Raw genomic sequence first — 51,746 nt, 5'->3', positions numbered from 1 at the left:
GTTACGGCGGTCATAGCGTGGGGGAAACGCCCGGTCCCATTCCGAACCCGGAAGCTAAGACCCACAGCGCCGATGGTACTGCACCCGGGAGGGTGTGGGAGAGTAGGACACCGCCGGACACACATTAGGCAAGAGCCCCGACCACAGGTCGGGGCTCTTCCCCTTTAACCACCACAACACGGTACAAAAACCCCAGACAGACAGCACGGCCCCGGCCACCCACAGGGAGACCAGCTTGGCCCCGTTCACCAACAGGCCGGCACCAGCAATCACCCACCCAAACACTCCAACACCGCGTCCACCACGTGGCTTCGTTGCCTGTCCTGCCGATAGACCAGGTACTCAGTGATGGGCGGTATGGCATCGGCGAAGTCCAGCAGAACCAGCCGTGGATCGTCGTTGAATTCGTCCTCCGCAATGACACCTATGCCCAAGCCTGCAATGACGGCGGCGTGGACTGCTTCCCGGCTGTCAGTCTCGAGCACTTCGGTTGGTTGGAGTTGGGCGCTGGAGAGCGCGGTTTCTATGGATCGGCGCGTGACCGACCCGATCTCGCGAATGATCAGAGGATGGTCCACGAGGTCCCGCAACCGGATCATCTTGCTGCCGGCCAGTGCATGATCCTGGCGAACGAAGGCGACCAGGTCCTGCTTTGCGAGGGCACGTGCCACCAGGTCAGGATGGGGTGTTTCGTCAGCGATGATGCCGACGTCCACAGTTCCGGCCAGGACCCGCTTGCGCACTTCGGCGGAGTTGCCGCTGATGAGTTGGATATTGACGCCGGGATTCTGCCGGCGGAAGATGCTCAGCAGGCCCACTGCGTTGATGGGCGCATCGGTGCCGAACCGCAACTCTCCTTGCATGACGTTCCGGGCCTTGGCCAGAATGGTCTCCGCCTCAAGTTCGGCCCCGAACAGTCTCGCTGTGACCACCAGGAGCTTGCTCCCCAAGGGCGTCAGTTCCACGGACCGTCCCGATCGTTGCAGCAGATGTACCCCGTGGCGCCGTTCCAGGAGTCGAACCTGCTCGGACAGGGTTGGTTGGCTCACGCCTGCGGCTGCTGCCGCCGCGACGTAACTGCCGTGTGTCGCTACGAGGTGGAACGCCCGGAGATGAGTCAGATTCATAGGCATTGCCTAAGTCTCCTATAGACAGGGGCGCTTCCTCCTATGAGTAGACGAGGATTCCACGTACCGTCTTGGCTGTGAAGAGAGAACCCCACGTCCTGGTCGTCGGAATTGACGGTGTCCGTTACGACTCCCTCCTGTCCGCGGCCACGCCCGCTGTGGACCGTATCGCCCGCGGGGGTTTCCTCCTCCCGGTGACGGTTCACCCCAGGAACGTCACCATTTCCGGCCCGGTGTGGGCCACGGTGGCCACCGGTGTTTACGCGGACCGGCACAAGGTAACCGGCAACAGTGTCCATCCGCCGGAGTTGGCTGACTTCCAGGACTTCACGGCGGTGCTTCGCGCGTCACGTCCGGCGTCCCGCACCATGATCGCTGCGAGTTGGCTTCCGGTGGCGGCGCCCACTGCGTGTGGACCGCTCTTCTCCTCCCGCGGTTGGGTGCCGGAAAAGGACCCTGAGGAAGCCAACGACGGCGGCAGTTGGGCAAGTGCCGATGACGCGGTCGCAAGGTACGCAGCCGGGCGGTTGGAGAAGGAGGACATCTCGGCGTCCTTTGTGTACTTTGGGGAGGCGGATGTCGAAGCACATAACAACGGCACGGGGTCTGGCTACGCCTTGGCTATTCAAAATTGCGACACGCGACTCATGACGCTGCTGGAAGCCATCAAGGCCAGGCCCAATCGCCGGAACGAAGACTGGACCATCATGGTGGTCACCGACCACGGGCACCTGGATGCCGGCGGTCACGGGGGCTGGAGCGAGGAAGAGCGCACTGCCTGGATCGCGGCGTGCGGAGCAAGCGTGCCGGAGGAAGTCAAGGCCGTGGACCACACGGACATTTTTACCCAGGTGCTCGCCGCATTTGGCGTAGCTGCAGGAGCCGCGGAGGGTGTTCCGTTCGGTGCCCGGTGTGCAGGACCGGAGCAGCTGGCGCCGGAGCCGCCCGCCCGGAGTCCCGTGCCGGGGACGCCTGCCCGGGGTGTCGCCCCGGAACTGCCTACCCGGCGTGCCGCCCCGGGGACCGATGAGGAACTGCCTACCCGGGGTGCCGCCCCGGGGACCGCGGAGGAACTGCCTACCCGGAGTGCCGCCCCGGAGCCGCCTGCCCGCACAGCAGCTCTCCGTTGACCGTTGTGGTGACGGCCGCAGTCCTCTTGGCGGCGGTCCTGCACAGCATCTGGAACGCCCTGGCAAAGGCAATCCCGGACCGCCTTGCTTCATCGACCATGATTGCCTTGGCCTATCTGGCGTTCGGGTTGGTGGGGGCGGCGGCGTTCGGAGTTCCCGTGCAGGAATCATGGCCCTTTGTGGTGGCCTCGGCTGCCTTGCAGACCTGCTACCTGATCCTGTTGACCACCTCGTACAGGCACGGCGACTTTTCCCAGGTCTATCCGTTGGCCCGGGGCATTGCCGTGCTTCTGGTCACGGTCATCGCCACCACCGTGCTTGCCGAGAGATTGAGCCTTTGGCAGCTGACGGGGGTGGCAGTGGTTGCTGGCTCATTGCTGAGCCTTGCCCTGATACGACAGGGCGCAGCGGCCGGGCCGGGCAGGAACCGTAAAGGTACCCTTTTTGCCGTGCTCACTGGAGCGGCCATTGCGGCCTATACCTTGGTTGACGGGGTAGGAGTCCGGGTTTCCGGGCAGCCGATGGCCTATGTCTCGTGGCTGTTCCTGCTGCAGGGTTTCCTGATTCCCGTGGTTTGCTGGCGAATGGCCGCTGATCGCCGTTCCTTCCCGCAGCGTGTGATGCGGTATTGGAAGCCGGGATTCGTCGGGGGACTGGTGTCGATGCTGGCTTACGGGATCGTCGTTTGGGCACAGAGTATGGCACCGCTTGCCTTGGTGTCGGCGCTCCGCGAAACCAGTGTCCTCCTGGCAGGCGTCATTGGCTCAGTGTTCTTCAATGAAAAGTTCAGCCGGCTTCGGCTTGGCCTGACGGTTGTGGCCGTGGCCGGGATCGCCGCGATCCAGCTTGGCTAGCCTGGGAAGAACTCCGACAGCTCCGAGTTCAGCCGGCTTCGGCTTGGCCTGACGGTTGTGGCCGTGGCCGGGATCGCCGCGATCCAGCTTGGCTAGCCTGGGAAGAACTCCGACAGCTCCGAGACCAGCTTGTCCGGGGCCTTGTTGGGTCCGTCATGGCCGTACCCGGGGAGGATGGTGTAGCTGGATCCGGACAGGATGTCGTGAATTTGGCCGCAGGCAACACCGAAGTATGCGGGGCTCTTTTCGCCCACCACGATCAAGGTTTCCAACGGAAGCTCAACGAATGGTTCGGCCGGCATGTCCGCGGCGATGACGGCCTTGATTTCACGGACACCACAGGTCATCAGCTCGCGCATCTGCTTGCCCAGGGGTGTCCCGGCGGCAAGCTTGTTCGCCAGGGTCAACATGGACAGGGGCATTCTGGCGAAGGCGCCACCGGTTTCCACTCCCTTGATGAGGATGGCGAGGGCGCGATCGTAGTCTCCCGCCGCCGTCGCGCGTTCATAATCGGGTGTCCAGTCTGCTTTGACGCTGTGGTTGACGGACACCGCGGGATCGTACACGGCCAGTCTTTCCACCGGCAGGGTGCGTGCGGCGTGCAGCGCTACGGCGCCACCGAAGCTGTGCCCAAAGACGTCCGTGCTGGACGTGTGCTTCATGACTGCGTCCAGGTCCCGGATGTCGGCCTCGAGGGTGTAATCCTCGGACTGTGGGGATGAATCGCCACGTCCGCGCCGGTTGAACGTATGGACGGGACGTCCCAGGGCTTCACTTAGCTTTTGCGCGAAACGCGTGTAATCGGCGGCCGTCACCATGGAGGCCGGAACGACGACGACGCCGGAGCCTGCTGCTGCCAGCTCACCGCCTGTGGTGAGTACTTCGAGATGTCCGCCGTCGGGGGTCATGATGATGTCGCGCGTCATGACTCGAGCCTAGCCGAGCGACCTGAATGCAAGCAGCATCCCTGCCCCTATGTGGAAAAAGGAACCGCTGTGGGAAAGCCCTCAGCGTTTGAAGTAGTTCGAAATATCGGTCACCAGCTCGTTGACGGCTGCAGGGATGGACCCGTGGAATCCCTTGGGAGAGACCTCCAGCGTGCTGCCGGGAACCGCCCTGTTCAACCGCGCTGCGGTGACCTTGTAGAACTGCGGGCTTTTCTTGCCCACCATGAAGTGCGTGCTGGATGGCAGGACGGAGAAATCGGTCGGAGTATCCGCGGCTTCGAAGGCTGCCTTCAGCTCACCTACGCCTGAAGGCATGAGCTCGCGGAAAAGCTTGTTCACTTTGGTCCGCGACACCACAGCCATGAGACCCGCCAGAATCGGCTCGGGAACCCGGGCCAAGGCAGTTCCGGGCTGCATCCCGCGCTTCATCCGGGCCAGGGCCAGCCCAACATCGCCCTTGTTGACGGAGTCCTCGAACCCGGCAAGCCAGTCCGTGTCCATGCTGCCGTCGATGTTCACGGCAGCGTCGTAGACAGCAAGTTTGTCCGGCTGGTGACGGGTGCCGGCAAAGGCCTGCGCGGCATTCAGCGCCACGGAGCCACCCAGGCTGTGGCCAAAAATGTTCCGTGCGCCGGTGGCGTCCATGATGGTGCGGACATCGGCGATTTCCGTATCCATGGAGTAATGGTTGGGTTGTTCGGTGGATTTGCCCCTGCCGCGGCGGTCGTACACGTCCACCGCCCAGCCGTCTCCCAGGCCCTTGGCCAAGGCTATGGAGAACGGCCGGTATATGAGGGCAGTGAGGAAAGCGCCGCCGATCAGCACAACCCGGCGTTCCCCGGGCGCCTCTTCGGCGCCGTAGCTGTACAAGGCGAGCCGTCCGCCGTCGTGCGTCTGAATATCGCGTTCCTTCACCGGAACATCCTAGGCGGCATCGAGGGGTCCGCCGTGGACCATGGTGCCCGAAAGGAACCGCGCAATCCTGACGGCGAGGCGCTTACCGGGACGCAACGGCCCCTCATGGAACTGCAGGGGAACCACCGCAAAGTCTATGGCCGGCACCGCTCCAGCCAGGGTCCGCCCGGTTTCCGCGAAATACGACGGACTCCAACCGCCGCTGAGCATGAGGATGGGCGTGGAGAGCTTCATGAAGTCGTGAAGTTGCGCGTCGGCGTCCAGGACCGCCCGCATTTCAGTGACTGCGGTAGGGAGCAAGGACCGCATCTCCAAACCCAAGCGGGTCCGGGCAGACAGGACACTGAGCGTACGCAGCGCCCCCATGGGCAGGTAGGAAATGGGCCCCGCTGTCCCCAGTCCCTGCACCAGATGCGCCCAGGCGTTGTCCAACTGCCCGGCGGTGACTGCTTCTTCAAGCTCGGGACGCCATCTGCTGCTGAGATTGCCGGAGAGCGAAACCGCGGCGTCGTAGGTGACCAGTTTCTTGATCCGGCCCTGCCTCGCGGCCTGCAGCGCAACGAAGCCGCCGTAACTGTGCCCCACGACGTCTGTGGAGCCGGTCTTCTCCATCACTGAGTGAAGGTCTGAGATTTCGGTCTCGACGGAATAGCCCGGCGGCTGCGGCGCAGATTTGCCGCGCCCGCGCCGGTTGTAGCTGTGGACAGGGCGTCCAAGGATCACGCTCAGGGTCCGCGCAAACGACCAGTACAGCGAGTCCGTCACCAAAGTGCCATGGATAAGCACGACGCCGGACGGTTCAGCAGGCGCTTTCGAACCGGGAATTGAGGCACCGGATGCGGGCCGGAAGGTGTGCACCTCAAGCTGCCCGCCGCCGTCGACTGTTTCAACTGTCCATGTCTCCACAGCCCCGAGTCTATGCGTTTGCCTGATTTGCGGCCCGGAAGTGAAGGCGCGCAATCACCGGTAAACTTAAGGACTGTGACTTCCGCAAACACCCCAGCCCTGAACACCTCCGCAGAGCCCATCGACGCCAGCGAGCAGATGCGCATCCGTATGGAAAAGCGCGCCAAGCTGATCGAGCGCGGCACAGAGGCTTACCCGGTAGGTGTTGAACGGACCCATTCCCTCGGTGAAATCCGCGGGAAATACGCACACTTGGAAGCCGATGAAACCACCGGCGACGTCGTGGGCGTCACCGGGCGCGTCGTGTTCATCCGCAACACCGGCAAGCTGTGCTTCGCCACCCTCCAGGAGGGCGGCGTGGACGGTAAGGGCGTCCGGCTGCAGGCCATGCTGAGCCTCGCCAACGTCGGTGAGGAAGCGCTCGCCGAATGGAAGGCCTTAGTGGACCTGGGCGATCACGTGTTCATCAAGGGCGAGGTCATCTCCTCCCGCCGCGGTGAGCTGTCCGTCATGGCGGACTCCTGGTCCATGGCCTCCAAGGCCCTGCGGCCCCTTCCGGTGCTGCACGCGGAACTGAACGAGGAAACGCGCGTTCGCCAGCGCTATGTGGACCTCATGGTCCGCGACGAAGCACGCGAGATGGTCTACAAGCGCGCAGCGATTACCCGCTCCGTCCGCGATACCTTGGACAGCCACGGCTACGTGGAGGTTGAGACCCCCATCCTTCAGCTGGTTCACGGCGGTGCCACGGCCCGTCCGTTCGAAACGCACATGAACGCGTTCGACCAGAAGATGACCCTGCGCATTGCAACCGAGCTCTTCCTCAAGCGTGCGGTAGTGGGTGGCATTGACCGTGTCTACGACATGGGCCGCGTTTTCCGCAATGAAGGCGTGGATTCCACGCACAGCCCCGAATTCACCACCTTGGAATGCTATGAAGCCTGGGCGGACCAGTTCGTCATGGCCGAACGCATGAAGGAAATCATCCTGAATGTCGCGGACGTCGTGGGCACCCGTACCATCCAGACTGACGCCGGTGAAATCAACCTCGACGGCGAATGGGCCTGGGTTTCGGTTTACCCCGGTATTTCCGAAGCAGTGGGTGTGGAAATTACTCCGGACACCACGGTGGATGAACTGTTGGCAATTGCCGCCAAGCACGAGGTCAAGGTTGATCCCAAATGGGATGCCGAGAAGATCGTGGTTGAGCTGTTCGGCGAGATTGTGGAACCCACCCTCCTGAACCCGACGTTCGTCTACGACTACCCGCCCTCGGCGCAGCCGCTGGCCCGTCCGCACCGTGAAGACGGACGGCTGATCGAAGCCTGGGACCTGATCATCGGTGGCATGGAGCGCGGTACGGCCTTCAGTGAGCTCATTGACCCTGTCATCCAGCGTGAACGCCTCACGGAGCAGTCCCGCCGCTCCGCAGCCGGTGATGAGGAAGCCATGCAGCTGGACGAGGACTTCCTCCGCGCCCTCGAATACGGTGCACCGCCCATGGGCGGCATTGGCCTCGGCATTGACCGCTTGGTCATGCTGTTCACCGGGGCCGGTATTCGCGAAACGATTCTGTTCCCCTTGTTGAAGCCTGAAGGACACTGATCATGGAGTACATAGCAGTCCTTGCGCCGTCCGTAGTTGTGGGTTTGATCTTCTGGTTTGCCATGAAGTCGATCTTCAATGCAGACAAATCCGAGCGTCAGGCAGAAGCCCGCGCCCAAGCTGAAGCGAATTCAAAAAACGCAGGGCCGGCAACTGAAGGTCCAGCCGCTAAATAGGCTCCTAAATGGGTTCCACTTTCACGTGAATCCAATTGTGCTTTGACGTGCGTGCTTGCTGTGAACGATAATCGACAAAGGAACCCGGGGAATTTCTGATTATCCATCCCTCTAAGAGAGGCAACTCATGGCACAGAAAGTAAAAATCATCCTCGTCGATGACCTGGATGAAGGATCTGCGGACGAAACTGTCCGATTCGGTCTGGACGGCGTTAGCTACGAAATGGACCTGTCCACAGCAAACGCAGCATCGCTTCGGAAGGCCCTGGAACCTTTTGTCGCAAAGGCACGGAAGACTTCTTCCGGCCGTGGGACGCGGGGTCGCGCTACCCCGGCCCGCAACCAGGATTCCGCGCAGATCCGGCAGTGGGCCCGTGATAACGGTTACACAGTCAACAGCCGCGGACGTATTCAGGCTGAAATTCAGGAAGCCTACCAAAAGGCCAATTCCTGATTCACCGCTTCAATGCCCCGGCAGTCACTGCCGGGGCATTGGTTGTTTAACGGGGCTGTGGATTGTTGGCTGCCATCCCGTCCCCAAAGGAAATGCTCCCCGGCCCGAGGGCGCGTTGACTCGCACCCATGGAGTTGGGAGGGCGTCCCCTGGGCGCAGTTGGAGAATTCCAGGCGCGGTCCGGAGGGAAGCCCGGCCGGCCAGCCGGCAGGATGTCACCGTAGTCCGCCGGGGTCAAGGGGAAGTGCGGGTTTTATTCCTCCACGGCGTCATGTTTCCCCTGTGGCGAACACGCTCCAAAAGTGCTGCTCCGGCACGTAGCATCAAAGTACGTCGTAGCTAGGAGTGTGGCGAAATGTTTGAGAGATTTACGGACCGTGCCCGTCGCGTGGTCGTCCTTGCCCAAGAAGAGGCACGGATGCTCAACCACAATTACATCGGTACCGAGCACATCCTCTTGGGTCTGATCCACGAGGGTGAAGGCGTTGCTGCCAAGGCGCTCGAGTCCCTGAGCATTTCGCTCGATGGCGTTCGCGAGCAGGTGCAGGAGATCATCGGCCAGGGCCAGCAAGCCCCGTCCGGTCACATCCCCTTCACGCCGCGTGCCAAGAAGGTGCTTGAGCTTTCCCTTCGTGAAGCACTGCAGCTCGGCCACAACTACATCGGTACTGAGCACATCCTGCTCGGCCTCATTCGCGAAGGCGAAGGCGTGGCCGCCCAGGTGCTGGTGAAGCTTGGTGCAGACCTGAACCGGGTCCGCCAGCAGGTCATCCAGCTGCTCTCCGGCTACCAGGGCAAGGAGACCGCAGGCAGCGGCTCCGGCCAGGGCCAGCCGGAAGGTACCCCCGCAGGTTCTGTGGTGCTTGACCAGTTCGGACGCAACCTTACCCAGGCCGCCCGCGAGAACAAGCTGGACCCTGTGATCGGTCGCGAGCAGGAGATGGAACGCGTCATGCAGGTCCTCTCCCGCCGTACCAAGAACAACCCGGTGCTGATCGGTGAGCCCGGCGTCGGTAAGACAGCCGTCGTCGAAGGCCTCGCCCAGGCGATCGTCCGCGGAGATGTCCCGGAGACCATCAAGGACAAGCAGCTGTACACGCTTGACCTCGGTTCGCTCGTTGCCGGCTCCCGCTACCGCGGTGACTTCGAAGAGCGCCTGAAGAAGGTCCTCAAGGAAATCCGCACCCGCGGCGACATCATCCTCTTCATTGACGAGATCCACACCCTCGTCGGTGCAGGTGCTGCTGAAGGCGCCATCGATGCTGCGTCGATCCTGAAGCCGATGCTCGCCCGCGGTGAGCTCCAGACCATCGGTGCCACCACGCTTGACGAGTACCGCAAGCACATCGAGAAGGATGCGGCCCTTGAGCGCCGCTTCCAGCCGATCCAGGTCAAGGAACCCTCGGTTGCCCACGCGATCGAGATCCTCAAGGGACTCCGCGACCGCTACGAGGCACACCACCGCGTAACGATCACCGACGGCGCCCTGGCCTCCGCAGCGCAGCTGGCCGAACGCTACATCTCGGACCGCTTCCTGCCGGACAAGGCGATCGACCTCATCGATGAAGCCGGCGCACGCCTGCGTATCCGCCGCATGACCGCTCCGCCTGAGCTCAAAGCAATGGATGAGCGCATTGCGGACGTGAAGATGGAGAAGGAATCGGCCATCGACGCCCAGGACTTCGAAGGTGCTGCTTCACTGCGCGACAAGGAGCAGAAGCTCATTGCCGAACGCGCCGAGAAGGAACGCACGTGGAAGTCCGGCGGCATGGACGACATCTCCGAGGTTGACGAGGACCTGATCGCCGAAGTTCTTGCGAACTCCACCGGAATCCCGGTCTTCAAGCTCACCGAGGAAGAGTCCTCACGCCTGCTCAAGATGGAAGACGAACTGCACAAGCGCGTCGTTGGACAGGATGAGGCCATCAAGGCCCTGTCCCAGGCCATCCGCCGTACCCGTGCAGGCCTGAAGGATCCCAAGCGTCCGGGTGGCTCGTTCATCTTCGCCGGCCCCACCGGCGTCGGCAAGACCGAGCTCGCCAAGGCACTTGCCGAGTTCCTGTTCGGTGAAGAGGATGCCCTCATCACGCTGGACATGTCCGAGTACTCCGAGAAGCACACGGTTTCGCGTCTCTTCGGTGCACCTCCGGGCTACGTCGGCTATGAAGAAGGCGGCCAGCTGACCGAGAAGGTCCGGCGTCGTCCGTTCTCCGTGGTGCTGTTCGACGAAGTGGAGAAGGCCCACGCGGACCTCTTCAACTCGCTGCTGCAGATCCTGGAAGACGGTCGACTGACCGACTCCCAGGGCCGCGTGGTGGACTTCAAGAACACCGTGATCATCATGACCACCAACCTTGGTACCCGCGATATCTCCAAGAGCGTGGCCACGGGCTTCCAGTCCGGCACGGACACCCAGACCGGCTACAACCGGATGCGTGCCCGGGTCACGGAAGAGCTCAAGCAGCACTTCCGCCCCGAGTTCCTCAACCGTGTTGACGACGTCGTGGTGTTCCCCCAGCTGACGCAGGACGAGATCATCGAGATCGTGGACCTGTTCGTGACCCGCCTGGAGCGCCGCCTCAAGGACAAGGACATGGGCATCGAGCTCACCCCCGCTGCCAAGGTCCTCCTGGCCACGCGTGGTTACGATCCCGCCATGGGTGCACGGCCTCTGCGCCGCACCATCCAGCGCGAGATCGAGGACCAGCTGTCCGAGAAGATCCTGTTCGGCGAACTCCACTCCGGCGACATCGTTGTGGTGGACGTCGACGGTGAAGGTGACGACGCCAAGTTCACGTTCGAAGGCAACGCCAAGCCGCGGATCCCGGAGATCGCTCCCACCGCGTAAGGCATTACAGCGCCAAGCCCCGCCTGCTCCCTTCAAGGAGCAGGCGGGGCTTTTGCGTTGGTGCTGGAGCCTTTGTCCAGCTGGGGCCTTTGTCCAGCAGGAGCCTTTGTCCAGCAAAAGCCCTTGTCCAGCTGGAGCCCTTAGGGTGGATTGGAAGGTCTGCAAGAAACTCCGAGGGAAGAGAGGGGATCGCATGAGGGTACTCATGGTCGCTCCCGGGACGCGTGGCGATGTTGCGCCGATGGCCGGGCTCGGCAGCCGTCTCCAGGGGCTCGGCTACGAGGTTGCCATTGCCGCGAACCCTGCTTATGCCCCGCTGGTGGTGGAGTCGGGATGCGAATTCAGGCCGCTGCCGGGGGATTTGGCGGAACTGATCAAACAGCCGGCCCCTGGTGCGAAAGCCGGCGCTGGGAGCGTCCTGACGTTCTGGCGCAGGCTGGGCGCGTACATGGAGAACGCCGCCACAGGAACCTTGGCGGCTGCCGAAGCCGGCACCGATGTGATCCTGGCGAATTCCGTAGCGCCTTATGCCTATGACATTGCCGAGGCTTTGGGCATTCCGGCCATAGGCGCACACTTGCAACCAACTGAGCCAAGTGCGGCATACCCGCCGGTGTTGATGAATTCGGCCCGCAGTTTGGGGGCGGTGGGGAACAAGGTCATTGGGGAGAGGGCGGCGGCCGGCCCGGCTCCTTATGATGCTCCGAGCGCCCGACTTCGCAAACAGTTGGGGCTTGGCAGGCAAAGCCGGGCTGCCGGTGAGCGTCGTCGGAGGAAGGCCCGGGCAACAATTCTTCACGGCATCAGCCCTTCTGTCCTGCCGCGGCCGGCCGATTGGCACTCGGGGCTGGTCATGGCCGGGTACTGGTGGCCAGCTGAAAACACAGAATGGGAACCCTCCGCGGACCTGGTGGACTTTCTCGCAGACGGTCCAGCGCCCGTCTTCGTTGGCTTCGGCAGCAGCGCGGACCTCGACCCGGGGTTCGTCCTTGAGGCAACGCGTCGGGCCGGAGTAAGGGCCGTGGTGCAGGGTCCGGAGGGCGTCTTGGGCGATGACGCCCTGGGCGTTGGAAGTGTTCCCCATCAGTGGCTTTTCCCCAGGATGGCCGCTGTGGTGCATCACGCCGGAGCGGGGACCACCGCGGCCGGGTTCCGCGCAGGAGTACCGGCGCTCGGTGTCCCCGTCTATACGGACCAGCCACTCTGGGCCTCGCGAATCGCTGCGCTGGGTGCCGGGCCCCAGCCGATTCCTTATAAGAAGCTGACTCCGGAGCGCCTCGGCGACGCGATACGGCAAGCCGGCACCACGCCGTCGTATGCGCGGCGGGCCCGCGAAGTGGCGGCGGCCATCGCCACGGAGGACGGAACCGCGCCCGTGGTTGCGGCCCTGCGAAATCTGCCAACCACCTAATCTCCGAACCATGTGACAGTAGGGCGCGTTTGAAAACTCAAAACGTGCTCTACGGGTGAATATGTGAAAGTACTGTTTCACTGTGAGTGAACCACCCTGTGATCGGCGGCACATTACGTGTTGAATCGGACCATGGACTCTGCTGACACTCACACCCCGGGCGAGCAGCCCGAAACCCCCTTTCACGACATGGACCACTACCTCGCCATCCCGCGGGTCAGCGGCCTCACCCTCAGCCCGGACGGCACGCGCCTGGTCACCACCGTTTCAACGCTGAACGGCAAGGGCACCGAGTTCGCTTCAGCCCTCTGGGAAATCGACCCCGCCGGCCGGAAGCAAGCACGCCGGATCACCCGCAGCTCCAAAGGGGAAGCGGGTGCTGCGTTCGCGGCAAACGGCGACCTCTACTTCACCTCGGCGCGCCCGGATCCGGACAGTCCCGACGCTGACCCGGTGAACGCCCTGTGGCTCCTGCCCGCCGACGGGGGAGAAGCCCGCGTGGTGCACTCGCGCTCAGGTGGCATCAGTTCGGTCATGACCGCGAAGGACGCGGACGCCACGTTCGTGAACGCCGAAGTCCTGGCCGGATCCGCGGACGAAGAGAACGACGACGAGCGCCGCAAGGCCCGCAAGGACAACAAGGTCTCCGCCATCCTGCACAGTGGCTACCCCGTCCGCTACTGGGATGCCGACCTCGGCCCCGCCGAGCCGCGGATCTTCGCAGTTGATCAGGGAGAAAACCAGGAACCCGGCAAGCCGTCGACAGTGGACGCTGCCGCTCCGCTCAAACTCCGCAACCTGACCACCGGCGTCGGCGGTTCGCTGCGGGAGTCAAAAACGGTGGTGAGCCCGGACGGCAGGACCATCTACACCAGCATGACCAAGCCTTTGGCGAAAGCGGACAGCCGTGAGGTGCTCGCCGCCATCGACGTCGCCACCGGGAACATCAAAGTGCTGCTGGACCATGAAGGCATGAGCTACTTCCCGGGGCCCGTCAGCCCAGACAACCGCACCCTTGTGGTCGAAAGCGAAAGCGACACCACGCCCACGCAGGCGCCGCAGGTGAAGCTGCACTTGCTCAACGTCACCGGCGGCGAGACCACGGATCTTGAACCGCTGGCCCACGACTGGGACCGCTGGGCTACCGTGCTCGCATGGCTCCCCGATGGCAGCGGAGTCCTTGCCAAAGCGGACGACGACGGCGCGTCGCCGGTCTTCCGTGTTGACGTCGCCAACGGTGGGGTCACCCGGGTGACGCGGGACGCTTCCGCCTATTCCGACGTCGTGGTTTCTTCTGATGGGACGACGGCGTATGCCCTGCGGAGCTCGTATGAGTTCCCATCCGAAGCAGTCCGGATAGACCTGGCCACAGGTGAAGTGACCAGGCTGCAAGCCCCCGCTGAACGTCCCGTTTATCGCGGCCACTTGGAGCGCGTGGAAACAACCGCGGAGGATGGCGTGCGCGTGCCCGCCTACCTCGCCCTCCCCGATGGTGCCTCCGCGGACAAGCCCGCACCGCTCCTGCTGTGGATCCATGGCGGGCCCCTGGGTTCGTGGAACGCCTGGACGTGGCGCTGGAACCCTTGGCTGTTGGTGGCCAAGGGCTACGCCGTGCTCCTGCCGGACCCCGCACTCTCTACCGGCTACGGTCAGGAATTCATCCAGCGCGGCTGGGGCGAGTGGGGCAAGAAGCCCTTTACCGACCTCATGGCCATCACCGATGCCGTGGTAGCACGTCCGGACATCGACGAGTCGCGGACCGCCGCCATGGGAGGGTCGTTCGGCGGGTACATGGCCAACTGGGTTGCCGGGCAAACAGACCGCTTCAAGGCAATTGTCACCCACGCCAGCTTGTGGGCACTCGATCAGTTCGGGCCAACTACCGACGCGGCGCAGTACTGGCTAAAGGAAATGACTGCGGAAATGGCCATGGAGAACTCGCCGCACCTCAACGTGGGCAACATCAAGACACCCATGCTGGTGATCCACGGCGACAAAGACTACAGGGTCCCGATCGGCGAGGGGCTGCGTCTCTGGTACGAGCTCCTGTCCTCCTCGCAGCTGCCCGCCGACGACAACGGCCGGAGTCCGCACCGCTTCCTGTACTTCCCGGATGAAAACCACTGGGTCCTCCAGCCGCAGCACGCCAAGATCTGGTACGGCGTGGTGGAGCACTTCCTGGCCAAGCAGGTGCTGGGCGAGGATGTTGCCTTGCCGGAGGAACTGGGGGTTTAGCTCCGGCGCGAACGTCCTCGCCGGACGCCCGCTTCCGTTCACTGCAGTGGCGGTTGCGGGCGTCCGTCGCGAACGCCCGTTGGGCGCCCGCTTCCGTTCACTGCGGTGTCGGTTGCGGGCGTCCGTCGCGAGGTGGTTCTGCTGGGAACCACGGGTACCTGCTAGCGCGGTGGGTTACAGGCGAGAGTGTCCCTTGTCGCTCCAGCTGCTTCAGTTGAGCATTCCATGCCGTTGATACCGGGCCGCCGGCTCCCTGGCCCCAACGTTCCAACGACTTTGCCACCAACGCTGATTGGCGTCACGATTCGGCACCTGGATGCACTTGATATGGGTGACGGTCATCGTTGGGAGACGCATGGCCGACCAGGACGCTACGGATTCGCGGCATTGACTGCGAGCGAACAGTCAGGATCAAGTGCTCAAGGAGAAAGACGTGCCGGGCCCGGCAGCAGCGGCCGACCCCAGCGGAGTGTTGAACCGGCACTTTACGAATTGGTGCGGGAAGTTCAAGATCATCCGCACCACCGCCGGCTTCGAAACCGCTACCGGACATGCCGTGTACCCCGCCCATGCTATCCGTGAGGCGGACGGAACTGTCGGGTCGTCGGCGCTGGAAGGCTTTGAGAAGTCCGGCATTCGTGGGCAAGTTGAAAAAGACGCGTCCTTTCTGGAGACGCTCCTCGCTGCGGCAAATTCACCAACCAGGATCCCGTTGGGGCTGGCCTTGTTGATTGGGGGCGTCCGCTATCAACTTGTTTTTCAGAACACTTCCGAGACGGGCGGGGACCACATCATCAACGTGGCATTCATCAACAGGGGAGAACCGCCGCGGCTATGAAAGTCCGACACCCCGAAGGTCACAATAGAAGATCACAATAGGGGTGCAGGCGGGCCGGGTTGATGCGGGCGTAACCATCAGCGCCCGGCGCGGCCCGTGCCTGTCCGTCTCGCTAGGATGGGGGAGTGAATCCGACCTTCAGCCTCCGCCCTGCCCGCACCAGTGACGTGGCCGCGATCAAGAGGCTTGTGGCGCCCTTGGCTGAGGAGCGGATCCTCATGGCCAAGGAGACAGTGGCGTACTACGAAAGCCTGCAGGAATTCCGGATCGCCGAGTCCGACGAGGGCGAAGTCATTGGCTGCGGCGCCCTCCACGTGATGTGGGAGGACCTGGCCGAGATCCGCACTCTTGCCGCCGCGGGCTCCTGGCGGGGCCGGGGCGTGGGTCACGTCCTCGTAGAGAACCTACTGGAGGAAGCCCGGGCGTTGGGGGTAAGCCGCGTGTTCTGCCTGACCTTCGAAGTGGATTTCTTCAAGCGCCACGGATTCGAAGTCATGGCCGATCAGTCTGCCGTGGATCCGCAGGTGTATTCCGAATTGCTGCGCTCGCATGATGAAGGCGTGGCAGAGTTCCTGGACCTTGCCCGGGTGAAGCCGAACACTTTGGGCAACACCCGCATGATCAAGCAACTCTAGGCACAACCCCCGCATCTCAGCCGCGTCGTTCAACCCCTCGACGATTATGCGTGATTTAATGCCCTTTTCTTATCTCAACTTGATGGATAAACTGATGGTGGCTTGCTGGGGAAGCTTCCACCACATCGGTCAATTGAGAGAAGATCATGCAGTCCCACGCGTCCTTTTCAGATGTTTCAGAACTCCAACTCAGCGTGCGCGGTCCAGTGTTCACGCCTGCCGATCCCGGCTTTGCCGCCGAAGTAGCGGCCTTCAATTTATCTACGCAACACCAGCCCGATCTCGCCTTTGGTGCCCTCGACGCAGAGGACGTCTCGGCGGCAATACGCTGGGCCGCGGAACGCGGTATGCCAGTATCTGTCCAGTCCACCGGTCACGGTGCCACCAATGCCATTGAAGGTGGCTTGCTGATCAGCACCCGCCGAATGCTCGAACTCAGTATCGACCCCCTGGAGAAGACGGCCCGCGTGGGTGCGGGCGTCCGCTGGAAGGCCGTGGTGGAACTCGCCGGGACCTTCGGATTGATGGGGCTCTGTGGGTCCACCACCGATGTTGGCGTGGTGGGCTACACGCTGGGCGGCGGATTGCCGATCCTCGGGCGCAAGTACGGTTTTGCCTCTGACCACGTGATTGCGTTCGAGATCGTCACGGCTGACGGCGTGCTGCGGAGGGTGACCAAGGACGAGGACCCGGAGTTGTTCTTCCTGCTGCGCGGCGGCAAGGGCAATCTGGGAATCGTCACGGCCATGGAATTCCACCTGTTCCCGGGCTCCGACCTCTATGCCGGAGGAATCTACTTTGACGGTGGGCATGCTCCGGAAGTGCTGCAGGCATTCAGGGATTGGGTGCCTGACTTGCCCGTGGAGGCGTCGGCATCACTCGCTTTCCTGCGGCTGCCGGACATGGACATGGTGCCCGAGCCCCTGCGCGGAAAATTCGTGATCCATCTCCGTTACGCCTATCAGGGCGATCCGGCGTCCGCGGCAGAGCTCCTTGAGCCGATGCGTCAGAGCGCACCTTTCATGATGGATGCCACGGGTCCTTTGGATGCCACGGCGTTCGACTCGATCCACCAGGACCCGGACCAGCCGGTTCCCGTCATGGAACACGGGTTCCTGCTGGACAGGTTGGATGACCCCTCGGCCGATGCCATATTGCGGCACTTTGGCCCCGGCGTCGAGAGTCCTGTCCTGTTGGCTGAACTGCGGTTGCTGGGCGGCGCCCTGGCAAGGAGCGCAGACGGTGACGATATTGTGGGTGGTCGCGATGCCGCGTTCAGCTTCTTCATGGGCGCCATTGCCGTCCCGCCTGCGGTTGGAATGCTGCCGGCGTTGTTCAAGGCCGTCCATGAAGACCTTCGCCCCGCTGCCAACGCCGGAACCTTCGTGAACCTTCACGGCCACTTTGTGGATGCCGAAGACAGGGAACGGCCCTGGCAGGCAACGGCCCTGGATCGCCTCCGCAAGGCAAAGGCTGAGCTGGATCCGCAGAACATGTTCAGCTTCGGGCACGTGGTGGGCCTTCCGGTCATCGACCAGACTGTCCTGCTGGAAGACGTTGTGACTGCCGGTGGCGACGCCGTGCTGAGCAACTGAGGAGCGGGGATCATGAACAACCGCGTCACGTTCCCGGACTTCTCCGCCTTCCAGATCGACATCCCCCATGGGCCGTGGCCGCAGGAAGCCCCCGGGGCCGGCGATCGCCGGCCCGACCCGGACCTGTTCTCAGCCTTCTGGCCGGAGTTCCCCACCAGTCAGGAACGGGAACGGGAACAGCCACAGCAACGGGAACAGCCACAGAAACCGGCAGCCGAGGACTAGTCGAAGCGGCAGGGGCAGTTCCCAGTGGGCTGCCCCTGCCGCTTCCTTGTCGCCGATCCGCAGGAGATCCCGCGCGTCGGCTCAGGAAGCGTGCCGGGGTTGGGCGTCGAAACGGCGTCGATAATCCGTGGGTGTAGTGGAGAAGGCGCTGGCGAAGTTCTGCCGAAGGGTCACGGCGCTGCCGAAGCCGCATTTGGCCGCTACTTGGTCTATGGGCAGGCTGGAGCTTTCCAGGAGGTGCCGGGCGGCGTCGAGCCTTTGGGAACGCACCCATGCAGATGGAGTGGCGCCGGTGGAAGCCCTGAACGCACGAATGAATGTTCGGCGGCTCATGTGGGCTTTGCCGGCGAGAGTGTCGATGCTGAGGTCCTCGTCCAAATGTCCCAGCGCCCACTCAAGCATGCGTGCCATGGGGTCCTCGGAGGACCGGGGCGGCAACGGATGCTCAATGTACTGCGCCTGTCCGCCCTCCCGGTGCGGGGCGATGACCAGGCTGCGTGCCACCTGGTTGGCTGCTGCGGATCCCAGGCGGGTCCTCACCAGATGGAGGCATGCATCCAGCCCCGAAGCTGTACCCGCCGACGTCAATACGTCGCCGTGATCGATGTACAGGACGGTCCGGTCCAAAGAGACGTCGGGGTGGCGTGCCGAGAGCGAACTGAAGGCTTCCCAGTGGGTGACGGCAGACCGGCCGTCAAGCAGGCCGGCGTCGGCAACTGGGATGGTGCCAAGGCAGAGGCCAAGGATGACGACGCCGCGCTGATGGGCCTGCTGGAGTACGTCCCGGAGCTGCCCGTTGGGTTCGCGGCCGTCATCAAACCATGAGGGCACCACGATGACGTCGGCATCGTCAGCGGCCTCGGGGCCACGGATCCCACCCAGCTGGTAGCCCTCCGCGGTGCGGATGTGGCCCGCTTCATCGGCAAAAAGACAGGTGTTCCATTCGGCAAGTCCCTGCCGGGAGACTTCGTCGAAAACCATCTGGGGGACCGCGAGGTGGAACATTGTCACGTCGTCGAAGGCATACACGGCAATGCGCAAGGGTCCTCATCTCAATTGGCCTGAATCAATCGTACAAGGGCATTCATGCCACTGGCGATCACCTCCGGAGGCGCAGAGGATGGAATGGTTGCCAGAAGGCGGCCAATGAACCAACTCCGGAAAGAGACCACCCATGAGCACTCCCCGCCGCGCCCTTGTCCTTGTAGACATCCAGCAGCAGTACTTCAGTGGTCCCCTCGAGATCCAGTACCCGCCGCACCGGGAATCGATCGCGATGATCGGCAAAGCCATTGATGCCGCGACGGCCGCAGGTATCCCGGTTGCCGCCGTCCAGCACAGCTCTGGAGAGGGCGCGCCGGTCTTCGCCCCGGGAACCGCGGAGTACGAGCTCCACCCAGTGGTCGAGGACCGCAGGAAGGACTCCTGGAAGGATGTCGTCAAGCAGTATGGCTCGGTCTACGCCGACACTGACCTGACAGCGTGGCTGCGGGAGAACGACGTCGACACCGTCACCTTGGTGGGTTACATGACGAACAACTGCATCCTGGCCTCTGCCGTGGAAGCGGAATACATCGGGTTCAGCACCGAGGTCCTCTCGGATGCGACCGGTGCCATCAACCTGGCCAACGAGGCAGGGTTTGCTGATGCGGAAACAGTCCACACAACCCTGATGGCGTTGCTGCACTCGAACTGGGCGGCCGTCAGCACCACAGATGCGTGGGTCGAAGCCTTGAACGCGGGGAATGCCCTGGAGAAGAGCGACCTGGGAAGTTCGGCAATGGCCGGATCGCTGCGAACACAGTAGTGCAGGCCCTACCCTGTGCCGGGTCCCCGGTAGTAGGGTCAGAGCACCAGCCGCAGCACGCCCAGGAGCACCCCATGAAAAAGCTCATTAATGATCCACGCGCAGTGGTGGACGAGTCCGTAGAAGGGTTCGGCATGGCCCATGCCGACATTGTGGACGTCCATCCCGATCCCAAATACGTCATCCGGAAGGGCGCTCCGGTAGCGGGCAAGGTGGCCTTGGTCTCGGGCGGCGGCAGCGGCCACGAGCCCCTTCACGCGGGCTTTGTTGGGCTGGGCATGCTCGACGCCGCTGTCCCCGGCGCCGTCTTCACCTCGCCCACCCCCGACCAGATCATTCCGGCGACGGTCGCAGTGGACTCAGGTGCCGGCGTCGTCCATATCGTGAAGAACTACACCGGCGACGTCCTGAACTTTGAAACCGCCGCCGAGATGGCCCAGGCCGAGGGTGTGCGGGTTCGTTCCGTACTGGTGAACGACGACGTCGCGGTGGAAGATTCGCTTTACACGGCGGGCCGGCGCGGGGTGGGCGGAACGGTGCTGGTGGAGAAGATCGCAGGAGCGTCCGCCCAGCGCGGCGACGACCTTGACGCCGTCGCGGCTGTCGCGGAGCGGGTAGTGGCCAATGTGAGGACCATGGGCGTGGCCCTGTCCGGGTGCACTGTGCCACACGCGGGCACGCCAAGCTTCGAGCTGGCAGACGACGAGATCGAGATCGGCATAGGTATCCACGGCGAACCGGGCCGGCACAAGATCGCCATGGAATCCGCCGATGCCATCACGGACCGCTTGCTGGAGCCTGTGCTGGAGGATCTTGCCCTGGCCTCTGGAGACAAGGTGCTGTTGTTCGTCAACGGCATGGGCGGGACGCCGCAAAGCGAGTTGTACATCGTCTACCGGCGGGCCGCCCAGGTCCTGGCCGAACGCGGTGCCACCGTGGAGCGCTCGCTGGTGGGTAACTACGTGACGTCCCTTGAGATGCAGGGCTGCTCCGTGTCGGTGCTGCGCCTGGATGAGGACATGATCCGGCTGTGGGACGCGCCCGTCCACACTGCCGCCCTGCGGTGGGGAGCCTGAGTAATGGGGTTGACCGTTGACTGGGCACTGGACTGGGTGAAGCTCTCCGCCAAGGCCATGGCCGAACACCGGGTGGAACTGATCGAACTGGACCGGGCCATCGGCGACTCGGACCACGGCGAGAACATGGACCGTGGTTTCCAGGCCGTGCTGCAGAAGCTTGACGAGGCCCCGCCGGAAACTCCCGGCGCCGCGCTCAAGGCTGCCGCGATGGCCCTCATGTCCAAGGTGGGCGGAGCCGCCGGCCCGCTGTACGGGACTGCCTATTTGCGCGCAGCTACGGCGCTGGGAGACTCTGCGGACATCGACGCCGAAACGCTGGTGGCTGCGCTCGCAGCAGCCCGTGACGGCGTAGTTGCGCGGGGAAAAGCCGAGCTTGGCGACAAGACCATGATCGATGCCTGGACACCCGCTGTTGAAGCAGCCCAACAAGCCGCGGCAAGCGGCGCTGACCCCATTGGCGTGTTGGAAGCGGCCGCCGAAGCTGCCGAAACCGGTGCCATGGCCACCGACCCGTTGGTAGCCCGCAAGGGCCGGGCCAGTTACCTCGGGGAGCGCAGCGCAGGGCATCGGGACCCCGGTGCAGCATCCACGGCACTGCTCCTCCGTGCGGCCGCCGCTGCAGCCGCAGGCTCCACGGGCGACACGGGCGACACGGGCGACGCGGGCGATGCGGGCGACAACAGGACCGACTCCGTATGACCGTTGGAATCGTGGTGGTTTCGCACAGCAGCAAAATTGCCGAGGGTGCGGTGGAACTCGCCGGCCAAATGGCGCCCGACGTCGAACTGGTCGCCGCCGGGGGCACCGAGGACGATCGGATCGGAACCAGCCTTGAGAAGGTGCTGGCCGCCGTCGAGCAGTCACTGGTGGATTCCGGTGGTGACGGCGTGGTGGTGCTGGCCGATCTGGGTTCGGCAGTCATGACAGCCGAATCGGCCATGGAGTTTGCCAGCGATCCCGACGCCGTGCGGCTGGCCGACGCTCCGCTGGTTGAGGGACTCGTGGCGGCTGCCGTCGCTGCCCAAGGAGGCGCCGGCGTCGAGGATGTCTGCAAGGCGGCGGAGGCAGTGGCCTTTGGCAGTGTGCCCGCCGGAGTGGGCGGCCCCGAGCTTCCCGACCTCAAGGATGAACCGGACGCCAGCGGCGATTTCGAACTCATCAACCCCCTGGGCATGCATGCACGGCCGGCGGCGAAGATCGCAGGCGGCCTGTCCGGGCTGGACGCGGAGGTGAGCGTCAACGGCGTCGACGGTATGTCCATCATGGCGCTTATGGCGCTCGCCGCGGGACAGGGTTCCAGCCTGCATGTCGAGGCGAGGGGCAAGGATGCGTTGAAGGCGGTCCAGTACGTCGGCCGGCTTGTGGAGGAAGGGTTCGGGGAGCTGTAGGCCGAAAGATTTTCTCCCAAATATTGCTAAGTACACTGATTAGTGATGTTGTAGAGGTACAGGTTCACTACAAGGAAGAGGTACGAATCATGGGTGCTGACGACAAGATGGAGAACGCTGGCGAGAAGCTTGGCGGCAAGGCAAAAGAAGCTGCCGGAAAGCTGACGGACAATGAGCGCCTGGAAGCCGAAGGCAAGGGCGACCAGACGAAGGCCGACCTCAAGGGTGCCGGCGAGAAGCTGAAGGACGCCTTCAAGAAAGACTAGGCATCCAACCAGGGCCGCTGCATTTGCAGCGGCCCTGCCTTGTCTTGTGTGGCGAATGTTGTGTGTGCGCCGTACCTCGGCGCCATGCCTGATGGAGGATCTACGTGAACATACTGGTGAAAATTTTCGGACTGGCAGTCAGCCTTGGCGCTGGTGCGATCGCAAACAAGACGCTGGAGGGCCTCTGGGAGAAGAAGACCGGCAAGCCCGCTCCCAAGGACGGAACCGATCTTCAGGACTCGCTCCCGGGCGTCCTGGTTTTCGCGGTTGTCTCCGCAGGAGTTGGCGCCGTTGTTCACGTTCTTACCCAGCGGGGCACCAAAAGCGCCCTGGCCCGTATGAAGAAGACTGCTGACGAGGTTTAACAAATGGCTATAGCTAAATACCCGAGTGTTGTCATCGATTGTCCCGACGCGGCCGCGCTGGCCGCCTTCTACGGCGAACTTTTCGGCTGGGAAGTCGAGGACAAGGGCGACTGGTCCGATATCCGGCCCAGCGACGGCAGCAACTGCATCTCTTTCCAGCAGGTGGAGGTGTACCAGCCGCCCGTGTGGCCCGGACAGACGATCCCGCAGCAAATGCACCTGGACATGGTGGTGGAAGACCTGGACAAGGGTGAGGAAGTTGCACTCTCGCTTGGAGCAACCAAGGCCGACCACCAGCCCGGCGACACCTTCAGGGTGTTCCTGGACCCCGCCGGGCACCCGTTCTGCCTCTGCCTGAGCTAACTCCGGCGTGAGGCACACTTCGGCCGGGGAGAGCTGGCGGCCTAGCCCTGCTGGGCCGCCCATTCCTCGACCCGCCGGTTGCTCTCTTCCTCGGAGAGGTCTTCTACGCGCGTCATGATGGACCAGCGGACGCCGAACGGATCGCGGATGCTGGCATAGCGGTCACCCGAAACGAACGTAGTCAACGGCTCGCGGATGGTGGCCCCGGCTTGCTCGGCTTTGTGGACCAGCCCGTCCGCATCGGAGCAGTAGAGGCCCATGGAGTAGCAGTCGTCCTCTCCGTTTGGTGAGGGGACGAGGTGGTACTCGGGGTTGGGCTCACCGAGCTGGAGGTGGCCGTTGCCGAAGTCGAGTTCGGCGTGGGCCACCACTCCGCCCATCTCGGTCTCGCCCACCACCCGTGCGCCGAACACGTCGCGATAGAACGCAATGGCTTCCTTGGCGTTGGCTACAGCGAGGAATGGCGTCAGGCTGGTCAGGCCGTTCGGAATGCCATTGGTGGTGTGGTCCCCGTTGGCGGCCGTGGTTGATTCGGTGCTTGTAGTATCGGTCATGGATACGACGCTACGTGCCTTAGAGCACCTGGTGCTTGGAGATTCGCGACAGCTTAAAGCCGATCCGGGAGGGTCTCATGGACGGTTCCTTCAAGGGCATCCTGTACCCCGCGCGGCTTCCCACTTTCAACCGCATCCCTGCCCCGGAACCCCTGCAGGAGCTGGTCCAGTGGTTCTGGATTCCGGAATGGGACATCGAGCACGGCCGCAGCTCCCGCCAGCACGTCATCGCCTACCCTGCCTCCAACCTGGTGGTACAGCCCGCTGATGTCATCCTCTCCGGGCCCACCACGCGCGCCTCGCTCCGGGACCTCACCGGGACCGGCTGGGCTGTGGGGGCCCTGCTCCGCCCGGCGGCCGTTCCGCTTTTCACGGATAATCCGGGAGCCCTCCGTGACCAGGAAGCCACGCTGTCGCTGGAAGATCTGCACAGCGCCGTCTCGGCCGCCATGTCTTCGTCTCTGAACGCCAACACGCACGACGACGGCGGCCACCGCACGCGGGCAGTGGAAGCCTTTGCAGCCTGGCTGGCTTCCCGGTGCGAAGAGCTCCCCGAGGAAGCCCTGCTCGCCAACCGGATGATGGACGTCATTGCCTCGGAGCCCGGAGTGCTCCTGATCGAGGATGCGGCTTCCCGGTTGTCCGTCTCGCCACGAACGCTGCAGAGGTTGGCAAGGAAGTACATCGGGCTGAGTCCGTCGGCCCTGATCCGGCGGCGTCGGCTCCAGGATGCCGCCGAGCGTACCCGGTCCGACCCTGAAGCGGACCTTGCCGCGATCGCCGTCGAACTTGGTTATTCGGACCACGCGCACCTGACGAACGACTTCCGGAAGTACCTGGGCTTTACGCCAAGTGGCTACCGGAAGTCGTTCGGCAAGGCGACGTGATGTCCCGGGGCGTTTGGATAGGGGCCGGTCAGCGGTCTTCTTCCGGGGTGTCGTCCGGGGTGTTCAGCAAACCGCGCTGTGCCAGGTCCGCCTCGTCGGAGGACTCCGGGGGAAGTGGGTCGGTGGCGTCGGGGACGTCGCTGGGAGCGTAATCGGCAAGGCCCGCCGCCACGCGTTCCTGCTCCGCGGCCCTCTGGTACGTGTCGTCGTCGACGTCCTCGGGCATCTTGCCGTGGCCGGAACGGTCGGGGTTCGGCAGGGCGTCGTCCTGTGGAACGATGACGTCTTCGATGGCCTCGCCGGCGGTGTTTTCTTCACGGGGGTTGGTCATGGCTGCTCCTTTTGTTCTGGTTCCTACTTGTCTTTTCCGGATCCGGGCTCGCTGAGCTTGCGGTTGAATTCAGCTCCGGCGGCGTCGGGCATGACGTTGCTGCCAAGGCCCATGGTGCGGGATTTGAGGGAGCCACCCAGCACGTTGCCGTCGCCGTCCATCAGGGCCTTGAATCCTTGTTTGGCCACCAACGCGGGATCATCTTTGTCATCACTGCCCACTTTGGTGTCCAGGAGGTCGGCCCGTTCAAAGAAGTCGGTCTCCGTCGGCCCCGGCAGCAGCGTGGTGACAGTGACCCCGGTGTCTTTCAATTCGTTGCGGAGTGCCTGCCCGAAAGACTGCACGAACGCCTTGGATGCGCCGTAGATGGCCTGGAAGGGTGCTGGTGCCCTGGAAATGACCGAGGACGTAAACAGGATTTTGCCATGGTTCCGTTGGACCATGTCCGAGGCGACCCACTTGGCGATGACCACGGTGGAGATCACGTTGAGGTCGATAGTGTTCAGTTCGGCTTCGAGGTCGGTTTCCACGAATGGGCCGCCCACCCCGATGCCCGCGTTGATGGCCACTGCTTCCAGCGGCCGGCCCAAAGCCGCGACGGCGGCGTGTAGCCGGGCCATGCCTTGCGTGTCGGTGAGGTCGATTTGCTCTGCGTAGGCATCTCCGTCGAGGCCCTTCAGTTCCTCCGCCGCTGTGTGGATCTTGTCGTTTTCGGCAACGATGACGGTGTCGAATCCGTTGCTGAGGAACTGCCTCGCCAGCTCGAATCCAATGCCGCTTGAGGCGCCGGTGACCAGCGCCAGTGGCCGTTCAGTTGTGGACATGGTTGCTGCCTTTCGGTTCCCAGTAACAGACAGGTTACTTAGTATTATCCGATGTGGCATTACCTTCAGTGAAGTAGTTGCACTGCCAAAGTTGGGTCCGGGTTGCCTGCCGGTTGCTTACCGCGGACCATGGCGGATACACCCGGAAGCCGCGTTTTCCGCCGACACCGTTCACGGACACGATTCCATGCTTGGCCAGTACCGGCTTCGGGAAAGCGAAGTAGCCGGCCCTGCCGCCTTCCCGAGCTGTTATCACCAGCAGATCCACACCGTCTTCGGCGGGGAAGGGCTCAGTGAACCCGTCCTGGGCACGTTGCCAGACGGCAACGAACAAGCCCACCTTGGCCGGAGTCAGCTTACCCACGCGGAACCGGACCAGTTCCTGCCCAAGATCAACGACGACGGCTCCATACTCATGGTTGTCGGCCTCGGGTACCGGCGCTGAGGGAGATCCGGATGGGTGGGTGAGGGCCCGCAATGCCTCGGCTACGTCTGGGTGAACATCGTGGTCAGGCACGCACCCATCCTACGGCGGTGCCTCAGCCCTACTGCTGCCGCAAACCCCCACCATCCAGTATCAGGCCCGCAGAAATCACCCGTCCGCATTGCTCGCCGTAGGGATAGTCACCCTTCGGGGTGAAGGTCAGCGTCCGGACCGGCAGTGCGATTCCGGCCGGAGACATGCCGGAAAGAGTCGCCTCAAGGGGGTTCTCACTGAGCGATGGAAGCTCCAGGAAACCCACCAGCGTCCCATCAGGGGAGGAGGTGGCCGAGCACATGCCTTCAGGCGAGCAGCCCTGGTCCACGGCTGTAGCTCCCGGATGCAGCACCACATCGTTCTCGGTGCAACTGCCATCCTGGCAGGCCTTGAGCCGAAGCGTCCCCACTTGGTCCGTGTACCCCGCTGCCACGGTCACGGAAACTCCGGCTATGTGCCCAATGGCCGGGCAGGCCACTGCTTGGGGATAGCAGCCCGGAAGCAATGCTGCGGTTCCTGCAAGGGTCAACGCCACTGCGATTCTGCCCATGCTTCAGGGTAGGCCAGGGTTAATCGGCTTGGCCCGGTGCATGTGAAAGAAACACCTGCATTGTTACTGCCCGCTTGGTGGCGTTGCCGAACCGATACCGCCCCCCCGCTGAACGCTAGGCCGGAAGCCGCAATCCGCCGTCGTGCATTTCTGCCAGGCCGTCAAGCAACAGCCCATCCAGGGCGCGCTCGAGTTGCTCCGGCGCCGAGTTGAGCCGGTGCAGCGCGGCAAGCGGGATCCCGATACCGGAGGGCCCGAACCCCAGATCCGCCGGCGCTTGCTCGAACATTTCCCGGGGGACAGGGGTGGCAGCTTCGCGGAGGACGGCCATCACGGCGCCGCGGACCTGGCGGTCGGTGCCGTGCCAGGACTGGCCCTTGGGAGTGTACGACGGCGGTGGCTCACCCGCGGCAAGCCAGGCGCAGCTTGAGCGGACGGGACAGTCGGCGCACTTGGGGCTGCGGGCCGTGCACACCATGGCTCCCAACTCCATCACGGACGCGTTCCAGCGGACTGACAGTTCCTGCCCGGCGGGGAGGAGGGACTCGGCCAGGCGCATTTCCGCCGCGGTCAACGCGGGAGCCGGGAGTGCGTTCCCCAGGATGAGCCGTGCATGGACCCGCCTGATGTTGGTGTCCACTACAGTTTCCCGCTGCCCAAAAGCGAAGGCGGCGACGGCGGCAGCTGTGTAACTGCCGACGCCCGGCAAACCCAAAAGTCCTGCATGGTTGTCAGGGACGTTGCCGCCATGTTCTTCGCGGATGGCTACTGCTGCAGCGTGGAGCCGCAAGGCGCGGCGGGGATATCCAAGGCGACCCCAATGACGTACGGCTTCACCCGAAGGCTCCGCGGCGAGGTGGCCCGGCGTGGGCCAGCGCTCCATCCAGTCCAGCCATACCGGAAGCACCCGCACTACGGGAGTCTGCTGGAGCATGACTTCGCTGACCAGGATTCCCCATGCGCTGCAGTCCGGCTCACGCCACGGCAGGTCCCGGGCGGTATCGGCGAACCACTGATCCAGGGCGCTGTGGAGCGCGGTGAGTTGGTGGGCATCGGGAAGTGTCATACTGCCCTCAACTGTAATGGAACCGCGGACCATGGCCGACGTCACACAGCCCCGGATTAGGGGCCTGCGGCGTGTAGGTTAGGTGCGCTGCGGGCCACGAGCCTAGCCTAGGACCATGGCCACCAAGGGTAAGCAGCAGTCCACCGCGCGCTCCTCAGCGCCGGGGAAGAGTACTGCCCCCGCGAAAAAGCGCCGCCCGAGCCCTGCGGTGTATCGTCGCCGTCGCCAAGTGGTTTTCGGTGGGCTGCTGCTGGTACTCGCCTTGATCGTGGTCGCCGTCGTGTCCATTGGCGGTGCCATGGGTGGGCAGCCCGGGCCGCAGGCTGTCAGCACAACGGAGCCGTCCCAGGTGCCGTCGCAGGGAAGTGTGCCGTCCGGGACCGCATCGCCGTCTGCTTCGCCCACGCCCGTGTGCGACTTCAACCTCATGACGGTCGCCGCCAAGACCGATAAACCCGCCTACGGCCCTGAGGAAAAACCGCTGCTCACCATGACCATCACCAATGGTGGCACGGCCCCGTGCGAGGTCAATGTGGGGACATCCCAAATGGAGTACCTGGTGATGAGCGGCGCGGACCGTATTTTTTCGTCCAAGGACTGCCAGGCCGGTAGCGAGGACCTCATCAAGACCATCCAGCCCGGCAAGAGCGAAACCGCGAACTTCCCTTGGCAGCGCAACCGCACACTGGAAGGCTGCGGGGCGATCAACGCCAAGCCAGGTGGCGGTGGCGCCTACTACACGTTTGAGGCCCGGCTGGGAAACAAGGCCAGCCCCAAGGCAGTCTTCCAGCTGAACTAGGTTCCGGCTGGCCAGCGTCCGACCACGGCAGCCGGCTTAGAGGAAGCGGTCCAGCAAGCTGGCCTCGGCCATGCGGCTCAGGCCTTCGCGCACTGTGCGGGCACGCTGGTCGCCAATGCCGTCCACTGTCATGAGGTCATCGATGGTGGCGGCCATCAGGTTCTGGAGCCCGCCGAAGTAGTCAACCAAGCGATCAGCCACAGCCTTGGGCACGGACTTCAAGCCCGAAAGCAGACGGTAGCCGCGCGGCTGGACAACTGCGTCCAACTGCTCCACTCCGCCGGCGAAACCGATGATGTGGGCGATGCGGCTAAGGTCGATCAGTTCGGTGGGGCCCAGATTGAGGAGAGCCTGGACGGCTTCCTCAATTTCTTCGGGCGTGGCGTCCGGATCGGAGTAGTCGCGGATGATGACGTCGCTGCCAGGACCGCGGCCCATGGTCAGTTCTTCCACCTGGAGTGACAGCAGGCGGCCGTCCTCACCGAGTTCCAGGACGTACTGTGCGATTTCCTCGGAGATGCGGCGGACCATTTCCTGCCGCTGCAAGGTGACGGCAACGTCCCTTACAGTGACCAAGGCCTCGATCTCCAGCGCAGAAAGGGAACTCGTGACCTGGTCCAGCCTGGCGCTATAGCGCTCAAGCGTTGCCAAGGCCTGGTTGGCGCGGGCCAGGACCTTCTCTGAGCCCTCCAGCACGTGGCGCAAACCGTTCACGTAGAGCGCGATGATCTGCATGGACTGGCTGACGGAGATCACGGGAACGCCGGTCTGGATGGCCACGCGTTCAGCCGTGCGGTGCCGGGTGCCTGATTCCTGGGTTTCGATGCTTGAATCCGGGACCAGTTGGACAGCAGCGCGGACGATGTTGCTGGCGTCCTTGTCACAGATGATGGCGCCATCCATCTTGGCCAGCTCGCGCAGGCGGGTGGGGGAGAAATCGATGCCGATATCGAACCCGCCGGAACAGATGGAATCGATGGTGCGGTCATAGCCCAGGACGATCAAGGCACCGGTCCGTCCGCGGAGGATGCGTTCCAGGCCATCACGCAGCGGAGTTCCGGGTGCGACTCTGGCCAAGGTCGCCTTGAGCGACTCTTCCGGGCTCCGGGCCATAGGGTTTCCCTTCGAAGGTGCAAGCCTCGGCTCACAGACATGCTGAATCCGGCGTCAGCGGAGCTCGCAAAAAATGCCCGAATGACGACAAGCACAATGATAGGGCTTCCGCGGACCGTTAACCGCACCAGCAAGCCCCAAAGTGGGTCATTTCGTGATGTTCGGCGGTGCCCGGAAAACGGTGGGGCGGCCAATTGGCGGATACCCTATTTCCGCCAATCGGCCGCCTGCCGTCTAATTCCGGCCGCGCCCGAGACCGGTCAGAAGAGCCCCGCCGGCCTCGCGCCACAAGCCATGGCTTCCCGATCCGGCTGTGTTCTGTTCCAGATATTTAATCCAATCGCGGTACTCCGTAATATCCCGTCCTTCAGCCGCGGCCACGGCGTCACAGGCAAAACCCACGGCTTTGCTGCCATCATCCAGCGTGATGGATCCCAGCAGCATGGGTTCGGGCAGTTCAGCCAGGAAGGATCCCAGCGCTGCCTCGGAGAGCAGCCACCTCTCGGCCACGAGCCCGGCCCCGCGCGCTGATCGCACCACCCCCGGCTTGGGTGGCGTTGTCTCCAAGGCCACCATCCGGTACCGGGCCGCGGTGGTCACATGCCCGTCCCAGAACGCTCCCCGGTCTTCGAGTTGGGACGTCAGTGGCTGCCCTTTGCGATGCGCCCCCACCACTACAAGAGGTACGACGGCGGCTCCCGCAGCAACCGGCCAGGGAACCTGGGGAGCGGGGGACTGAGCGGGTGCGGGCCGGGCGGCGGACCCTGTCGCTGCGCTTGCCGGGGAGCCCGCAGCTCCTGCATATCGCGCAGCTCCCGCGGCTCCCGCAGCGAACAGCTCGGGCAGCTCCGGGGTGAGCTCGATCCGCCGGGCAATGTCCGCGGCCACGCCGTCCTCGAACGTCCGGGCAACCACGGTCAGGCCGAACTGCGACTTACTGCGTGTTTCAATGCCGCTTGCATCAACGCCTCCTGTTTCAACCCCGCCGCTCTCGGTGATGGTGCCTGCCGGTACGGCAACAGCGCTGAGGTCGAAGAGGTTGCAGAAGTTGGTATAGGTGCCCATCCGGGAGTTGACCCCCACAGGATCGGCCGCCACCTCGGCAAGCGTTGGGTGGAAAGGCGCTGTGGGAACAACCAAGGCGTCGAAGCCTTCCAGACGCTCCATGGCCTGGTACTTGAGTCGCTCCAAGGCCGCAGTGTCCGCAACGTATTGGTGCGCCGGTACCTTGCCCGCGGCGCTGATGATGCCGGCGACTGTGGGGTCCAGCGTCGCGGCAACCCCGCCCATCGTCACCGAGTCAATGAAGCTGCCGACGGCGGCATAGCGTTCGGCCACCAATCCGCCGTCGTACAGCAGCCGGGCCGCCTGCAGGAAGACGTCCAGCTCGATTGCTTCGGCCACCACCCCCGTTGCACGGAGCCGCTCAATCTGCGCCTGGAATTCCGCCGCCCACGCCTCCGAAAGGGCCGGCAGCGCAGCGGGATACGCCACCCGCGGAGTGGACGGCGCGGCGACCCTGACGTCCGTGGGCCAGGCACGGCCGTCCCCTGCCATGACGCCCATGGCCAGTTCGGCAGTGGCGAGGTCCCGGGCAAAGATCGTGGCGGTATCCCAGGAACGGCAGGCCGGGACCACGCCCTCGGTAGAGACCACGCCCAGTGTCGGCTTGATGCCCACGATTCCCTGCAAAGCGGCGGGAATCCGGCCCGAACCGGCGGTGTCCGTGCCGATGGCAATGTCCACCAGACCCAAGGCCACCGCCACCGCGGAGCCTGAACTGGAGCCCCCCGAAATCCGGTCGGGTCGCCGTGAATCGCGGACGGCTCCGTACGGGCTCCGGGTTCCCACGAGTCCCGTGGCGAACTGGTCGAGGTTGGTAGCCCCAAGCACCAGCGCACCAGCTGCGCGAAGCCTGGCCACCGGCACCGCATCCCGGGTTGCTGTCCCGCCAAAGCCGGGGCACGCCGCCGTCGTGGTCATCCCGGCAACATCCACGTTGTTCTTCACGGCAAGCAACAGGCCCGCCAACGGCAGGTCCTCCCCGGCGGCCGTCGCGGCATCCAGCCGTGATGCTTCCGCGAGCAGCTCATCCCGCCCGCGCAGGTGGATCCAGATTTCAGGACGGTCGACGGCGTCAATCGCCCCGAGCGCGGCCAGGACGCGTTGCACTGTGCTTCCGTGACGCCCGGTCATGAGGAGCTCCCTTCCAGGACGAGGGCTGGTTCCCGGACCTCTGCAGGCTCCAGGACCACCAAGGCTTCGCCGGCGACCACCTGCGCGCCGGCCGAGGGCAGGACGCGTTGCACGACGCCGTCCACGGGAGCCTGGATGACCGTCTCCATCTTCATCGCCTCAAGGGAAACCAAGGGCTGGCCCGCCACCACCAGGTCGCCGGGTTCCACATCCACTTTCCACACGCTCGCGGCGAACGGAGAGGTCACCAGGGTGCCGCCGTCGGGCACAACGACGTCGTCCGCCGGCGGAGCGAGGGAAACAGCCTGTTCGGCACGGTCAAACTCACCGGCTTCCTCCCACGCTTGGCGCTCCACAGCGAAAGCGGCCGACTGGGTCTCACGGAACTCCGCAATGGACACGCTGTTGCGGTCCAGGAATTCCTCATGCTCGGCAAGGGAGAAGGTGCCGTCCTCAATCTCCACGCCACGGCCCCGGCCGGCGGCCATGTCCGCCCGAAGGTCCAGCAGTTCCTCGGGGCTGACGGGGTACCAGGAAATGCGGTCGAAGAACCGGAGCAACCACGGGGAGCCCGGCTCAAACGGTGAGGCATCCGCGTAGCGGGACCAAACCTGCGTTGTCCGGCCCACGAACTGGTAGCCGCCGGGGCCCTCCATGCCGTAGATGCACATGTAGGCCCCGCCGATGCCCACGGCATTCTCAGGAGTCCAGGTGCGGGCGGGGTTGTACTTGGTAGTGACAAGCCTGTGCCGGGGATCCAAGGGTGTTGCCACCGGGGCACCAAGATACACATCGCCCAGTCCCAGCACGAGGTATTCGGCGTTGAAGACGGTATCGAAAACGTCGTTCACGGAGTCCAGGCCGTTGATCCTGCGTATGAACTCGATGTTCCACGGGCACCACGGGGCATCATCGCGGACACCGGCCATGTACCGCTCGATTGCTTCGCGGGTGGCGGGGTCATCCCATGACAAGGGGAGGCGGACGCTGCGGCTGGGCACCACCAGCTCCGAGCTTGCCGGGAGGGATGCGTCCACCTCACGCACCAGGCCCAGGAGTTTGGACGTGGGAAGGACTGACGGGTCGGCCTTGATCTGGAGGGAACGGATGCCCGGGGTCAGATCCACAATGCCCGGCACGCGGAGGCGCTCGAGTTCCTGGTGCAACGCATGGACGCGGGCACGCAGGCCAAGGTCCAGCACCATGTCGCCATACTCCACCAACAGGTTGTCATCACCGGATCGGCGATAGGTGACCGCAGGCCGGCCGTCGCCTTCGGGCACCCGGCCCAGCACGCCGTCGTCGCCGTCACCGCGGAGCAACCCGGCGCTGCCTGGCAGAACCAGCTGCCTCGCAACGCCCAATTCCTTGACCGACGGCGCCTCCACCGAGCGGATGGGCACCAACCTCACCTTGTCCCCGGGACGCAGCTGCCCCAGCTTCCAGCGCTCGCCGGTCACAACGGTCACGGGGCAGACGAACCCGCCCAGGCTGGGGCCATCCGGTCCCAGCAGGATGGGGGTGTCGCCGGTGAAGTCCAGGGCACCAACGGAATAGGCGGTGTCGTGGATGTTGGAGGGGTGCAGACCGGCTTCGCCGCCATCGTTGCGGGCCCAGCGCGGTTTGGGCCCGATCAGGCGGACCCCTGTGCGGGCGGAGTTGAAGTGGACCTCGTATTCGGCGGCGTAGAGCTCCTCGATGTCCTCGCGCTGGAAGAATTCAGGAGCACCGTGGGGTCCTTCCACCACTTTCAGCTGCCATTCGGTGGTGAGCACGGGGCGGCTTTCCGCGGGAACAGGACCGGGGACGGTCTCAGGAAGGTGTCCGGCCACTGCGCGGAGGACGTCACTGGCGCGGAGCACCCTGCCGCCGTGGCCGCCAAACTGGCCCAGCGTGAAGGTTGAGGCGCTGCCGAGGTACTGGGGAACGTCCAACCCGCCTTCGAAGAGGATGTAACCCCTGAGCCCCGATCCGTCAGCCGAGCCGACGTCCAGGAGGCCGTCGTCCGGCACGGTGATGGGTTCCCAGGTGCTGGCCGGTTTGCCGTTGACGGTCACGGTGACGTCCGCGCCGGTGACGCACACCGTGGTGGCGTGCGTAAAGCGGAGCGCTGGACCCACCATGGTGAATTCCAGGCCGGGGACACCCTCGGGATTGCCCAGCGCGGTGTTGCCCAGCCGGAACGACAAATCATCCATGGGTCCACTGGGCGGCACACCGATCTGCCACAGCCCGGTCCTGCCGGGCCAGTCCTGCACGCTGGTCTGGAGCCCGGGCCGTTCAACAGTGATCCGCGGTTCGGGATCACCCACGGTGTTCAGGGTCCCGGTTGAATGCTTCGCGTCCCGGACCACGCCCATCCCGGCCACGGCCCGCAGCATGCCCAGATTGGTTTCGATGCCATCAATACGTGTTCCTGCCAGCGCATCAGCCAGGGCGTCGAAGGCGGCGTCACGGGTTGCCCCGGAAGTAATGATCTTGCCCAGCAGGGGATCGTAGCTGGTGGAGACTTCGCTGCCGGTCTCCACCCAGGCGTCAATGCGTACGACGTCGGAGCTTGGGTATTGCGCGTTGGTGACGGTTCCGGCGCTGGGCTGGAAGTTCCGGGCGGGGTCTTCTGCATAGATGCGGGCTTCCACGGCGTGTCCTGAAACGGGCACACTGTCCGGCACGCCATCAAGCACTGGCTTTTGCTGTGCGAGGTCCAGCATCCACTGCACCAGGTCCACGCCGGTGATGGCTTCGGTGACGGGGTGCTCGACCTGCAATCGTGCGTTGACTTCCAGGAAGGAGGCTTCCTGGCGGACGGGGTCATAGACAAACTCCACTGTGCCTGCAGAACGGTAGCCCACGGAGGCGCACAAGGCCCGGGAACTCCGGTGCAGTTCCTCCCGCAGGGCTTCCGGTAAGTCCGGCGCCGGCGCTTCTTCCACTACTTTCTGGTGGCGGCGCTGCAGTGAGCAGTCACGGTCACCGAGGCTTACTACCCTGCCCTCGCCGTCGCCGAATACCTGGACTTCGACGTGGCGCGCGTGCTCAATATAGCGTTCGGCAAAAACGCCTGCCGTTCCGAAGCTGGAACTGGCCAGGCGGGCCACCCGTGAGTAGTTGTCGCGAAGTTCGGCGTCATCACGGCACACGGCCATGCCAATGCCGCCTCCGCCGCCCGTGGCCTTGAGCATGAGCGGGTAGCCGATGGTTTCCGCTGCAACAACGGCTTCGTCCAGGTCTGCCAGCAGGCCGGACCCGGCGATCATGGGAACGCCGGCCCCTTGCGCAGCGTCGCGGGCGGTGTGCTTGGTCCCGAAGATCCTCAGCTGCGCCGGAGTGGGTCCCACGAACACCAGCCCTGCCGCTTCCACTGCTTCCGCGAACGCAGCGTCTTCGGACAGGAATCCGTAGCCGGGGTGGACGGCGCCGGCCCCGGTGGCTGCTGCCGCTTTGAGGATGGCTTCTACCTTGAGGTAGGACTCCTTGGCCGGAGCAGGTCCCAGGAGGACTGCCTCGTCGGCGAGCTTCACATGCTTTGCGCCTCGGTCAGCTTCGGAGAAGACGGCCACCGTGCGCAGCCCCGCTTTCCGGGCGGATTCGATGATCCGGCAGGCAATCTCGCCACGGTTGGCAACCAGAAGGGTGTCGAAACGGTTCATGCGCGGGCCTCCGGACGTGTGACGATCATGCGAACCGGCGTGGGGTTGAAGCCGTTGCAGGGGTTGTTGATCTGGGGGCAGTTGGACACCAGCACCAGCGTGTCCACCTCGGCGCGGAGGGCCACGCGCTTTCCGGGCGCGGACAGCCCGTCCACGATCCCAAGGGCGCCGTCGGGATCCACCGGCACGTTCATGAACCAGTTGATGTTGGACACCAGGTCCTTCTTGCCGAGGTCCCACTTGGCGCCTTCAATCAGGAAGTTCTCAACGCAGGCGTGCTGTTCATGGGTGTGCTGGCCGTAGCGGAGGGTGTTGGATTCCTGCGAGCAGGCACCGCCGATGGTGTCGTGGATACCGACTTCATCGGCCACCACCGTCATGAGTTCCTGGCCGCTGTCTGCACGGAGTACGGAGCCGGTGGTCAGGAAGATCGAACCCTGGGTTGCGATGGTCACAGCAGCGGAGTACCGCGTACTGGTGTCCTTGGCGGCGTAGAGGATGCAGTCAACGGCCTGGTTGCCGTCGAGGTCCACGATGGTGAGGACATCGCCGGCCGCCACCACGGCGGACCATGGGCCGCGGGCTTCCACCAGTTCGTCCAGAATTACTGTCCCAGGGATCAAAGCAGGGGCTGTTGCCACGGCGTTCATGCGGAAGTCCTCGCGTTGTAGTCGGATTCTGTGTTGTGGAGGGCAAGTCGCCCTTCGGGGCCAAGGTCAATCCCGAGGGTTCCGTCCCTGAGTGCCTCGAGGTCCTGTGGAGCCTGCCAGGCAACGATGTCCACAGGGCTGCCGGTGAACTCCTCACGCGGGTCCAGCGGGTGGGCGGTATTGGCCAGGACCAGCACCGCATCCATGTGGAGGAGAAGTTCGACGGCGGCACCGTCACCGGCGCTGCCAACGAACCAGATGCTGCCATCAGGGTCTACAGTGATGCCCTTGAAGAACGAAATCGACGGCGGCAGTTGCCTTTGGCTGACCCCGTGCTTCATGCCGCCAAGGGTGAGGAGTTCGCGGCCTGCCGGTGATGCACTGTGCGCTGATCCGGCACCGTACTTGGCGGTGTTGCCGGCAAGGTGCGTGGTGCCGGTCAGGGCATCGTGCTTGCCTGAAGAGTCGGCCACTACGGTCGCCATGAGCCGGCCGGCGTCGGAGAGGAGCGGGTGCCCTGCGGTGATGTAGGCCTGCCAGGGAACCTTGACGGTGTCCGCAACATTGATCCTCTCGTGCTGGGCCCCGCTGCGGATGATGACAGCGTGAACGCAAGCATCGCCGTCGAGGTCTGTGATCCTGATGCGGGTCCCGCGGGCAAGTTCCAGGTGCGTATAGCGGCCGAAGGCCAGCGTTTCGGTCCAGGTCAGCGCGCCCGCTGCCTCCATGGGGAGGCCTTCCGTGAGACGCGCAGGGGCCGCTGTGGGCGGGATGTGGATCATGGTTTCGGCCGTGCGCCCATGCTGGGCCCGGGCGTGCAGTTTGGCTCCGGCTGTTGTGGCGGTGCCGGGAGCGCTTTCGAGAGTCTGTGTCATGGCAATCATTTCTGTACTGGTGCTGGAACAGGAGCTGGTACGGAGGCTCTGCTGGTGCTGGCAGTGGGGGTCAGGCGGAACCGGCGGTGGCGGGGTCAGCCGGCGTTGGTGGATTCCGCAGCCGTTGCGGCCTTGTTTTCCCGGATCCGGATATTCCGCCGCACCCAGATGCCCAGGAGCAGGACTGCGCCAACCATGAGGGGAGCGGAGAAGAGCAGGATCCCGTGTTCGCCGGAGGGGTCGTACACCTCGGGGCGTGGCCAGGAAAGGTTGATGACCATCAGGGCGCCGTAGAGCACGGCCAGGATGTTGACGGGCAGTCCCCAACGGCCCAAGGAGAAGAGCCCTGCCGGCATGGTCTGGCCCACGCGGTCCCAGTCGCCCCGGAAACGGCTGAGCAGCTGCGGGACCGTGACCATCAGGTACGCCAGGTACACCATCACGATGCACACACTGCAGAGGGTGGTGAAGAGCGCGGAGTTGCCGATGTTGATGGCCAGGATTCCCACAGCCAAGGCTCCAATCGCGATGGAGGGCCACATGGGAGTTCCGCGCTTGGCATGGACCTTTGCGAGGCTGGCCGAGGCCGGGAGCTTGCCGTCCCGGGCCATGGAGAACACCAGCCGTGAGCCTGCCGTCTGGATGGCCAGGGTGCAGACGAAGATGGCGATTGCCACGTCCACCAAGAGCACCTTGCCCCAGAACGTGCCCAACACAGCCGTCAGCACGTAGGGGAGTCCTTCGGTGGCGAGCCGGCCGTCGTCGAGGCTTGGCGCTGCCATCAGTGCGGCGATAATCATGAGTCCGCCACCAATGCCCGAAATGATGAGCGCGGACAGGATGGTGCGCGGTGCGGTCTTGCGGGGGTTCTTGGTTTCCTCCGACAGTTCGCCGGCGGAGTTGAAGCCCACCATCACGTAGGCGGCCATCAAACCGGAGACGAGGAAGGCACCCACGGCGCCGAGGTCTGAGGTGGTGACAACGCTGACGTCCGCCACTACCTCAGGGCCGCGCTGTGCGGCTGAGAACAAGGCGAGGATGACGGCCGCGACGCCCACAATCTCGCAGGTGACGCCAATGGAGTTCACATGGGACATCAGCTTCACGCCGAGGCAATTGATCACTGTTGTGATGACCAGGAGGATGGCGCCGAGGATGACGGCGTTGGCTGCTCCGGTGGGGGACGCCAACGCGGGGTCACCGCTTACCATCTGGAAGCCGTCCCACAACTGGGGGAGGACCACCTGGAGGGCGATTGCCGCCGCCGCAGCTGTAATGACCTGGGCGATCGACATGAACCAGCCGGCAAACCAGCCCACCACCTCACCGCCCATGCGGCGCGACCACTGGTAGACAGCGCCGGACAGTGGGTAACGGGCGGCGAGTTCGGCGAAGTTCAGGGCCACCAGTAGCTGGCCGACCAGCACAACCGGCCAGGTCCAGAAGAAGGCCGGTCCGGCGAAGGAATAGCCGAAGGCGAAGAGCTGGAAGATGGTGGTGAGGATGGAGACGAACGAAAAACCTGCGGCAAACGATGCGTAACGGCCCAGCTTGCGGTGCAACGTGGGCTGGTAGCCAAGGGCTGTCAGGTCTGCGTCGTCGGTGCGGTTGGCCGTCGTCGAAAGGGTGGAAGTCATCGGGTTTCTCCGTGTCTGGAACGGGATGTGGGACCAGCCCGGAGAAGGTTTGACTACCCTTCCGGAATATCGGTCACTTGATAGTTTTCCAGCGCGGTGTCCCCACGGCGTTTCGGCAATGTAAAGCCTTGGTTACCGCTCGTTTCGGGAATGTAAAGGAATTCTCACCGTCTCTGCGGGACTCCCGGAACGGCCTTTTTGGTGATGCTGCGATGCAAGAATGAAAGCGTGACTACAACCGGACCGGGACGCCCCCGAAAACAGCAAGCGGTACGTCCGGGAGCTACTGCACGGGACGAAATCCTCGACGCTGCGGCTGAGCTCTTCACAAGCCAGGGGTTCGCCAACACCTCCACCCGGGCTATTGCTGACGCGGTAGGAATCCGGCAGTCATCGCTCTATCACCACTTCTCCACCAAGGACGAGATCCTCGGGGAGCTGCTCGGCGGGACGGTTTCCACCAGCTTGGATTTCGCCCGCGCCATGCGGGATCATTCCGACGACGGCCTGGAAGCTTCTGCGGCACAGTTGCACGCAGTGGTCCTCTTCGACGGTTCGCAGCTCTGCACTTCCCGCTGGAACCTCGGGGTCCTCTACCACCTGCCGGAGGCCAGGGCGGAAATCTTCCAGCCCTTCATGGCAGCACGGACTGAACTCCGGACCATCTATGGGGAGTTGGGGCGGGGCGTTGCATCCTCCCTTGGGGACCCGGACCTCGGAGACACTGCTTTTCGGCTGGTGGAGTCGCTGATCAACCTCCGCGCGGACGGGCTGATCTCCAAGGACTCGGCGTCCACCACGGCCGACACGGTGATGATCCTTGCCGGCCTGAGGGAAAAACTCCCGGCGGTGAGGGCTGCCAGCGACGAACTCATCGCGAGAACAGCAGCCGGAGATGGCAAATGATGGACGTGCTGGCCTTCTCGTTCGCTATGCCACCTACTATGGCCTGCGCACATAGATTGGAGAGCCGCAGAATGTTCAGGCGACTATTCCAAGTCATTGCCCTAGCCTTGGTGCTGACCGCGTTCTCAGCATGTGGGTTAGACAGCGCAACTCCCGGCACCATCCCTAAACCAGAGTTGCGGGACGGCACTGTCCAGAAGGTGATGTCCTACCTGCACGCCAAGGACGTTGAAGGCCTCCAGAACATGGCCTTCGACGAGTTTGTTGGCGTCGCTTACTCCGCCAATGACTGGGTCGCCACCTGGGGCGGCGTGCAGGACACGGGTTACGAAGTCTCTTACGAGTCCCCGGGCGGAACTACTTACTACCACACCACAATTAGGGCAACGGCCGCGGACGGTAAACCTATTGAAATTCGCATCTCACTTAGCTGGGCAGTAGACCATTGGGCCGTCGGCCGCCTCTGATCCGGCCCTTCCAGCGAAAAGCGCCTAGTAATCCACCTGCCGCTTGAGTTTGTTCCCGAGCCACAGCATCGCCAAGCTTACCACCAGGAAGCCAACGGAAATAGCGAGGGCGAACACCACCACGCCACCCCATCCGCCTGCGCGGGCCGGGTCGATGAACCAGTACGGGTACCAGTTGACGAAGGCGCCCCGGACCAGGCTGTAGACCAGGTAGCCGATGGGGTAGAGCAGCCAGTACCAAACGTGTTTGAGCTGCAGGGTTGCCCGCGGCGGTTGGAAGAGCCAGTCAGCCACCATCACCACGGGGATCAGGTAGTGGACCACAAAGTTGACCCAGGGGAGCAGGGAACCGAGGTCTTCGCCCGCCAGCAGCGCACCAAACACCAGCCCCACTACGGCCATGGCGATCGTGGCCGTGCCACGGGTGACATCGTCCGCTTCGGTGGGCCTCTTCCGGATCAGCACCCGGTAGCCGCTGATGAGGAGCACCAAGGCTGCGAAGATGTTGGACAGGTTGGTGAAGTAGCTGAAGAAGTTCCAAAGGTCATAGCCCAGGCCCAAGTGAACTGTCAGCTGCGTTCCCACTGCCACCAAGGTCAGCAGGCCAAAGAAAAAGCGTCCCCCGATAAGCACATTCCGTTTGGTCATGTTCCCCATCCTTGCCGACCCCGCGCCACGAACAGCCCCGACACCCCGGAACAGCTACGTGATCAGCAATTCCAAGGCCTCGGCAAGGTGGCCCACCTCGCGCACGGAGAAGCCGTCCGGAATAACACCCGCCCCTGCCGGACTGGCCGGGACAATGGCGTGGGTGAAGCCGAGCCGGTGTGCTTCCTGGATGCGCTGGTTGATCCCGGGAACAGGACGGACCTCACCGGCCAAGCCCACCTCTCCAAACGCAATCAAACGCTGGGGGAGGGCCTTCCGGGACTTGGCCGAAGCAACGGCCAGGGCAACGGCCAGGTCTGTTGCCGGTTCGGTCAGCTTCACGCCGCCCACTGTTGCCACATAGGAATCGTCCTTGTGGAGCATGCACCCGGCACGCTGCTGGAGGACTGCCAGCAGCATGGCTACGCGGGAACTCTCCAATCCGCTGGTGGCCCGTCGTGGTTGCGAATTGGCGCTCTCGGCCAAGAGCGATTGAACCTCTGCCAGCAAGGGCCGGCGGCCCTCCATGGTCACCGTGATGCAGGTGCCCGAAACGGGTTCCCGGGTCCGTGAAACGAACAACCCACTGGGATCAGCCAACCCCTCAATGCCGGTCTCGTTCAGGTCAAAGCATCCGACGTCGTCCGTGGCACCATAACGGTTCTTTACGGCCCGGAGCAGCCGCAGGCGCGAGTGGCGTTCGCCTTCGAACTGGCACACCACGTCCACCAGGTGCTCCAGCAAACGGGGTCCGGCGATGGTGCCTTCCTTGGTCACATGGCCCACCAGCAGCGTGGTCATGTTGCGCCGCTTGGCAGCGGAGATGATGGACGCTGCAACCTCGCGCACCTGCGACACGCCACCGGCGCTGCCTTCTACGTCCGCGCTGCTCAGGGTCTGCACCGAGTCCACAATGAGCAGTTTGGGTTCAAGCTTTTCCACCTGCCCCAGCGCCTGGCCAAGATCCGTTTCCGCGGACAGGTAAAGAGTATGGGCGACGGCGTCGATCCGCTCCGCACGGAGTTTGACCTGGGCCGCCGATTCCTCGCCCGTGATGTAGAGGACGTCCTGCCCGGTGCGCGCGAACTTTGCCGCTACGTCCAACAGCAACGTGGATTTTCCTACGCCGGGCTCGCCGGCAAGCAGGATGACGGCACCAGGGACCAGCCCTCCGCCCAAAACACGGTCCAGCTCGTCCACGCCGGTAGGCAGGAAGGCCGCCGTCGTCCCATCCACCTCGGCGATACGGCGGGCCGGCTCCAAAACCGTAGCTGCCGCCGTCGTACGCGCTACCGTGGCGCCGTACTCCTCAACGGTTCCCCACGCCTGGCATTCCCCGCATCGACCCACCCATTTGATGGCAGTCCAGCCACATTCGGCACACTTGTAGGCGGGTGTTTTGGATGCGCGGGACGTCTTGGAAGCCATGGGTTCAAGCGTAGTGGCGGGGACTGACAGTATTAGCCGCGCCGGCCACCGTGCCGGGCTGCGTCGACGAAGACGGCGATCCCCGTCACTCCGAGCGCGAGTCCAAGGGATGCAACCACGTCGGTGAGCCAGTGGTACCCGAGGTAAAGCCGGCTGTAGGCGACCATCAGCGTCAGCAAAGCGGCGCCGGCGAAGGCGAGCACCGCCGTCGCCCGCGAACCCGAACGTGAAACGAGCAAGTACGTCAGGACCAGCGCGAAGATGCCTGCGCCCAGGGTGTGGCCCGAGGGGAAGGAGAGTGCGTCGTCGGGGCCAAGGAGGAAATCGGACGACGACGGTCGGGAGCGGCCCACATCCTGCTTGACCAAGGTGGAAAGAATGACCGCCAGAAGCATGGCTCCCATCAGCACCGCCGGCCGCCAAAATTCCCTCTTCCACACCATCCATGCAACCGCCACCGCTGCACCAATGCCCGCTACCCAACCGGGCGAGGTCACAATGCTCAGGGCAGTCAGCACGGCGGTGAGCAACGGGTTGCGGGAATCCACCATGAAGCTGTGGACAGTGCCATCCATGGTGGCCAGGCCGGTCTCGGAAAGCACGGCGGCAAACATCAGCCAGAACACCGCATCCCCGGCAACGAGCAACCCGGCAGCCCACAGGAACAGGGTCCGCTGCCGCAAACGGAGAGCCGGTGCGGGCCGGAAGCGCGTGGAAATGGCAGTGATCATCGGTTCATTCTGCCAAACAGGGCTGGGGCTTCTCTGAATGGCTCCGCGAGCTTGCACTTAATGACAATGCCAGGCCGTGGGATTGCCATTAACTGCCACCTCGGCGGAGGCTACAGCGCCGGAAGCACCGCGCGGGCCTCATCCGGTTCCATGCCGCTGGCTTCCAGCAGGTCAACCATGAGGGGCCGGAACAGCATGACGACCGTCTCGCCCTCGAGCCTCTGGACATCGAGCATCTTGGGATGAAGGCGGGCGGCTATGTCCGAGAGGTCGTTCCGGGCCCGGCGCAGGTGAACCCGCCGGGTCCCCTCGCTTTGCTCGGACAATCCAATGGTCATCTCATCGATGGCGGCGGCCGTTTCCTGCAGTACCTCGGAGATGCTGTCGATCGCTTCATCGGAGAGGGCGGCGTGGTTGATCGCGCTGGTGAGCCGCCGCGCAAACACCCGGCTGTTACGGAGGGCCAGGTCGATGTACTCCAGGGAGTGCTCCAGCCCGGCGAGCTCGTCGCGGTGCCTGCGGTGTGCCGGTGCCAGGGTTGCCACTTCACCGGAAGCGCGCAATGTCTGCCGCATCCGGTCCACCAGCGGCTGGCAGTTGCGCCCGCGGATCAGTGCGTGCCAGGCGATGGTGGAGTCGCTCTCAGTCAGTGCCTTGCCACATTCACGCAGCACTTCCGCCAGTTCATGGAGGATCTTCTGGACGTCCTTGCGGGGCTCACGCCGTGGATCCTTCGGCACCAGGATGGTCACCAGCAACGCGAAAACGCCACCCACCACGGCGTCCAGGCTGCGGGTGAACGGCCCGCCGGCCGGCGCAGGCAGCAGCACCACCAACAACGACTGAAGCCCCAGTTGGGTGGTAAAAATAGTCCCGCTGTCCAGGAACCTGGCCAGCAGGATGGAGAAAAGCAGGACTATGGCGGCCTGCCAGATCCCGGCGCCCAGCCAGTGGAGCAGCAGGTCACCCACCACGATGCCCAACGTGCAGCCCAGGCCCACCTCGATCACCCGGCGCAACCGCGGATCACGCGAGAAGCCGAGGGCAATCAGGGAAGAAGTAGCAGCGAACAGCGGTCCTTGATGGCCCAGCACGTATTCCGCGAAAGCGTAGGCACCCACGGCGCACACCGTCATCTGGATGGCAGGAGTCAGGGAATTCCGGCTGCGGACCAAACCCGTCCGGACCCTTGCGCGCAGGAACCTCTTGCTTGCGGAAAATCCCTTCGCGGCGGCCATGCCCTCCAGTCTATTTGCCCGGCCTGGGTTCCGGCGCAGGCGCAAACCCCAACCCGCCCGCCCCTCAAGGTGGCGCGCGCCACATAACCCAATGGTCCGCCGTCGTTCACCTTCCGTTTACCTTTCACCGCAGATCCCGTTACCTGCGCTCCTTACCTTCAGTAAAGGAACAAAAGGTCCTCAGCTCGCGCACGCCGAAATCTCCGTTCGGCCCGCATCGAAGAATCCCTGGAAGGGGCACATCCAAGTGAAGGCAACTCACTTCGGCCGCAACGCGGCAATCGCGGTCATCGCAGCCGGCGCTCTCGCGCTCACTGCTTGCGGTTCAGACAACGCAACGGGCACCACTGGCGGCACCCAGACTTCAGCATCCGGCACCAAGGTGACTGGCACCCTGACCGGCATCGGCGCCTCCTCCACCGGCGCAGCCATGGACGCCTGGAAGGCCGGCTTCGCCACTGCCAACTCCGGCGCTACGGTCCAGTACTCCCCGGATGGTTCCGGCGCAGGCCGCAAGGCCATCATCGACGGTTCGGCACAGTTCGCCGGCTCCGACGCCTACCTCAAGGACGAGGAGCTGGAGAGCTCCAAGGCCAAGTGCGGCCCCGACGGCGCCATCAACATCCCGGTGTACATCTCCCCGATCGCCGTCGCCTTCAACATCCCTGACGTCAAGGAACTGAAGCTCGACGCCGCGACGGTCGCCAAGATCTTCCGCGGCCAGATCGCCAAGTGGAACGATCCCGCAATCGCCGCCCTCAACGAAGGCGTCACCCTGCCGGACCTCAAGGTCACCCCGGTGAACCGCTCCGATGACTCCGGAACCACCACCAACTTCACCGACTACCTCGCAGCTGCCGCTCCTGAGGTCTGGACGGACAAGGCTGCCGGCGTTTGGCCCGCAAGCCTGGCCGGCGAGAACGCCAAGGGCACCTCCGGCGTCGTCAAGACCGTCACCGACACCCCCGGTGCCGTGACCTACGCTGATGACTCCGCTGTCTCCGGCAAGCTGGGCACCGCCTCCATCAAGGTGGGCGACGAGTTCGTCAAGATCTCCGCCGACGCTGCCGCAAAGGCTGTCGAAGCCGGCAAGCCCGTTGACGGCCGCGCCGCAAACGACGTCGCCATCAAGCTGGACCGCAAGACCACCGCAGCGGGCGCCTACCCCGTAGTCCTCGTCTCCTACCACGTTGTGTGCACCACCTACGAGACCAAGGAAGTTGCCGATCTGGTCAAGGCCTTCGAAAGCTACGTCGTTTCCGACGAAGGACAGAAGACCGCAGCTGACGCCGCAAAGTCGGCGCCGCTGTCCAAGACGCTGCAGGACAAGGCTACGGCCGCTATCGAAACCATCAAGGCCAAGTCCTAAGGTTTCCCGGCGGGTTTACTGAACCCGGCTGAACACTGAAGTTCCCTGTCCCGCGCGGAGTGGCCCAAAGAGCCGGCGGCCACAGCCACTGGCTGGTCCACTCCGCGGGGCAGGGAACTTAGCCATGTAAGACCAGTTCACTCCAGACTGAAGGAACGTGAAGTGACCACCAACTCCCTGACAACCTCCCAAGGCGCAGGACGCGCCGGGGACAAGGTTTTCTCCGGGGCCGCCATGGCCGCAGGGTGCCTGATTCTCGCGGTTCTCTTCGGAGTCGCATTGTTCCTTGTGGTGCAGGCGATCCCCGCGCTCACCGCCCCCGCAGAAGACATCCAGGGCGGCAACGGCTTCTTCGCCTACATTGCCCCGATCGTGGTGGGCACCCTCATTGCCGCAGTCATCGCGCTCGTCATCGCCACCCCCGTGGCCATCGGCGTGGCACTGTTCATCTCGCACTACGCTCCCCGCCGCCTCGCATCGGGCCTGGGCTACGTGGTGGACCTGCTCGCCGCCATCCCCTCCGTTGTCTATGGCGCCTGGGGTGCAGCCTTCCTGGCCAAGGAAATCTCACCGGCCTACGACTGGCTGGCCACCTACCTCGGCTGGATTCCCATCTTCGAAGGACCGGCGTCGGCTACCGGCAAGACCATCCTGACCGCAGGCATCGTCCTGTCCGTCATGGTCCTGCCCATCATTACTTCCCTGTCCCGTGAAATCTTCCTGCAGACCCCCAAGCTGCACGAGGAAGCAGCGCTTGCGCTGGGAGCCACCCGCTGGGAAATGATCAAGATGGCTGTGCTGCCCTTTGGCCGCCCGGGCATCATCAGTGCCATCATGCTGGGCCTTGGCCGGGCACTCGGTGAGACCATGGCCGTTGCCTTGGTGCTCTCCTCCGGTGTCCTGACGGCCAGCCTCATCCAGTCCGGAAACCAGACAATCGCTGCGGAAATCGCCCTGAACTTCCCCGAAGCCAGCGGCCTCAAGGTCAACACGTTGATCGCCGCCGGCCTGGTGCTGTTCGTCATCACCCTGGGCGTGAACATGATCGCCCGCTGGATCATCACCCGGCACAAAGAATTCTCGGGAGCCAACTAAATGTCCGCCACAGTAGTCCGCAAGCGCTCAGCGCTCACCAAGGGCCAGCTGCCCAAGTTCGCGCCCTACATTGTCCTGGCCGTCGCGCTCGTTGTGGGTGCGGCAATCCTGGCGCTCATCGGCTTCAATGCCTTCGGCTGGGGGCTTGTCTCAGCCATCCTGTTCGCCGTGGGCCTGGTCTCCTGGAGTGCCGCCGTTGAGGGTTCCCGCAAAGCGAAGGACAAACTTGCCACCTGCCTGGTCGTGGGCTCGTTCCTTGTTGCGCTCCTGCCTTTGGTCTCCGTCATCGTCACGGTCCTGGTCAACGGCATCCCCGGGCTCATCACCCCCGGCTTCCTCGGCACTTCGATGAACGGTGTCACCGGCGCCTTCGACAACAAGGCAGTGGAGGAAGGCGCCCCCGTCCTGGGCGGTATCTACCACGCACTGATGGGGACGCTCCAGATCACGCTCCTTGCCACGGTGATCTCGGTCCCCGTAGGCCTCCTGACGTCCATCTACCTGGTGGAGTACGGCAACGACCGTCCGCTGGCCCGCGCCATCACGTTCTTCGTGGATGTCATGACCGGCATCCCGTCGATCGTGGCCGGCCTCTTCGCGGCAGCGTTCTTCTTCGCCATCGTGGGCCCCGGCACCAAGACCGGTGCGGTAGCCGCCGTCGCGCTTTCAGTCCTGATGATCCCTGTTGTGGTCCGCTCCAGCGAGGAAATGCTCAAGATCGTCCCGAACGAGCTCCGCGAGGCGTCCTACGCGCTGGGCGTCCGTAAATGGCGCACCATCACCAAGGTGGTTATTCCGACGGCGATCTCCGGTATCGCTTCAGGCGTCACCCTCGCGATCGCCCGCGTGATCGGCGAAACCGCCCCGATCCTGGTGACGGCAGGTTTCGCCACCACCATCAACAACAACGTGTTCGGTGGATGGATGGCTTCGCTGCCCACTTTCATTTACACCCAGATCCTCAACCCGACGTCGCCGTCCAATCCTGAGCCGTCGGACCAGCGTGCCTGGGGCGCCGCGCTGGTGCTGATCATCCTGGTGATGCTCCTGAACCTCGGAGCCCGCCTCATCGCCCGCCTGTTCGCTCCCAAGACGGGACGCTGACCGGGCAGGCCGCGCGGTGATCCGCAGCGGCCCCTACAAAAACTTCCACACCCCCAAGGAACAAAGGAACACCATGTCCAAGCGCATCGACGTCAAAGACCTGAATGTCTACTACGGCAACTTCCTGGCCGTCGAGGACGTCAACATCAACATCCAGGCCAAGTCCGTAACGGCCTTCATCGGCCCGTCCGGCTGCGGCAAGTCCACGTTCCTCCGCACCCTGAACCGCATGCACGAGGTCCTTCCCGGCGCGCGAGTAGAAGGCGAAGTCCTCCTGGACGGCGACAACCTCTACGGCCCCGGCGTGGACCCTGTGACTGTCCGCACCCAGGTGGGCATGGTTTTCCAGCGCCCCAACCCGTTCCCCACCATGTCCATCCGCGACAACGTGCTGGCCGGCGTGAAGCTGAACAACAAGAAGATCTCCAAGGGCGCAGCCGATGCCCTGGTGGAGAAGTCCTTGGTGGGCGCCAACCTGTGGAACGAGGTCAAAGACCGCCTGGACAAGCCCGGCTCCGGCCTTTCAGGTGGCCAGCAGCAGCGCCTTTGCATCGCCCGCGCCATCGCCGTGGAGCCCCAGGTGATCCTCATGGACGAGCCCTGCTCCGCGCTGGACCCCATCTCCACGCTGGCCGTTGAGGACCTCATCAACGAGCTCAAGGACCAGTACACCGTGGTGATCGTGACCCACAACATGCAGCAGGCCGCCCGTGTCTCTGACAAGACCGCGTTCTTCAACATCGCAGGCACGGGCAAGCCCGGCAAGCTGATCGAGTTCGCTGACACCACCAGCATTTTCAACAACCCCGGCCAGAAGGCAACGGAAGACTACGTCTCCGGCCGCTTCGGATAAAGGGTTCCGCAGGTTCCGGCTTCTATGGGGGGAGTCGGCAGATAACGACGGCGGCCGTCGCCTTGGGGGTACGGCCGCCGTCGTTTTTTCTTGCCCAAGTAGGTAACAGCAAACGTCGCAATGAGCGCTCATTGCGCGTTTGCTGTTACTCAGTTGGGGGAGGCCCGGGGGTTACAGGTCCGCGAGGGGCGAGAACGCCAGCTCAAGGATGAAGGCGGCTGCGGCTGTGACCAGGGGCGTAGCCACCCAGAACAGCAGGATTCTCCGGACCAAGCGCCTGTTGACGGTGTGGAACCGTTGGTTCACGCCCGCACCCAGCACCGACGCGGTCAGCGTATGGGTGGTGGACAGCGGCAGGTGGAACCCGATTGCGCCGATGAACAACATCACGGACGTCAAGGTTTGTGCCACAAAGCCCCGCAGCGGATCCACCCTGATCAGTTTGTGGCCCAGGGTGTGGGAAATCCTCCAACCGCCGAACATGGTCCCCGCGGTGAGCATGAGGGCCGTGAGCAGGAGGATCCAGAGCGGCACGTCATTCCCGCCGGACAACCCCGCGGCCACCACTGCAAGAACCATGACCGCGGCGGTGCGCTGACCGTCCTGGAGCCCGTGGCCAAAAGCCACGGCAGCGGCGGAGATCGCCTGGCCCCGGCGGAATCGCCGGTTGACCACGTTCGGTTGCGTGTAACGCGCTGCCCACGTGACGGGCCACACCAACAGGTACGCGGCTGCGAACGCGATGAGCGGAGACAGCACCAATGGCAGCACAACCTGGGTGAGCATGACGTTATCCATGCCGTCCACTGCGTTACCACCCACCAGCACGCTGGCTGCGCCGGCGCCGATCAGCCCGCCAACCAAGGAATTGGTGGAGGACAAAGGGATACCCCTCCACCACGCATAAACGCCCCACAGGATGGAGGCGGTGAGCGCTGAGGCGAGGATGGTCAAGCCGCTGGTGCCGCTGGGGAGCGTGATCCAGGACTGGGTGAAGGCCAGGATGAAGGTGCCGCTGAGCATGGCACCTGCAAAGTTGAAGATCGCGGCCAGGAGCACGGCGATTGAAGGAGTAAGAGCACGGGTCCGCGTGGACAGGGCGACGGCGTTGGAGACATCCCGGAAGCCGTTCAGGAATGCGAACCCGGAAGCCAGGCCAATTACCAGGACCAGGATAGCGATGGTCACGTCATGATTCCTTGACGATGATGCTGCCTACCTGGGTGGCGACCTTCCGCATGTCCTTGGTAACTTCCACCAGCTGGTTGGCGATGTCCCGGTGCCGTGCGTACTGCGTGGACTTCATGTCCTTGAGCATCTCCGCAACCCAGATGCGGTGAGTCCGTTCAGCCCGTTTGGCCAGCCGGAGGATCTCGATCCAATAATCCTCGAGCTCGTCCAGGTCCTCCAGCTTTCGCATCGCGTCCACGGTGAGCTCGGCCTGCCGGCTGATGATCTCCAGTTGATCGGCTGCCCGCTTGGGGAGCCGGTCCAGCTTGTAGATGGCCACCAGGTCTCCGGCGGCGTCAAGCTTCTCCATGGCCTCGGTGAGGTGGCGGGACAGTGTGTACATATCCTCGCGGGGGAGGGGGTTCACAAAGCTGGTGCGCATATGCGTGAGCAGGGCGAAGTGCAGGTCCAGGGACTTGGACTCGTGCTCGTGCAGTTCTTCGGCCAGGCGCTCGTGCTCGCTGGCGGGGGCTCCGAGTATTTCGGAGAGCGTCCCGGTGCCGGCCACGATCACGCCGGCCATCTGCGCGAGGAGGACGAGCCCGGCAGGTTCCTGTGGGAAAAGGCGCAGCTTCATATCGCTTTCCGGGCTGGGGACGGATGGGCGTGGGCAGCTTGACTTGACGCAGCCCATTTCGGTCCCAACTTTACCGGTCCGTAGAGTGCTCCCGCGAAGGGCAGGGGGCATGGAGGGCAGAAGTCCCCATCGCAGCGCAGCCCGCACTGTGAAAGACTGGCAAAGCTCCGGATTAATCCACTCAATGGGGGAACTATGCGTCTCAATAATGTTGTAAAAATCACCAGCATCGCAGCAGCTGGACTGCTCGCGCTCAGTGCCTGCGGCACCACCACGGCGGGCTCGACGACGGGTGGTTCCGGATCGTCTTCTCCTTCTTCGTCGGCGTCGGCGCCATCCTCGTCGTCGTCGGCCTTGCCGTCCGGAGCTTCTTCGGAGGGTGCCGGTACTTCCTCGGGTGAGTACACTGCGGCGGCCTGGGCGCTCCCCATTTCAGATGCCGGCGAGAAGCTCGGGAACTTCAAGGGCGAGAGCTTCAGTGTGGACGTTTACCAGGTGGCCACGGATGTGGCGTCCAAGGACAGCATGTTCGTGGACAAGGAAACCAAGGAGAACCTGCTGAAGAAGGGTGATCCGGTGGTGTACCTGAACTACGTTGTCACCAACACGTCCTCGGCCGATATTCCCCTGAGCCATTCCCTGATTACTCCGTCGGCCAAGTACACGGACTGGAAGTATCTTGGCGGTATGCCCTCGGATTCCAGCAGCGATGGCTTTAAGAAGCATGGGCTCTCCAGCAGCGGGACCAAGCTGAAGGAAGAGGCCCCGTTCGTGCTGAAGCCGGGGGAGTCGTTCAACATTGCCGAGAACTTTGCCTACACGGCGGGCAAGGAAACGGAGATCGCGGCGACCATGACTCCTGCCGGCGCTGACGGCAAGCTGGACCACACCAAGAAGGAAAAGGCAGAAACCACCGTAACGCTGAAGTAGTTCCTTGCGGCTTCGCCCGGGTCTGGCCCAGTGCCGGCCCGGGCATTCTGCGTTTGGGGGTTATAGGACAAAACGTGTGTATGGGAGGGGCTTGCTTCCCAGTGATCGCGCGGGAAATCCGGGGTAGCTAAGCTTTTGAAGCTTAGGGTGGCTGGGGTGCTTGCATATCTCTGGAGTGTTTGATTTGTGGCCGCGGGCTGGTTCGGAACGGGAAAACAGCTGCCGGTAAGCAGCGGTACCGGTGTTTGAAGTGCGGGGCGAGCCGCTCGGGTGAACGTCCCGATGTGAGCCGGAGAGCTGAATTGGACGCGTTCCTTGGCTGGCTGCTGGGCACGTCGAACCAGTCAGCCGCGACCTCGTTTGGCACGGCCCGTTCCTTCCGGCGCCGCAC

General features: G+C 63.9%; 51 protein-coding genes, 1 rRNA gene and 1 pseudogene. 30 read left to right on the top strand and 23 right to left on the bottom strand.

Annotation, left to right across the window (positions count from 1 at the left end; genetic code table 11):
• The first annotated feature begins 2 nt into the window (after window positions 1-2).
• Window positions 3-119: ribosomal RNA gene (rrf, locus tag BLQ01_RS21325) — 5S ribosomal RNA — on the top strand.
• Between the two features lie 150 nt (window positions 120-269).
• On the opposite strand, the gene BLQ01_RS21320 is transcribed toward rrf, so the two are convergent.
• Window positions 270-1,133 carry a LysR substrate-binding domain-containing protein gene (locus tag BLQ01_RS21320; protein WP_254779559.1) on the bottom strand — a complete coding sequence of 288 codons (864 nt, stop codon included), beginning with the start codon at window positions 1,131-1,133 and terminating at the stop codon, window positions 270-272.
• Window positions 1,134-1,204: 71 nt separating this feature from the next.
• On the opposite strand from BLQ01_RS21320, the gene BLQ01_RS21315 reads away from it, so the two are divergent.
• Both BLQ01_RS21315 and BLQ01_RS21310 read left to right on the top strand, forming a co-directional pair.
• Entirely contained in the window at window positions 1,205-2,257 is a 1,053-nt protein-coding gene (locus BLQ01_RS21315; RefSeq protein WP_217638400.1) for an alkaline phosphatase family protein, read from the top strand.
• A gap of 8 nt (window positions 2,258-2,265) precedes the next feature.
• On the top strand, window positions 2,266-3,111 hold the full coding sequence (locus BLQ01_RS21310) for an EamA family transporter (RefSeq protein WP_254779558.1): 846 nt from the start codon (window positions 2,266-2,268) through the stop codon (window positions 3,109-3,111).
• Window positions 3,112-3,203: 92 nt separating this feature from the next.
• On the opposite strand, the gene BLQ01_RS21305 is transcribed toward BLQ01_RS21310, so the two are convergent.
• The 3 genes from BLQ01_RS21305 to BLQ01_RS21295 all read right to left on the bottom strand — a co-directional run bounded on the left by BLQ01_RS21305 (window position 3,204) and on the right by BLQ01_RS21295 (window position 5,879).
• Entirely contained in the window at window positions 3,204-4,037 is an 834-nt protein-coding gene (locus tag BLQ01_RS21305; protein ID WP_091554260.1) for an alpha/beta fold hydrolase, read from the bottom strand.
• An 81-nt stretch (window positions 4,038-4,118) separates the two neighbouring features.
• Window positions 4,119-4,973, bottom strand: coding sequence for an alpha/beta fold hydrolase (locus tag BLQ01_RS21300; protein WP_091554257.1), 855 nt, complete (start codon window positions 4,971-4,973; stop codon window positions 4,119-4,121).
• Between the two features lie 9 nt (window positions 4,974-4,982).
• On the bottom strand, window positions 4,983-5,879 hold the full coding sequence (locus BLQ01_RS21295; RefSeq protein ID WP_091554255.1) for an alpha/beta fold hydrolase: 897 nt from the start codon (window positions 5,877-5,879) through the stop codon (window positions 4,983-4,985).
• 75 nt (window positions 5,880-5,954) lie between these two features.
• Here BLQ01_RS21295 and lysS point away from each other — a divergent pair, with 75 nt between their 5' ends.
• The 10 genes from lysS to BLQ01_RS21250 all read left to right on the top strand — a co-directional run bounded on the left by lysS (window position 5,955) and on the right by BLQ01_RS21250 (window position 17,901).
• On the top strand, window positions 5,955-7,484 hold the full coding sequence (gene lysS / locus BLQ01_RS21290) for a lysine--tRNA ligase (RefSeq protein ID WP_026547964.1): 1,530 nt from the start codon (window positions 5,955-5,957) through the stop codon (window positions 7,482-7,484).
• Between the two features lie 2 nt (window positions 7,485-7,486).
• A complete protein-coding gene (locus BLQ01_RS22485) occupies window positions 7,487-7,660 on the top strand; it encodes a hypothetical protein (RefSeq protein WP_167332902.1) in 174 nt (57 codons plus the stop codon).
• 127 nt (window positions 7,661-7,787) lie between these two features.
• Window positions 7,788-8,114 carry a histone-like nucleoid-structuring protein Lsr2 gene (locus BLQ01_RS21285; protein ID WP_026541631.1) on the top strand — a complete coding sequence of 109 codons (327 nt, stop codon included), beginning with the start codon at window positions 7,788-7,790 and terminating at the stop codon, window positions 8,112-8,114.
• A gap of 355 nt (window positions 8,115-8,469) precedes the next feature.
• Complete coding sequence (locus BLQ01_RS21280; RefSeq protein WP_026541632.1) at window positions 8,470-10,962, top strand: ATP-dependent Clp protease ATP-binding subunit; 2,493 nt, start codon at window positions 8,470-8,472, stop codon at window positions 10,960-10,962.
• Window positions 10,963-11,155: 193 nt separating this feature from the next.
• Window positions 11,156-12,373, top strand: coding sequence for a glycosyltransferase (locus BLQ01_RS21275; RefSeq protein ID WP_091554251.1), 1,218 nt, complete (start codon window positions 11,156-11,158; stop codon window positions 12,371-12,373).
• A gap of 132 nt (window positions 12,374-12,505) precedes the next feature.
• Complete coding sequence (locus tag BLQ01_RS21270; protein ID WP_175493514.1) at window positions 12,506-14,608, top strand: S9 family peptidase; 2,103 nt, start codon at window positions 12,506-12,508, stop codon at window positions 14,606-14,608.
• A 433-nt stretch (window positions 14,609-15,041) separates the two neighbouring features.
• Window positions 15,042-15,446, top strand: coding sequence for a hypothetical protein (locus BLQ01_RS21265; protein WP_139183530.1), 405 nt, complete (start codon window positions 15,042-15,044; stop codon window positions 15,444-15,446).
• A gap of 125 nt (window positions 15,447-15,571) precedes the next feature.
• Window positions 15,572-16,081 carry an amino-acid N-acetyltransferase gene (locus tag BLQ01_RS21260; RefSeq protein WP_026541636.1) on the top strand — a complete coding sequence of 170 codons (510 nt, stop codon included), beginning with the start codon at window positions 15,572-15,574 and terminating at the stop codon, window positions 16,079-16,081.
• Window positions 16,082-16,227: 146 nt separating this feature from the next.
• Window positions 16,228-17,676 carry an FAD-binding oxidoreductase gene (locus tag BLQ01_RS21255; RefSeq protein WP_091554244.1) on the top strand — a complete coding sequence of 483 codons (1,449 nt, stop codon included), beginning with the start codon at window positions 16,228-16,230 and terminating at the stop codon, window positions 17,674-17,676.
• 12 nt (window positions 17,677-17,688) lie between these two features.
• Window positions 17,689-17,901 (top strand): hypothetical protein, encoded by a 213-nt coding sequence (locus BLQ01_RS21250; protein WP_035760996.1) that lies wholly within the window; start codon window positions 17,689-17,691, stop codon window positions 17,899-17,901.
• A gap of 81 nt (window positions 17,902-17,982) precedes the next feature.
• On the opposite strand, the gene BLQ01_RS21245 is transcribed toward BLQ01_RS21250, so the two are convergent.
• A complete protein-coding gene (locus BLQ01_RS21245) occupies window positions 17,983-18,942 on the bottom strand; it encodes a GlxA family transcriptional regulator (RefSeq protein WP_175493513.1) in 960 nt (319 codons plus the stop codon).
• 133 nt (window positions 18,943-19,075) lie between these two features.
• On the opposite strand from BLQ01_RS21245, the gene BLQ01_RS21240 reads away from it, so the two are divergent.
• The 7 genes from BLQ01_RS21240 (at window position 19,076) to BLQ01_RS21210 (ending at window position 23,169) form a co-directional block, all read left to right on the top strand.
• A complete protein-coding gene (locus tag BLQ01_RS21240) occupies window positions 19,076-19,708 on the top strand; it encodes an isochorismatase family protein (protein ID WP_091554241.1) in 633 nt (210 codons plus the stop codon).
• 74 nt (window positions 19,709-19,782) lie between these two features.
• Window positions 19,783-20,784, top strand: a complete 1,002-nt coding sequence (gene dhaK, locus BLQ01_RS21235; RefSeq protein WP_026541640.1) for a dihydroxyacetone kinase subunit DhaK — start codon at window positions 19,783-19,785, stop codon at window positions 20,782-20,784.
• A gap of 3 nt (window positions 20,785-20,787) precedes the next feature.
• Entirely contained in the window at window positions 20,788-21,486 is a 699-nt protein-coding gene (gene dhaL / locus BLQ01_RS21230) for a dihydroxyacetone kinase subunit DhaL (RefSeq protein ID WP_091554238.1), read from the top strand.
• Window positions 21,483-22,175 carry a dihydroxyacetone kinase phosphoryl donor subunit DhaM gene (gene dhaM, locus BLQ01_RS21225; protein ID WP_091554235.1) on the top strand — a complete coding sequence of 231 codons (693 nt, stop codon included), beginning with the start codon at window positions 21,483-21,485 and terminating at the stop codon, window positions 22,173-22,175. The genes dhaL and dhaM overlap by 4 nt, the downstream gene beginning before the upstream one ends.
• An 89-nt stretch (window positions 22,176-22,264) precedes the next feature.
• Complete coding sequence (locus BLQ01_RS21220; RefSeq protein ID WP_035760998.1) at window positions 22,265-22,441, top strand: CsbD family protein; 177 nt, start codon at window positions 22,265-22,267, stop codon at window positions 22,439-22,441.
• 104 nt (window positions 22,442-22,545) lie between these two features.
• Entirely contained in the window at window positions 22,546-22,806 is a 261-nt protein-coding gene (locus BLQ01_RS21215; RefSeq protein ID WP_026541643.1) for a DUF4235 domain-containing protein, read from the top strand.
• A gap of 3 nt (window positions 22,807-22,809) precedes the next feature.
• Complete coding sequence (locus BLQ01_RS21210) at window positions 22,810-23,169, top strand: VOC family protein (RefSeq protein ID WP_026541644.1); 360 nt, start codon at window positions 22,810-22,812, stop codon at window positions 23,167-23,169.
• A gap of 41 nt (window positions 23,170-23,210) precedes the next feature.
• Here BLQ01_RS21210 and BLQ01_RS21205 read toward each other — a convergent pair whose 3' ends face one another.
• Entirely contained in the window at window positions 23,211-23,723 is a 513-nt protein-coding gene (locus BLQ01_RS21205) for a VOC family protein (protein WP_091554233.1), read from the bottom strand.
• Between the two features lie 77 nt (window positions 23,724-23,800).
• On the opposite strand from BLQ01_RS21205, the gene BLQ01_RS21200 reads away from it, so the two are divergent.
• Window positions 23,801-24,610 carry a helix-turn-helix domain-containing protein gene (locus tag BLQ01_RS21200; protein WP_091554230.1) on the top strand — a complete coding sequence of 270 codons (810 nt, stop codon included), beginning with the start codon at window positions 23,801-23,803 and terminating at the stop codon, window positions 24,608-24,610.
• A 28-nt stretch (window positions 24,611-24,638) separates the two neighbouring features.
• Here BLQ01_RS21200 and BLQ01_RS21195 read toward each other — a convergent pair whose 3' ends face one another.
• The 5 genes from BLQ01_RS21195 to BLQ01_RS21175 form a co-directional block, all read right to left on the bottom strand.
• On the bottom strand, window positions 24,639-24,941 hold the full coding sequence (locus BLQ01_RS21195; protein ID WP_091554227.1) for a hypothetical protein: 303 nt from the start codon (window positions 24,939-24,941) through the stop codon (window positions 24,639-24,641).
• Window positions 24,942-24,964: 23 nt separating this feature from the next.
• Window positions 24,965-25,765, bottom strand: coding sequence for an SDR family NAD(P)-dependent oxidoreductase (locus BLQ01_RS21190; protein ID WP_091554224.1), 801 nt, complete (start codon window positions 25,763-25,765; stop codon window positions 24,965-24,967).
• 34 nt (window positions 25,766-25,799) lie between these two features.
• Window positions 25,800-26,282 carry a MepB family protein gene (locus BLQ01_RS21185; protein WP_091554221.1) on the bottom strand — a complete coding sequence of 161 codons (483 nt, stop codon included), beginning with the start codon at window positions 26,280-26,282 and terminating at the stop codon, window positions 25,800-25,802.
• A 28-nt stretch (window positions 26,283-26,310) separates the two neighbouring features.
• On the bottom strand, window positions 26,311-26,793 hold the full coding sequence (locus tag BLQ01_RS21180; RefSeq protein WP_026547976.1) for a hypothetical protein: 483 nt from the start codon (window positions 26,791-26,793) through the stop codon (window positions 26,311-26,313).
• A gap of 115 nt (window positions 26,794-26,908) precedes the next feature.
• Window positions 26,909-27,859, bottom strand: coding sequence for an HhH-GPD family protein (locus BLQ01_RS21175; RefSeq protein WP_091554219.1), 951 nt, complete (start codon window positions 27,857-27,859; stop codon window positions 26,909-26,911).
• 115 nt (window positions 27,860-27,974) lie between these two features.
• Here BLQ01_RS21175 and BLQ01_RS21170 point away from each other — a divergent pair, with 115 nt between their 5' ends.
• Window positions 27,975-28,658 (top strand): hypothetical protein, encoded by a 684-nt coding sequence (locus BLQ01_RS21170; protein ID WP_091554217.1) that lies wholly within the window; start codon window positions 27,975-27,977, stop codon window positions 28,656-28,658.
• Between the two features lie 36 nt (window positions 28,659-28,694).
• On the opposite strand, the gene disA is transcribed toward BLQ01_RS21170, so the two are convergent.
• From disA to BLQ01_RS21140, 6 genes are all read right to left on the bottom strand, one after another.
• A complete protein-coding gene (gene disA / locus BLQ01_RS21165; protein WP_024819020.1) occupies window positions 28,695-29,771 on the bottom strand; it encodes a DNA integrity scanning diadenylate cyclase DisA in 1,077 nt (358 codons plus the stop codon).
• Between the two features lie 234 nt (window positions 29,772-30,005).
• Entirely contained in the window at window positions 30,006-31,967 is a 1,962-nt protein-coding gene (gene atzF, locus BLQ01_RS21160; protein WP_091554214.1) for an allophanate hydrolase, read from the bottom strand.
• Entirely contained in the window at window positions 31,964-35,617 is a 3,654-nt protein-coding gene (uca, locus tag BLQ01_RS21155; protein ID WP_091554212.1) for an urea carboxylase, read from the bottom strand. The genes atzF and uca overlap by 4 nt, the downstream gene beginning before the upstream one ends.
• A complete protein-coding gene (locus tag BLQ01_RS21150) occupies window positions 35,614-36,267 on the bottom strand; it encodes an urea amidolyase associated protein UAAP2 (protein WP_026541666.1) in 654 nt (217 codons plus the stop codon). Before BLQ01_RS21150 ends, uca begins: the two co-directional genes overlap by 4 nt.
• Entirely contained in the window at window positions 36,264-37,142 is an 879-nt protein-coding gene (locus BLQ01_RS21145) for an urea amidolyase associated protein UAAP1 (RefSeq protein WP_175493512.1), read from the bottom strand. The genes BLQ01_RS21150 and BLQ01_RS21145 overlap by 4 nt, the downstream gene beginning before the upstream one ends.
• Window positions 37,143-37,237: 95 nt before the next feature.
• Complete coding sequence (locus BLQ01_RS21140; protein ID WP_091554208.1) at window positions 37,238-38,779, bottom strand: amino acid permease; 1,542 nt, start codon at window positions 38,777-38,779, stop codon at window positions 37,238-37,240.
• Between the two features lie 228 nt (window positions 38,780-39,007).
• Between BLQ01_RS21140 and BLQ01_RS21135 the strand changes: the two genes are divergently transcribed.
• On the top strand, window positions 39,008-39,685 hold the full coding sequence (locus BLQ01_RS21135; RefSeq protein WP_091554205.1) for a TetR/AcrR family transcriptional regulator: 678 nt from the start codon (window positions 39,008-39,010) through the stop codon (window positions 39,683-39,685).
• Window positions 39,686-39,756: 71 nt separating this feature from the next.
• Complete coding sequence (locus BLQ01_RS21130; RefSeq protein WP_139183529.1) at window positions 39,757-40,152, top strand: hypothetical protein; 396 nt, start codon at window positions 39,757-39,759, stop codon at window positions 40,150-40,152.
• A gap of 24 nt (window positions 40,153-40,176) precedes the next feature.
• Here BLQ01_RS21130 and BLQ01_RS21125 read toward each other — a convergent pair whose 3' ends face one another.
• The 4 genes from BLQ01_RS21125 to BLQ01_RS21110 form a co-directional block, all read right to left on the bottom strand.
• The gene (locus tag BLQ01_RS21125; protein WP_026547984.1) at window positions 40,177-40,800 is read right to left on the bottom strand and encodes a Pr6Pr family membrane protein; all 624 of its coding nucleotides are present in this window, start codon (window positions 40,798-40,800) and stop codon (window positions 40,177-40,179) included.
• Window positions 40,801-40,854: 54 nt separating this feature from the next.
• Window positions 40,855-42,228 carry a DNA repair protein RadA gene (gene radA, locus BLQ01_RS21120; protein ID WP_026541672.1) on the bottom strand — a complete coding sequence of 458 codons (1,374 nt, stop codon included), beginning with the start codon at window positions 42,226-42,228 and terminating at the stop codon, window positions 40,855-40,857.
• A gap of 32 nt (window positions 42,229-42,260) precedes the next feature.
• The gene (locus BLQ01_RS21115; protein ID WP_043433230.1) at window positions 42,261-42,959 is read right to left on the bottom strand and encodes a phosphatase PAP2 family protein; all 699 of its coding nucleotides are present in this window, start codon (window positions 42,957-42,959) and stop codon (window positions 42,261-42,263) included.
• A 110-nt stretch (window positions 42,960-43,069) separates the two neighbouring features.
• Complete coding sequence (locus tag BLQ01_RS21110) at window positions 43,070-44,197, bottom strand: FUSC family protein (protein WP_026541673.1); 1,128 nt, start codon at window positions 44,195-44,197, stop codon at window positions 43,070-43,072.
• Window positions 44,198-44,444: 247 nt separating this feature from the next.
• Between BLQ01_RS21110 and pstS the strand changes: the two genes are divergently transcribed.
• From pstS to pstB, 4 genes are all read left to right on the top strand, one after another.
• A complete protein-coding gene (pstS, locus tag BLQ01_RS21105; RefSeq protein WP_026541674.1) occupies window positions 44,445-45,566 on the top strand; it encodes a phosphate ABC transporter substrate-binding protein PstS in 1,122 nt (373 codons plus the stop codon).
• A gap of 162 nt (window positions 45,567-45,728) precedes the next feature.
• On the top strand, window positions 45,729-46,661 hold the full coding sequence (pstC, locus tag BLQ01_RS21100; protein ID WP_026541675.1) for a phosphate ABC transporter permease subunit PstC: 933 nt from the start codon (window positions 45,729-45,731) through the stop codon (window positions 46,659-46,661).
• Window positions 46,662-47,765 carry a phosphate ABC transporter permease PstA gene (pstA, locus tag BLQ01_RS21095; RefSeq protein ID WP_026541676.1) on the top strand — a complete coding sequence of 368 codons (1,104 nt, stop codon included), beginning with the start codon at window positions 46,662-46,664 and terminating at the stop codon, window positions 47,763-47,765.
• A 73-nt stretch (window positions 47,766-47,838) separates the two neighbouring features.
• Window positions 47,839-48,618, top strand: coding sequence for a phosphate ABC transporter ATP-binding protein PstB (gene pstB / locus BLQ01_RS21090; RefSeq protein WP_011772968.1), 780 nt, complete (start codon window positions 47,839-47,841; stop codon window positions 48,616-48,618).
• 171 nt (window positions 48,619-48,789) lie between these two features.
• Here the strand turns inward: pstB and BLQ01_RS21085 are convergent, their stop codons facing one another.
• Together BLQ01_RS21085 and BLQ01_RS21080 are read right to left on the bottom strand one after the other, a co-directional pair.
• Window positions 48,790-49,806, bottom strand: coding sequence for an inorganic phosphate transporter (locus BLQ01_RS21085; protein ID WP_091554202.1), 1,017 nt, complete (start codon window positions 49,804-49,806; stop codon window positions 48,790-48,792).
• 1 nt (window position 49,807) lies between these two features.
• Window positions 49,808-50,425, bottom strand: coding sequence for a DUF47 domain-containing protein (locus BLQ01_RS21080; protein WP_026541678.1), 618 nt, complete (start codon window positions 50,423-50,425; stop codon window positions 49,808-49,810).
• A 195-nt stretch (window positions 50,426-50,620) separates the two neighbouring features.
• Here BLQ01_RS21080 and BLQ01_RS21075 point away from each other — a divergent pair, with 195 nt between their 5' ends.
• Together BLQ01_RS21075 and BLQ01_RS22745 are read left to right on the top strand one after the other, a co-directional pair.
• A complete protein-coding gene (locus BLQ01_RS21075; RefSeq protein ID WP_091554199.1) occupies window positions 50,621-51,355 on the top strand; it encodes a hypothetical protein in 735 nt (244 codons plus the stop codon).
• A 164-nt stretch (window positions 51,356-51,519) separates the two neighbouring features.
• Window positions 51,520-51,684 (top strand): annotated as a pseudogene (locus tag BLQ01_RS22745) (IS256 family transposase); the annotation flags it as partial.
• Between the last annotated feature and the right edge of the window lie 62 nt (window positions 51,685-51,746).

Origin of the sequence: Arthrobacter sp. UNCCL28, assembly GCF_900102805.1 — a bacterium.
GTDB lineage: Bacteria > Actinomycetota > Actinomycetes > Actinomycetales > Micrococcaceae > Arthrobacter > Arthrobacter nicotinovorans_A.
The sequence above is the reverse complement of the archived record's forward strand: the minus strand, read 5'-3'. Positions and strand labels throughout refer to the sequence as shown.

Excerpts from the sequence above, each read along its gene's own strand:
- BLQ01_RS21080 (WP_026541678.1), bottom strand. The coding sequence starts at position 50,425 with ATGAAGCTGCGCCTTTTCCCACAGGAACCTGCCGGGCTCGTCCTCCTC.
- BLQ01_RS21250 (WP_035760996.1), top strand. The coding sequence starts at position 17,689 with ATGAACAACCGCGTCACGTTCCCGGACTTCTCCGCCTTCCAGATCGAC.
- BLQ01_RS21075 (WP_091554199.1), top strand. The coding sequence starts at position 50,621 with ATGCGTCTCAATAATGTTGTAAAAATCACCAGCATCGCAGCAGCTGGA.
- pstA (WP_026541676.1), top strand. The coding sequence starts at position 46,662 with ATGTCCGCCACAGTAGTCCGCAAGCGCTCAGCGCTCACCAAGGGCCAG.
- BLQ01_RS21200 (WP_091554230.1), top strand. The coding sequence starts at position 23,801 with ATGGACGGTTCCTTCAAGGGCATCCTGTACCCCGCGCGGCTTCCCACT.
- BLQ01_RS21270 (WP_175493514.1), top strand. The coding sequence starts at position 12,506 with ATGGACTCTGCTGACACTCACACCCCGGGCGAGCAGCCCGAAACCCCC.
- BLQ01_RS21240 (WP_091554241.1), top strand. The coding sequence starts at position 19,076 with ATGAGCACTCCCCGCCGCGCCCTTGTCCTTGTAGACATCCAGCAGCAG.
- BLQ01_RS21140 (WP_091554208.1), bottom strand. The coding sequence starts at position 38,779 with ATGACTTCCACCCTTTCGACGACGGCCAACCGCACCGACGACGCAGAC.
- BLQ01_RS21150 (WP_026541666.1), bottom strand. The coding sequence starts at position 36,267 with ATGAACGCCGTGGCAACAGCCCCTGCTTTGATCCCTGGGACAGTAATT.
- BLQ01_RS21115 (WP_043433230.1), bottom strand. The coding sequence starts at position 42,959 with ATGATCACTGCCATTTCCACGCGCTTCCGGCCCGCACCGGCTCTCCGT.
- dhaL (WP_091554238.1), top strand. The coding sequence starts at position 20,788 with ATGGGGTTGACCGTTGACTGGGCACTGGACTGGGTGAAGCTCTCCGCC.
- radA (WP_026541672.1), bottom strand. The coding sequence starts at position 42,228 with ATGGCTTCCAAGACGTCCCGCGCATCCAAAACACCCGCCTACAAGTGT.
- BLQ01_RS21110 (WP_026541673.1), bottom strand. The coding sequence starts at position 44,197 with ATGGCCGCCGCGAAGGGATTTTCCGCAAGCAAGAGGTTCCTGCGCGCA.
- BLQ01_RS21130 (WP_139183529.1), top strand. The coding sequence starts at position 39,757 with ATGTTCAGGCGACTATTCCAAGTCATTGCCCTAGCCTTGGTGCTGACC.
- atzF (WP_091554214.1), bottom strand. The coding sequence starts at position 31,967 with ATGACCGGGCGTCACGGAAGCACAGTGCAACGCGTCCTGGCCGCGCTC.
- dhaM (WP_091554235.1), top strand. The coding sequence starts at position 21,483 with ATGACCGTTGGAATCGTGGTGGTTTCGCACAGCAGCAAAATTGCCGAG.
- pstB (WP_011772968.1), top strand. The coding sequence starts at position 47,839 with ATGTCCAAGCGCATCGACGTCAAAGACCTGAATGTCTACTACGGCAAC.
- BLQ01_RS21195 (WP_091554227.1), bottom strand. The coding sequence starts at position 24,941 with ATGACCAACCCCCGTGAAGAAAACACCGCCGGCGAGGCCATCGAAGAC.
- BLQ01_RS21320 (WP_254779559.1), bottom strand. The coding sequence starts at position 1,133 with ATGCCTATGAATCTGACTCATCTCCGGGCGTTCCACCTCGTAGCGACA.
- BLQ01_RS21175 (WP_091554219.1), bottom strand. The coding sequence starts at position 27,859 with ATGACACTTCCCGATGCCCACCAACTCACCGCGCTCCACAGCGCCCTG.
- BLQ01_RS21305 (WP_091554260.1), bottom strand. The coding sequence starts at position 4,037 with ATGACGCGCGACATCATCATGACCCCCGACGGCGGACATCTCGAAGTA.
- BLQ01_RS21255 (WP_091554244.1), top strand. The coding sequence starts at position 16,228 with ATGCAGTCCCACGCGTCCTTTTCAGATGTTTCAGAACTCCAACTCAGC.
- dhaK (WP_026541640.1), top strand. The coding sequence starts at position 19,783 with ATGAAAAAGCTCATTAATGATCCACGCGCAGTGGTGGACGAGTCCGTA.
- BLQ01_RS21125 (WP_026547984.1), bottom strand. The coding sequence starts at position 40,800 with ATGACCAAACGGAATGTGCTTATCGGGGGACGCTTTTTCTTTGGCCTG.
- BLQ01_RS22485 (WP_167332902.1), top strand. The coding sequence starts at position 7,487 with ATGGAGTACATAGCAGTCCTTGCGCCGTCCGTAGTTGTGGGTTTGATC.
- BLQ01_RS21190 (WP_091554224.1), bottom strand. The coding sequence starts at position 25,765 with ATGTCCACAACTGAACGGCCACTGGCGCTGGTCACCGGCGCCTCAAGC.
- uca (WP_091554212.1), bottom strand. The coding sequence starts at position 35,617 with ATGAACCGTTTCGACACCCTTCTGGTTGCCAACCGTGGCGAGATTGCC.
- BLQ01_RS21180 (WP_026547976.1), bottom strand. The coding sequence starts at position 26,793 with ATGGGCAGAATCGCAGTGGCGTTGACCCTTGCAGGAACCGCAGCATTG.
- BLQ01_RS21205 (WP_091554233.1), bottom strand. The coding sequence starts at position 23,723 with ATGACCGATACTACAAGCACCGAATCAACCACGGCCGCCAACGGGGAC.
- BLQ01_RS21210 (WP_026541644.1), top strand. The coding sequence starts at position 22,810 with ATGGCTATAGCTAAATACCCGAGTGTTGTCATCGATTGTCCCGACGCG.
- BLQ01_RS21220 (WP_035760998.1), top strand. The coding sequence starts at position 22,265 with ATGGGTGCTGACGACAAGATGGAGAACGCTGGCGAGAAGCTTGGCGGC.
- BLQ01_RS21285 (WP_026541631.1), top strand. The coding sequence starts at position 7,788 with ATGGCACAGAAAGTAAAAATCATCCTCGTCGATGACCTGGATGAAGGA.
- BLQ01_RS21280 (WP_026541632.1), top strand. The coding sequence starts at position 8,470 with ATGTTTGAGAGATTTACGGACCGTGCCCGTCGCGTGGTCGTCCTTGCC.
- BLQ01_RS21170 (WP_091554217.1), top strand. The coding sequence starts at position 27,975 with ATGGCCACCAAGGGTAAGCAGCAGTCCACCGCGCGCTCCTCAGCGCCG.
- BLQ01_RS21275 (WP_091554251.1), top strand. The coding sequence starts at position 11,156 with ATGAGGGTACTCATGGTCGCTCCCGGGACGCGTGGCGATGTTGCGCCG.
- BLQ01_RS21145 (WP_175493512.1), bottom strand. The coding sequence starts at position 37,142 with ATGACACAGACTCTCGAAAGCGCTCCCGGCACCGCCACAACAGCCGGA.
- disA (WP_024819020.1), bottom strand. The coding sequence starts at position 29,771 with ATGGCCCGGAGCCCGGAAGAGTCGCTCAAGGCGACCTTGGCCAGAGTC.